This window comes from Nocardioides luteus, assembly GCF_014648595.1.
GTDB classification, from domain to species: domain Bacteria; phylum Actinomycetota; class Actinomycetes; order Propionibacteriales; family Nocardioidaceae; genus Nocardioides; species Nocardioides luteus.
In genome coordinates, this window is sequence record NZ_BMRK01000007.1 from 171,650 (window position 1) to 226,164 (window position 54,515).

Annotated in this window: 60 protein-coding genes, 2 tRNA genes and 1 pseudogene (1 of these 63 cut by a window edge); 46 read left to right on the forward strand and 17 right to left on the reverse strand. The window is 70.0% G+C overall.

The features are described 5' to 3' along the window. Positions 1-177 precede the first annotated feature (177 nt). Positions 178-1,020: an SDR family oxidoreductase gene (locus IEY81_RS11160; RefSeq protein WP_189118550.1), complete on the reverse strand. Its 843-nt coding sequence runs from the start codon at positions 1,018-1,020 to the stop codon at positions 178-180. Between the two features lie 91 nt (positions 1,021-1,111). Here IEY81_RS11160 and IEY81_RS11165 point away from each other — a divergent pair, with 91 nt between their 5' ends. The 6 genes from IEY81_RS11165 to IEY81_RS11190 all read left to right on the forward strand — a co-directional run bounded on the left by IEY81_RS11165 (position 1,112) and on the right by IEY81_RS11190 (position 5,748). Further along, positions 1,112-1,573: an Rrf2 family transcriptional regulator gene (locus IEY81_RS11165; protein WP_189118551.1), complete on the forward strand. Its 462-nt coding sequence runs from the start codon at positions 1,112-1,114 to the stop codon at positions 1,571-1,573. 22 nt (positions 1,574-1,595) lie between these two features. Continuing rightward, positions 1,596-2,840, forward strand: a complete 1,245-nt coding sequence (locus IEY81_RS11170; protein WP_189118552.1) for a deoxyguanosinetriphosphate triphosphohydrolase — start codon at positions 1,596-1,598, stop codon at positions 2,838-2,840. A gap of 36 nt (positions 2,841-2,876) precedes the next feature. After that, positions 2,877-3,428 (forward strand): TetR/AcrR family transcriptional regulator, encoded by a 552-nt coding sequence (locus IEY81_RS11175; protein ID WP_189118553.1) that lies wholly within the window; start codon positions 2,877-2,879, stop codon positions 3,426-3,428. 91 nt (positions 3,429-3,519) lie between these two features. Continuing rightward, positions 3,520-3,978, forward strand: a complete 459-nt coding sequence (locus tag IEY81_RS11180; RefSeq protein ID WP_229787717.1) for a hypothetical protein — start codon at positions 3,520-3,522, stop codon at positions 3,976-3,978. Beyond that, positions 3,975-5,084, forward strand: a complete 1,110-nt coding sequence (locus IEY81_RS11185; protein ID WP_189118554.1) for a serine hydrolase domain-containing protein — start codon at positions 3,975-3,977, stop codon at positions 5,082-5,084. Before IEY81_RS11180 ends, IEY81_RS11185 begins: the two co-directional genes overlap by 4 nt. A 34-nt stretch (positions 5,085-5,118) precedes the next feature. Further along, positions 5,119-5,748, forward strand: coding sequence for a maleylpyruvate isomerase family mycothiol-dependent enzyme (locus tag IEY81_RS11190; protein WP_189118555.1), 630 nt, complete (start codon positions 5,119-5,121; stop codon positions 5,746-5,748). Here IEY81_RS11190 and IEY81_RS11195 read toward each other — a convergent pair. Continuing rightward, positions 5,745-7,139 (reverse strand): GntP family permease, encoded by a 1,395-nt coding sequence (locus IEY81_RS11195; RefSeq protein ID WP_189118556.1) that lies wholly within the window; start codon positions 7,137-7,139, stop codon positions 5,745-5,747. The two genes, IEY81_RS11190 and IEY81_RS11195, sit on opposite strands and share 4 nt — an antisense overlap. A 75-nt stretch (positions 7,140-7,214) precedes the next feature. Here IEY81_RS11195 and IEY81_RS11200 point away from each other — a divergent pair, with 75 nt between their 5' ends. Next, positions 7,215-8,147 carry a 2-hydroxyacid dehydrogenase gene (locus IEY81_RS11200; protein ID WP_189118557.1) on the forward strand — a complete coding sequence of 311 codons (933 nt, stop codon included), beginning with the start codon at positions 7,215-7,217 and terminating at the stop codon, positions 8,145-8,147. Between the two features lie 79 nt (positions 8,148-8,226). On the opposite strand, the gene IEY81_RS11205 is transcribed toward IEY81_RS11200, so the two are convergent. Beyond that, positions 8,227-11,592 carry a phosphodiester glycosidase family protein gene (locus tag IEY81_RS11205; RefSeq protein ID WP_189118558.1) on the reverse strand — a complete coding sequence of 1,122 codons (3,366 nt, stop codon included), beginning with the start codon at positions 11,590-11,592 and terminating at the stop codon, positions 8,227-8,229. Between the two features lie 68 nt (positions 11,593-11,660). Here IEY81_RS11205 and IEY81_RS11210 point away from each other — a divergent pair, with 68 nt between their 5' ends. Continuing rightward, positions 11,661-12,452, forward strand: a complete 792-nt coding sequence (locus tag IEY81_RS11210; protein ID WP_189118559.1) for a carbon-nitrogen hydrolase family protein — start codon at positions 11,661-11,663, stop codon at positions 12,450-12,452. Here the strand turns inward: IEY81_RS11210 and IEY81_RS11215 are convergent. Then, positions 12,449-13,129 carry a class E sortase gene (locus tag IEY81_RS11215; RefSeq protein ID WP_229787719.1) on the reverse strand — a complete coding sequence of 227 codons (681 nt, stop codon included), beginning with the start codon at positions 13,127-13,129 and terminating at the stop codon, positions 12,449-12,451. The genes IEY81_RS11210 and IEY81_RS11215 overlap by 4 nt on opposite strands. Before the next feature lie 46 nt (positions 13,130-13,175). Between IEY81_RS11215 and dnaG the strand changes: the two genes are divergently transcribed. From dnaG to IEY81_RS11245, 6 genes are all read left to right on the forward strand, one after another. After that, on the forward strand, positions 13,176-15,065 hold the full coding sequence (gene dnaG / locus IEY81_RS11220; RefSeq protein ID WP_189118561.1) for a DNA primase: 1,890 nt from the start codon (positions 13,176-13,178) through the stop codon (positions 15,063-15,065). 65 nt (positions 15,066-15,130) lie between these two features. Further along, positions 15,131-15,206: transfer RNA gene (locus tag IEY81_RS11225), tRNA-Asn, on the forward strand. Between the two features lie 97 nt (positions 15,207-15,303). Then, complete coding sequence (locus IEY81_RS11230; protein ID WP_189118562.1) at positions 15,304-16,797, forward strand: FAD-dependent oxidoreductase; 1,494 nt, start codon at positions 15,304-15,306, stop codon at positions 16,795-16,797. Positions 16,798-16,930: 133 nt separating this feature from the next. Beyond that, the gene (locus IEY81_RS11235) at positions 16,931-18,346 is read left to right on the forward strand and encodes an MFS transporter (protein WP_189118563.1); all 1,416 of its coding nucleotides are present in this window, start codon (positions 16,931-16,933) and stop codon (positions 18,344-18,346) included. A 17-nt stretch (positions 18,347-18,363) separates the two neighbouring features. Beyond that, entirely contained in the window at positions 18,364-18,597 is a 234-nt protein-coding gene (locus IEY81_RS11240; RefSeq protein WP_189118564.1) for a hypothetical protein, read from the forward strand. 111 nt (positions 18,598-18,708) lie between these two features. Further along, the gene (locus IEY81_RS11245; RefSeq protein ID WP_189118565.1) at positions 18,709-18,954 is read left to right on the forward strand and encodes a hypothetical protein; all 246 of its coding nucleotides are present in this window, start codon (positions 18,709-18,711) and stop codon (positions 18,952-18,954) included. A gap of 38 nt (positions 18,955-18,992) precedes the next feature. On the opposite strand, the gene IEY81_RS11250 is transcribed toward IEY81_RS11245, so the two are convergent. After that, on the reverse strand, positions 18,993-20,273 hold the full coding sequence (locus IEY81_RS11250) for a cation:proton antiporter (protein ID WP_189118566.1): 1,281 nt from the start codon (positions 20,271-20,273) through the stop codon (positions 18,993-18,995). A gap of 127 nt (positions 20,274-20,400) precedes the next feature. Here IEY81_RS11250 and IEY81_RS11255 point away from each other — a divergent pair, with 127 nt between their 5' ends. The 3 genes from IEY81_RS11255 to IEY81_RS11265 all read left to right on the forward strand — a co-directional run bounded on the left by IEY81_RS11255 (position 20,401) and on the right by IEY81_RS11265 (position 21,602). Then, complete coding sequence (locus IEY81_RS11255; protein WP_189118567.1) at positions 20,401-20,805, forward strand: DUF5709 domain-containing protein; 405 nt, start codon at positions 20,401-20,403, stop codon at positions 20,803-20,805. A gap of 66 nt (positions 20,806-20,871) precedes the next feature. Beyond that, the gene (locus IEY81_RS11260; protein ID WP_189118568.1) at positions 20,872-21,426 is read left to right on the forward strand and encodes a hemerythrin domain-containing protein; all 555 of its coding nucleotides are present in this window, start codon (positions 20,872-20,874) and stop codon (positions 21,424-21,426) included. Beyond that, positions 21,426-21,602: a hypothetical protein gene (locus IEY81_RS11265; RefSeq protein WP_189118569.1), complete on the forward strand. Its 177-nt coding sequence runs from the start codon at positions 21,426-21,428 to the stop codon at positions 21,600-21,602. Before IEY81_RS11260 ends, IEY81_RS11265 begins: the two co-directional genes overlap by 1 nt. Here IEY81_RS11265 and IEY81_RS11270 read toward each other — a convergent pair. Next, entirely contained in the window at positions 21,599-22,063 is a 465-nt protein-coding gene (locus IEY81_RS11270; RefSeq protein ID WP_229787721.1) for a DUF3817 domain-containing protein, read from the reverse strand. The two genes, IEY81_RS11265 and IEY81_RS11270, sit on opposite strands and share 4 nt — an antisense overlap. Before the next feature lie 65 nt (positions 22,064-22,128). Here IEY81_RS11270 and IEY81_RS11275 point away from each other — a divergent pair, with 65 nt between their 5' ends. From IEY81_RS11275 to IEY81_RS11285, 3 genes are all read left to right on the forward strand, one after another. After that, positions 22,129-22,683 (forward strand): Dps family protein, encoded by a 555-nt coding sequence (locus IEY81_RS11275; RefSeq protein ID WP_189118570.1) that lies wholly within the window; start codon positions 22,129-22,131, stop codon positions 22,681-22,683. Positions 22,684-22,693: 10 nt separating this feature from the next. Then, the gene (locus IEY81_RS11280) at positions 22,694-23,089 is read left to right on the forward strand and encodes a hypothetical protein (protein ID WP_189118571.1); all 396 of its coding nucleotides are present in this window, start codon (positions 22,694-22,696) and stop codon (positions 23,087-23,089) included. A 94-nt stretch (positions 23,090-23,183) separates the two neighbouring features. Then, positions 23,184-23,858, forward strand: coding sequence for a DUF6766 family protein (locus tag IEY81_RS11285; RefSeq protein WP_189118572.1), 675 nt, complete (start codon positions 23,184-23,186; stop codon positions 23,856-23,858). Positions 23,859-23,870: 12 nt separating this feature from the next. On the opposite strand, the gene IEY81_RS11290 is transcribed toward IEY81_RS11285, so the two are convergent. Genes IEY81_RS11290 through IEY81_RS11310 form a run of 5 tightly spaced genes read right to left on the reverse strand, consistent with a single transcriptional unit; the run spans position 23,871 to position 27,917 of the window. After that, positions 23,871-24,884, reverse strand: coding sequence for a DNA topoisomerase IB (locus IEY81_RS11290; RefSeq protein ID WP_189118573.1), 1,014 nt, complete (start codon positions 24,882-24,884; stop codon positions 23,871-23,873). A 10-nt stretch (positions 24,885-24,894) separates the two neighbouring features. Further along, positions 24,895-25,116, reverse strand: coding sequence for a CDGSH iron-sulfur domain-containing protein (locus tag IEY81_RS11295; protein ID WP_189118574.1), 222 nt, complete (start codon positions 25,114-25,116; stop codon positions 24,895-24,897). Then, positions 25,113-26,048, reverse strand: a complete 936-nt coding sequence (locus tag IEY81_RS11300) for an iron-containing redox enzyme family protein (RefSeq protein ID WP_189118575.1) — start codon at positions 26,046-26,048, stop codon at positions 25,113-25,115. The genes IEY81_RS11295 and IEY81_RS11300 overlap by 4 nt, the downstream gene beginning before the upstream one ends. A gap of 18 nt (positions 26,049-26,066) precedes the next feature. Then, positions 26,067-26,717 (reverse strand): methyltransferase, encoded by a 651-nt coding sequence (locus IEY81_RS11305; RefSeq protein WP_189118576.1) that lies wholly within the window; start codon positions 26,715-26,717, stop codon positions 26,067-26,069. Between the two features lie 60 nt (positions 26,718-26,777). After that, on the reverse strand, positions 26,778-27,917 hold the full coding sequence (locus IEY81_RS11310) for a carboxylate-amine ligase (RefSeq protein ID WP_229787723.1): 1,140 nt from the start codon (positions 27,915-27,917) through the stop codon (positions 26,778-26,780). An 87-nt stretch (positions 27,918-28,004) separates the two neighbouring features. On the opposite strand from IEY81_RS11310, the gene IEY81_RS11315 reads away from it, so the two are divergent. Next, positions 28,005-28,829 (forward strand): class II glutamine amidotransferase, encoded by an 825-nt coding sequence (locus IEY81_RS11315; protein WP_268244496.1) that lies wholly within the window; start codon positions 28,005-28,007, stop codon positions 28,827-28,829. 318 nt (positions 28,830-29,147) lie between these two features. Continuing rightward, entirely contained in the window at positions 29,148-30,011 is an 864-nt protein-coding gene (locus tag IEY81_RS11320; protein ID WP_189118578.1) for a glycoside hydrolase family 16 protein, read from the forward strand. A 56-nt stretch (positions 30,012-30,067) separates the two neighbouring features. Here the strand turns inward: IEY81_RS11320 and IEY81_RS11325 are convergent, their stop codons facing one another. Both IEY81_RS11325 and IEY81_RS11330 read right to left on the reverse strand, forming a co-directional pair. Next, the gene (locus tag IEY81_RS11325) at positions 30,068-30,469 is read right to left on the reverse strand and encodes a hypothetical protein (protein ID WP_189118579.1); all 402 of its coding nucleotides are present in this window, start codon (positions 30,467-30,469) and stop codon (positions 30,068-30,070) included. Positions 30,470-30,566: 97 nt separating this feature from the next. Then, complete coding sequence (locus tag IEY81_RS11330) at positions 30,567-31,265, reverse strand: NAD(P)H-dependent oxidoreductase (protein ID WP_189118580.1); 699 nt, start codon at positions 31,263-31,265, stop codon at positions 30,567-30,569. Positions 31,266-31,370: 105 nt separating this feature from the next. On the opposite strand from IEY81_RS11330, the gene IEY81_RS11335 reads away from it, so the two are divergent. From IEY81_RS11335 to IEY81_RS11350, 4 genes and pseudogenes are all read left to right on the forward strand, one after another. Continuing rightward, complete coding sequence (locus IEY81_RS11335) at positions 31,371-32,114, forward strand: (Fe-S)-binding protein (protein WP_189118581.1); 744 nt, start codon at positions 31,371-31,373, stop codon at positions 32,112-32,114. After that, positions 32,111-33,529, forward strand: a pseudogene (locus IEY81_RS11340) (lactate utilization protein B); the annotation flags it as partial. The gene IEY81_RS11335 and the pseudogene IEY81_RS11340, both read left to right, overlap by 4 nt. Positions 33,530-33,609: 80 nt before the next feature. Continuing rightward, positions 33,610-34,239, forward strand: a complete 630-nt coding sequence (locus IEY81_RS11345; RefSeq protein WP_189118583.1) for a LutC/YkgG family protein — start codon at positions 33,610-33,612, stop codon at positions 34,237-34,239. Between the two features lie 220 nt (positions 34,240-34,459). Next, complete coding sequence (locus IEY81_RS11350) at positions 34,460-35,302, forward strand: hypothetical protein (RefSeq protein ID WP_189118584.1); 843 nt, start codon at positions 34,460-34,462, stop codon at positions 35,300-35,302. 4 nt (positions 35,303-35,306) lie between these two features. Here the strand turns inward: IEY81_RS11350 and IEY81_RS11355 are convergent, their stop codons facing one another. Continuing rightward, entirely contained in the window at positions 35,307-36,062 is a 756-nt protein-coding gene (locus tag IEY81_RS11355; RefSeq protein WP_189118585.1) for a GAP family protein, read from the reverse strand. A gap of 118 nt (positions 36,063-36,180) precedes the next feature. Here IEY81_RS11355 and IEY81_RS11360 point away from each other — a divergent pair, with 118 nt between their 5' ends. The 5 genes from IEY81_RS11360 (at position 36,181) to IEY81_RS11380 (ending at position 42,204) form a co-directional block, all read left to right on the forward strand. Next, on the forward strand, positions 36,181-37,503 hold the full coding sequence (locus IEY81_RS11360) for a sensor histidine kinase (protein ID WP_189118586.1): 1,323 nt from the start codon (positions 36,181-36,183) through the stop codon (positions 37,501-37,503). After that, entirely contained in the window at positions 37,500-38,147 is a 648-nt protein-coding gene (locus IEY81_RS11365; protein WP_189118587.1) for a response regulator, read from the forward strand. The genes IEY81_RS11360 and IEY81_RS11365 overlap by 4 nt, the downstream gene beginning before the upstream one ends. A 121-nt stretch (positions 38,148-38,268) precedes the next feature. Beyond that, positions 38,269-38,694: a ribonuclease domain-containing protein gene (locus tag IEY81_RS11370; protein ID WP_189118588.1), complete on the forward strand. Its 426-nt coding sequence runs from the start codon at positions 38,269-38,271 to the stop codon at positions 38,692-38,694. A gap of 256 nt (positions 38,695-38,950) precedes the next feature. Beyond that, complete coding sequence (locus IEY81_RS11375; RefSeq protein ID WP_229787725.1) at positions 38,951-41,191, forward strand: transglycosylase domain-containing protein; 2,241 nt, start codon at positions 38,951-38,953, stop codon at positions 41,189-41,191. Positions 41,192-41,247: 56 nt separating this feature from the next. Further along, a complete protein-coding gene (locus IEY81_RS11380) occupies positions 41,248-42,204 on the forward strand; it encodes a GNAT family N-acetyltransferase (protein WP_189118590.1) in 957 nt (318 codons plus the stop codon). 139 nt (positions 42,205-42,343) lie between these two features. On the opposite strand, the gene IEY81_RS11385 is transcribed toward IEY81_RS11380, so the two are convergent. Together IEY81_RS11385 and IEY81_RS11390 are read right to left on the reverse strand one after the other, a co-directional pair. Beyond that, a tRNA-Ile gene (locus IEY81_RS11385) sits at positions 42,344-42,417 on the reverse strand. A 116-nt stretch (positions 42,418-42,533) separates the two neighbouring features. Then, positions 42,534-42,884, reverse strand: a complete 351-nt coding sequence (locus IEY81_RS11390; RefSeq protein ID WP_189118591.1) for an ArsR/SmtB family transcription factor — start codon at positions 42,882-42,884, stop codon at positions 42,534-42,536. Between the two features lie 89 nt (positions 42,885-42,973). On the opposite strand from IEY81_RS11390, the gene IEY81_RS11395 reads away from it, so the two are divergent. The 14 genes from IEY81_RS11395 to IEY81_RS11460 all read left to right on the forward strand — a co-directional run bounded on the left by IEY81_RS11395 (position 42,974) and on the right by IEY81_RS11460 (position 52,740). Beyond that, positions 42,974-44,296, forward strand: coding sequence for an NAD(P)-binding domain-containing protein (locus IEY81_RS11395; protein ID WP_189118592.1), 1,323 nt, complete (start codon positions 42,974-42,976; stop codon positions 44,294-44,296). A gap of 193 nt (positions 44,297-44,489) precedes the next feature. Then, on the forward strand, positions 44,490-45,602 hold the full coding sequence (gene arsB, locus IEY81_RS11400) for an ACR3 family arsenite efflux transporter (RefSeq protein ID WP_189118593.1): 1,113 nt from the start codon (positions 44,490-44,492) through the stop codon (positions 45,600-45,602). Between the two features lie 4 nt (positions 45,603-45,606). Beyond that, positions 45,607-46,065, forward strand: coding sequence for an arsenate-mycothiol transferase ArsC (locus IEY81_RS11405; protein WP_189118594.1), 459 nt, complete (start codon positions 45,607-45,609; stop codon positions 46,063-46,065). A gap of 350 nt (positions 46,066-46,415) precedes the next feature. Beyond that, positions 46,416-47,159, forward strand: a complete 744-nt coding sequence (locus IEY81_RS11410; RefSeq protein WP_189118595.1) for a hypothetical protein — start codon at positions 46,416-46,418, stop codon at positions 47,157-47,159. Between the two features lie 3 nt (positions 47,160-47,162). Further along, positions 47,163-48,596, forward strand: a complete 1,434-nt coding sequence (locus IEY81_RS11415; protein ID WP_189118596.1) for an SRPBCC family protein — start codon at positions 47,163-47,165, stop codon at positions 48,594-48,596. A gap of 95 nt (positions 48,597-48,691) precedes the next feature. Then, on the forward strand, positions 48,692-49,153 hold the full coding sequence (gene gvpJ, locus IEY81_RS11420) for a gas vesicle protein GvpJ (RefSeq protein WP_189118597.1): 462 nt from the start codon (positions 48,692-48,694) through the stop codon (positions 49,151-49,153). 2 nt (positions 49,154-49,155) lie between these two features. Continuing rightward, on the forward strand, positions 49,156-49,905 hold the full coding sequence (locus IEY81_RS11425) for a GvpL/GvpF family gas vesicle protein (protein WP_189118598.1): 750 nt from the start codon (positions 49,156-49,158) through the stop codon (positions 49,903-49,905). Continuing rightward, entirely contained in the window at positions 49,896-50,135 is a 240-nt protein-coding gene (locus IEY81_RS11430; protein WP_189118599.1) for a gas vesicle protein GvpG, read from the forward strand. Before IEY81_RS11425 ends, IEY81_RS11430 begins: the two co-directional genes overlap by 10 nt. Next, complete coding sequence (locus IEY81_RS11435) at positions 50,128-50,400, forward strand: gas vesicle protein GvpO (protein WP_189118600.1); 273 nt, start codon at positions 50,128-50,130, stop codon at positions 50,398-50,400. Before IEY81_RS11430 ends, IEY81_RS11435 begins: the two co-directional genes overlap by 8 nt. After that, a complete protein-coding gene (locus IEY81_RS11440; protein WP_229787727.1) occupies positions 50,397-50,774 on the forward strand; it encodes a gas vesicle protein in 378 nt (125 codons plus the stop codon). The genes IEY81_RS11435 and IEY81_RS11440 overlap by 4 nt, the downstream gene beginning before the upstream one ends. Further along, positions 50,761-51,570 (forward strand): GvpL/GvpF family gas vesicle protein, encoded by an 810-nt coding sequence (locus IEY81_RS11445; protein WP_189118601.1) that lies wholly within the window; start codon positions 50,761-50,763, stop codon positions 51,568-51,570. Before IEY81_RS11440 ends, IEY81_RS11445 begins: the two co-directional genes overlap by 14 nt. Continuing rightward, positions 51,567-51,764: a gas vesicle protein GvpJ gene (gene gvpJ / locus IEY81_RS11450; protein WP_189118602.1), complete on the forward strand. Its 198-nt coding sequence runs from the start codon at positions 51,567-51,569 to the stop codon at positions 51,762-51,764. Before IEY81_RS11445 ends, gvpJ (IEY81_RS11450) begins: the two co-directional genes overlap by 4 nt. Then, positions 51,764-52,408, forward strand: a complete 645-nt coding sequence (locus IEY81_RS11455) for a GvpL/GvpF family gas vesicle protein (protein WP_189118603.1) — start codon at positions 51,764-51,766, stop codon at positions 52,406-52,408. The genes gvpJ (IEY81_RS11450) and IEY81_RS11455 overlap by 1 nt, the downstream gene beginning before the upstream one ends. After that, positions 52,405-52,740, forward strand: a complete 336-nt coding sequence (locus tag IEY81_RS11460) for a gas vesicle protein K (RefSeq protein WP_189118604.1) — start codon at positions 52,405-52,407, stop codon at positions 52,738-52,740. The genes IEY81_RS11455 and IEY81_RS11460 overlap by 4 nt, the downstream gene beginning before the upstream one ends. A gap of 3 nt (positions 52,741-52,743) precedes the next feature. Here IEY81_RS11460 and IEY81_RS11465 read toward each other — a convergent pair whose 3' ends face one another. Continuing rightward, entirely contained in the window at positions 52,744-54,207 is a 1,464-nt protein-coding gene (locus tag IEY81_RS11465) for a serine/threonine-protein kinase (protein ID WP_189118605.1), read from the reverse strand. 133 nt (positions 54,208-54,340) lie between these two features. On the opposite strand from IEY81_RS11465, the gene tyrS reads away from it, so the two are divergent. Then, positions 54,341-54,515: the 5' end (the start) of a tyrosine--tRNA ligase gene (gene tyrS, locus IEY81_RS11470; protein WP_189118606.1), read on the forward strand. 1,097 nt of this gene lie beyond the right edge of the window; the window shows 175 of its 1,272 coding nt (coding positions 1-175); the start codon lies at positions 54,341-54,343; its stop codon lies off the right edge, out of view.

The window sequence follows — 54,515 nt, forward strand, 5'->3', positions numbered from 1 at the left end:
CGTCTGCCCCGCTGAGGATCGCCGAGTCGGCGCGTCTGCCTCATTGAAAGGCGCTGAGTCGGCGCGTCTGCCCCGAGATCTTGGGGCAGACGCGCCGACTCGGCGTCGTACGGCGGGGCAGTTGCGCCGACTCGGCGTCGTACGGCGGGGCAGTTGCGCCGAGTCGGCGACCGGGGGTCAGAGAAGGGTGGCGAGGGGGGTGGGTTTGCGGCCGCCGATGCGCTCGACGACGTCGGTGACGTTGGCGAGCTTGCCGAGGCGGGTCGCGGCGCCGAACGAGGTCATCAGCGGGGCGAGGAAGTCGGGGAGCCCGGCGGCGAGGAGGCCGGCGGCGTAGGTGTCGTCGTCGACCTGTACGACCTCGACCGGCTTGCCGGAACGCTCACCGGCAAGGGTGGCGAGGTCGGCGGCGGTGTAGGCCTGCGGCCCCGTCACGTCGTACGCAGCGCCCTCGTGTCCCTCGCTCGTCAGCACCCCGACGGCCACTGCCGCGCAGTCGGCGCGGGTGACGTAGGCGGCGGCGCCGTCGCCGAAGTTGGTGACCAGCTGACCGGCCTCCGCGGCCCCGTTGATCGTGTCGACCTGCATGTCGGCGTAGAGGTTGTTGCGCAGCATCGTCCAGGCCAGACCGCTCTCCCGCAGCGCCTCCTCGGTGGCGGCGTGGTCGGGAACGACGCCGGCCGGGTTGTCGGGCGTCGGCTCGGGGACCGAGGTGTAGGCGATGTGGCGCACCCCGGCCTTCGCGGCCGCGTCGATGGCGGCGCGGTGGCCCTCGACCCGGTTGCCGACGACGTCGGTGGAGATCAGCAGGGCGCGCTCGACGCCCGCGAAGGCGTCCGGGAGGCCCTCGGGGTTGCCGAAGTCGGCGGCGCGGACGTCGGCTCCGCGGGCGGCGTAGTCGGCGAGCTTGGCCGGGTCGCGGGTGAGGAGCACGACCTCGGACGGGTCGACGGTGGCGAGGAGCTGGTCGGCGACGAGCCGGCCGAGCTGGCCGGAGGCACCGGTGATGGCAATGGTCATGAAGGGTTCCTGTCCAGAAGAGATCTGTAGTCACAATGATGACGGTTCCGTAAATGTAGTCATGGCGATGACAATAAGGCAAGATGGGGGTATGGCCACCCCGACGAACACCCGTTTCGCGGTGGCCGTGCACGTCCTGGCCTACCTCGCCTCGTGCGCGGCGGTCGGACGTACGACACCGGTCGGCTCCGAGGAGCTCGCGGGCAGCACCGCCGTCAACCCGGTCCACGTACGCAAGGTGCTGGGCCCGCTGCGTACGGCCGGTCTGGTTCGGTCCCGCCCCGGCGCCCGCGGGGGCTGGGAGCTCGACGTGGATCCGGCGACCGTCAACCTCGCCCAGGTGTGGCAGGTGCTGCAGGGCGACGACCCGGTGCTCGGCATCCACGGCCCGAACCCCGCCTGCCCGGTCGGCGCGGGCATCCAGAGCGTCCTGGCCGACCTCGACCGGCGGGTCGCCAAGGCGGTCCTGGCCGAGCTCGAGGGCATCTCGCTGACCGACGTGCTCGCCGACTCCGGCTTCGACCCGGACGACTATGCCGGGTTCCTCTGCTGAGACAGCGATAGCCTCTCCAACTGTGGAGCCATATCAGGTCGCTGACCAGGAGCGGATCGTCGCCGAGCCGCCCAAGCGGGTGGTGGCGCCGGAGCGTACGCCGTTCGAGCGCGACCGCGCTCGCGTGGTGCATGCCGCCTCGACCCGCCGGCTGGCCGCGAAGACGCAGGTCGTGGGCCCCCAGGCCGACGACTTCGTACGCAACCGGCTGACCCACTCCCTCGAGGTCGCCCAGGTCGCGCGCGACCTCTCTCGCGCGCTGAACGGGCCGGAGTCGCCGCAGCCCGACATCGCCGAGACCGCGGCGCTCGCGCACGACCTCGGTCACCCGCCGTTCGGCCACAACGGGGAGAACGTGCTCGCCGAGCAGGCCAAGGGGATCGGCGGTTTCGAGGGCAACGCCCAGACCCTGCGGATCCTGACCCGGCTCGAGGCGAAGACCTTCGACGCGGACGGGCGTTCTGTCGGGCTCAACCTGACTCGGGCGACGCTCGACGCGTGCACCAAGTACCCGTGGCGCTTCGGCGAGTGCCCGGGGCCGAAGTTCGGTGTCTACGAGGACGACCTCCCGGTCTTCGCCTGGCTGCGGGCGCCCGGCGCCGGCCAGCGGCAGTGCGTCGAGGCGCAGATCATGGACCTCTCCGACGACGTCGCCTACTCCGTCCACGACGTCGAGGACGGCATCGTGGCCGGCAAGATCTCCCTCGCGAGCCTCGACCTCGACGGCGTCGCTGAGACCGTCGCCGACTGGTACGTCCCGGGCTTCGACCGCGCGCTCGCCGAGGCCACGATCGCCGACCTGCGAGCGGCCGGCTGCTGGATCGCCGACGGTGCTGCCTACGACGGCTCGCGCCGCTCCCAGGCCATGCTCAAGAACCTCACCTCCGACGTGATCGGCCGGTTCTGCGGCGCCGTCAAGGCGGCGACGTACGCAGCGGGCAGCGGCCCGTTCGTCCGCTACGGCGCCGACCTGGTGGTGCCGGAGCAGACCCGGATGGAGATCGCGCTGCTGAAGGGGGTCGCCGCGCACTACGTGATGCGCACCGACGAGCGTGCGGTGAAGATGGACCGCCAGCGCAACCTGCTCGGCGAGCTCGTCGACCACCTCGCCGCCACCGCGCCCGACGACCTCGACCGGCAGTTCGCCGACGACTGGCGGGCCGCTGCTGACGACGCCGCCCGGCTCCGTGTCGTCATCGACCAGGTCGCCTCGCTCACCGACATCACCGCGCTGGCCTGGCACGAGCGGCTCTGTCAGGGGCTATGATCCCCCTCTACATATGTAGAGCGAACGGAGATCGGCGTGGGACGTCGTGAAGAGCTGGCCGACGCCGCGATCGTCACGCTGGCGCGCGAGGGGATGCGCGGTCTGACCCATCGCGCGGTCGACCGCGAGGCCGGGGTCTCGGAGGGCTCGACCTCCTACTACTTCCGCACCCGTCAGGCGCTGCTCGGGGCGGTCGTCGAGCGGGCCACCGAGATGGACACCGCCGAGCTCGACGTCGCCTCGTTCGAGAGCCTCGAGACGGCCGCTGCCGCGATCGCTGAGATCCTGGGGGAGTGGGCCACGACCGGCCGGGCTCGTCAGCTGGCCCGGTTCGAGCTCGCGCTGGAGGCGACCCGGCGTCCCGAGCTGCGCGCTCCGCTGGTTGCGCGTCAGGAGGTGCTCCGCGGAGTCCTGCGTGACCGGCTCGCCCTCCTGGGGGTCGCCGACGCGGCCGAACGGGCCGCCGAGCTCGTCCCGCTGCTCAACGGCGTGCTCTTCGATGCGGTCACCCGGGCGGAGGACGAGGACGAGGCCGTCGCGATGATCCGCCGGAACGTACCCCGGCTGCTCGAGGTCGTCGGCAGCTGATCGCGCAGCCGGCTGGTGCTCGGAATTCTGTTGGCTCGTATCCTCTACATCTGTAGAGTGCTCTACAGATGTAGAGGAAAGGAAGTGGATCATGAGTACGACCAGACGAACCGGCCCCTCGACGGCCGCGATGCTGCTGGGGATGGGGCTGACGGTGGCCGCCGTGGTCGTCGTGTACGTCGACCGCGCATCGGCCGACGTGCTGGCCGGGCACATCCGCGCCGGTTACCCCGGCTACGACCAGGGCCAGATCGACACCGCCGCCACGACGTACCTCGCCTATCTGACGGTGCTCGGCGTCCTCGGCGTGCTCGCCTGGGGCGCCGGTGTGTGGGTGACCAGGAAGCGGCTCACGGTCGCACCCTGGCTGGTGAGCGCGCTCTTCGTGGTCGGCACGTCCGTCGCGCTGTTCAACCTCACCGTCCGGGACACCTCCGGCGCGACCGGGCTGGCGCCGCTGATCGGCTGGGTCGGGCTGCTCCCGTCGCTCGCCGGTCTGGCTGCGGTCGTCCTGGTCTGGCGCGCGCGTCGTGGAGAGGTGGCGTCGTGAAACCGGAGACCCTGCAGGCGCGACTGGACGCCGCGCACGAGGCCGGCCTGATCGGCATCGTCGCGGAGGTACGCCACGACGACGAGTCCTGGGTTGGAGCCGCCGGGCTGGCGGACGCCGAGGCCGGGGTGTCGATGGAGTCGACGATGCGACAACGCGTCGGCAGCGTCAGCAAGACCTTCACGGCCGCCGCGGTGATGCGTCTCGTCGAGGCCGGCGAGATCGACCTGGACCGGTCGATCGGCCACTACCTTCCGCATCTGGTGCCGGGTGAGCGTGGCGCGGCGATCACGCTCGAGATGCTGATGGGGCACACCAGCGGCCTCGCCGACTACCTCCCGCAGGCGTACCCCTCGCTCGCCGCCTTCCCGAAGATCGCGGCGACGACCCCGGCGAGCCTGGAGGACCACCGCTTCACCCGCTTCGACCCCGTCGACCTGATCGCGCTGGGCGTCGCCGCACGGCCGGTCGGCACCCCTGGCGGGCGGCCCGGCGTCTACTCCAACACCGGCTACCTGCTTCTCGCGCAGCTCATCGAGCTCGTCATCGGCCTCGGCGCCGAGCAGCACATCACCGAGAGCGTCATCGCGCCCGCCGGCCTGACCGACACCGAGCTCCCGACCGGGTCGAAGATCGAGGCGCCCCATCCGAAGATGTACGAGAGCTGGTTCGGAATGTTCGACCCGCCCCGCGACTTCAGCGTCTTCGACATGTCCTGGGTCGGTCCCGCAGCATCGCTGGTCACCACCCTCGCCGACATGAACCGATTCTTCGGCATGCTCCTCGCCGGCGAGATCGTCTCGCCCTCCTCGCTCGAGCGGATGCGGCGTACGGGTCAGGTCATCGCCTTCGACGGCTCGCGGATCGACTACGGCCTGGGTCTCCACCGGGTGCAGGCGCCCGGGCTGGGCACCTTCTGGGGTCACGACGGCAGCGTGTGGGGAGCGGGTGCGGTCTCGCTGACCAGCGAGGACGGCCGCCGCCAGCTCTCCGCCGCGGTCAACCAGCAGCGGTGGAACCGTCTCGACGCCGGCGGCGTCCCGCAGCCGCACGCCATCGATGCAGCCCTGCTCGCGTTCCTCGGGGAGGCGCTCGGCGAGGCGTAGCGGCTGCGGGCAGACGGGGCTAGGTTCGGGAGTCATGACCGACCACGCAGCGCTCGCGACCGCCGAACGCGAGGACCTCGCCGACTTCCTCGAGACTCTGGAGCCCGAGCAGTGGGAGCGACCGTCGCTGTGCACCGAGTGGACGGTGCGCGAGGTGGTCGCTCACACAGTCAGCTACGAGGGCGTCCGGCTGCGGGAGTTCGCCGGGATGCTGCGGCACGCCCGGTTCCGGTTCGAGGAGATGAACGCCCGCCGGCTGGCCGAGTTCGGATCGAGGGAGCCGGGCGAGCTGGTCGCCTACCTGCGTACGCACGTGCGGCCCTCCGGACCTACGTCGGTGGGCGGTGGCCGGATCGCGCTGACCGACGCGCTGATCCATCACCAGGACATCCGCCGTGCGCTCGGGCTGCCGCGCGTGGTGCCGACCGAACGGCTCGTGCCGGTGCTGGGCTTCGCGTTCATGGCCCGGCCGTTGCCGGCCCGCCGCAACGTACGCGGCCTGCGGCTGCTCGCGATCGACCTCGACTGGTCCCACGGACGCGGTGACGAGGTCACCGGTCCGGCCGAGGCCCTGCTGATGGCGGTCAGCGGGCGCGCCGACGCCCTGCCCGAGCTCGCCGGGCCGGGGCTGGCGACGCTCGAGAGCAGGGTGCGGGCGAGCTAAGGGACGATGAACCAGAGGAGCGAGGCGATCACGAAGACCGAGACGCCGAGTGTGGTCTCCAGCACCGTCCAGGTCTTGAGCGTCGTGATGACGTCCATCCCGAAGAAGCGGCTGACCAGCCAGAAGCCGGAGTCGTTGACGTGGGAGAGGACGGTCGCGCCAGCGGCGATCGCGAAGACCAGCAGGGCGATGTCGAAGCTGCCGAGGTCGGCCGCGGCGACCTGAGCCGAGATCAGCCCGGCGGTCGTGGTCAGCGCGACGGTCGCCGAGCCCTGCGCGACCCGAAGCAGGGTCGCGATGAGGAACGCCTGCACGATCAGGGACATGCCGAGGTCGGAGAGCGAGGTCGAGAGCGACTCGCCGATGCCGCTGGTGCGCAGCACGCCGCCGAACATGCCGCCGGCGCCCGTGATCAGGATGATCGCGCAGATCGGGCCGAGCGCCTTGTCCATGATGTCGCTCGCGGTGCCGATGGGGAAGCGCCCAGGGGAGAGCACGAACATCGCCACCAGCACGGTGATCAGCAGGGCCACCGGGGTCTGACCGATGAGCACCAGTGCGCTGGCCCAGGTGGCGTCCTCGCTGACGGTGCCGGCCGCGCGCAGCGTGGTGACGACGGTGTTGAGACCGATCAGCACCAGCGGCAGGAGCAGCAGCAGGACGACGGTGGCGAAGGACGGGGGAGCGGTCCGCTCCTCCGAGCCGTCGGTCCGCTCGGGGTCGTCGAGCGCGAAGACGTTGGTCGGGTGCGGGTTGAAGCGCGCACCCAGCCGGGTGCCGACCAGGTAGGCACCGGGGATCCAGGCCAGTACGGCGACCGGTACGCCGATCAGCAGCGTCAGGCCGATGTCGCCGCCGAGCTCGGTGGCCGCCGCGACCGGTCCGGGGTGGGGTGGGACGACCGCGTGCATCGCCGCGAAGCTTCCGGCCGTGGGCAGGGCGTAGAGCAGGATCGAGCCGCCGAAGCGACGCGCGACCGCGAAGATGATCGGCAGGAAGACGACCAGGCCCGCGTCGAAGAAGATCGGGAAGCCGAAGATCAGGGCGGCGACCCCGAGCGCGAGCGGAGCACGCTTCTCGCCGAAGGCGCCGATGAGGGTGTCGGCGAGCACCTGCGCGCCGCCGGTCACCTCCAGCAGCCTGCCGAGCATCACCCCGAACGCGACCAGGAGCGCGACCGAGCCGAGCGTCGAGCTGAAGCCGTCGAGCAACGCCGTCGGGACGTCGGCGATCGGGATGCCCGCCACGACCGCCGTCACCACGCTCACCAGCACCAGCGCGACGAAGGCGTGCAGCTTGACCTTGGCGATCAGGACGAGGAGTACGACGACCGCGACGGCTGCGATCAGGAGCATCACCCACGTGGGGTGAGCGGGGGCCAACGGATCCATGGCGGACACCCTAGCGGTGAGATGTGATCTGGGTCACCCCTGACCGGGTATGCGAGATATGAGAGTCTCCCGGGTGTGAGTGATCCCCTGGTCTGGCTGCCCTTCGATCCGTCCGAGCTGGGCGAGGTGCCCGCGGGCCTCCGCTTCGAGCTCTTCGACCACACCCGCTTCGCCGGCCCCGAGGTGGAGGTGCCCGACTCCGTCGGCGAGGTCGCCTTCTACCTGCCGCCCTACATGCTCGGCTCCCGCATCTTCGACGTGGTCAGCCAGATGAGGTCGCTGCAGGTGGTGCAGCTGCTCACCGCCGGTGTCGACGCCGCCCGCGGGCGCATCCCCGAGGGGGTGACGCTCTGCAACGGCCGCGGCATCCACGACACCTCCACCGCCGAGCTCGCCCTCACCCTGATCCTCTCCTCGCTGCGCGGGATCCCCCGGCACGTACGTCATCAGGACGAGCACACCTGGCGGCCGGGCTGTTTCCCGTCGCTGGCCGACCGCAGGGTCCTGATCGTCGGGTACGGAGCGATCGGCCGCGCCATCGAGGCCCGGCTGCTCCCGTTCGAGACCGAGGTGGTCAAGGTCGCCCGCACCGCCCGCGACGACGTGCACGGCTTCGACGAGCTCGAGAAGCTGGTGCCGGAGGCCGACGTGGTCGTCCTGGTCACGCCGCTGACCGAGGAGACCCGCGGGCTCGTCGACCGGAAGTTCCTGAGCCGGATGAAGGACGGTGCGCTGCTGGTCAACGTCGCCCGCGGCGGGGTCGTCGTCACCGACGACCTGGTCGCCGAGCTCGCCACCGAGCGCATCCACGCGGCCATCGACGTCGCCGAGACCGAGCCGCTCCCGGCGGAGAGCCCGCTGTGGAGCTCGCCCAACCTGCTCATCACCCCGCACGTCGGCGGAGCCTCGAGCGCGATGTGGCCGCGCGCCTACCGGGTCGTCCGCGAGCAGCTCGAGCGATTTGCTGCTGGTGAGCCGTTGGCGAATGTGATGTCGGGGGCGTACTGACGGGTAGTCCAGGGAGTTCTGGCCCGTTACCGACCAGTAGACCGGCCAGAACTCCCTGGACTACCCGGCCGTCACCGCGTCACCGCGTCACCGTGATCGCCGTCTCCGCCTTCACCCCGTTCACCACGAGCGTCAGCGTGGCGGTGCCGGGGCGGAGGGCGGTGAGGCGGCGGGTGGTCGGGTCGAGGCGTACGACACCACGACCGTGCTCGCCGACGGCGACCCCGTCGCCGCCCCACTCGGCGGTGACCGGCCAGGCGACGGGGACGGTCGCGGTGCCCTGGGTGAAGGTGGCGTCGAGCGTCACCGAGGAGCCCGCGGCCAAGCTCGCAGGAGCCCCGGTCGAGACCGTGTCGACGGCCGGGCGGGTCTCGGCGCGCAGCCAGCGCAGCCTCGCGCCGGGGCCGGGATCGTCGCCGACCACACCGGCGCGCGGGTCGATGCCGATCATCGTCCAGCCGCGGAAGCCGCCGCCGGTCACGGTGCCGGCCGGGTTCTTGCCGGAGTTGCCGTTGATCAGCATCGAGACGCCCTGGGCCGACGAGCCGTGGAAGACCCCGACGTGGCCGTCGACGACCGCGACCGACTTGCCCGAGGACGTACGGAACCGCCCCAGCCGGTCTTCGAGCTGCCGGGCCTCGATCCGGTCGGTGAGCTGGCTGGCCTTGTCGGGCAGCGGGTCGTCGATCGGGTGGTGCATCGCGAGGACGACGCCGGTCACCGCCGGGTCGGCGGCCGCTTCGCGCAGCTGTGACTCCAGCTCGGTCAGCTGGGCCTTGCCGTCGTCGTTGCCGTGCAGGGTGCCAGAGGAGCTGTTGAGGGTGATGAGCTGCGTCGCGCCGAGACGGAACGAGGTGTGGGTCGCCCCGAAGACGGCCTTGAAGTTGGCGATCGGTCCACCCATGACCTCATGGTTGCCCGGCACGTAGGTGTAGGGGATCCGGTGGCCGACCTCCTCGTCCAGCACCCGCTTCGCCAGCGCGATGTCGGCCGGTGACGCCTCGTCGACGAGGTCACCGTCGATGATCAGGTGGTCGGGGCGGGCGGCGACGATCTCGCGGAGCGTCTCACGTACGTGGCGCACCAGGTCGCTGTCCGGGTCGCGGGCCACGAACTGGCCGTCGGACATCACCGCGATCCGCTGGGGTCGCTCGTCGACGGTGCCGTCGGTGAGGATCACCGGGTCGTGCACCTCCTCGGCCTGCGTCGGCGGAGCGTCCGGCGCGATGTTGGCGACCAGGTCGCTGATCGTCAGGTCCCCGGCGTACGAGGCTTCCGGCCGGGTCTCCAGGAACCGGATCTTGTCGACCCGGATCGGCATCACCGTGCCCGGCGGGATCGGATAGACCACCTGCTGCCAGCCGTCCCAGGTGACCAGGTCACCGTCGAGGTTGCTGACCGTGCCGTCCCCGGAGCGGATCTGGATCCGCGGCCAGATCCCGCTGGCGTCACCGTCGACCCACAGCGAGAGACTCAGCGGGCTCCCGGGCACCTCGAGACCAGCGGGCGGAACGGCATAGACGCCGCGGGTCCCGGTGCTGGTGGTGAAGTCGTGGCGCAGCCGGAGCGCGTCGCCGCCGTCCTGGCCGCCGCCGGCGACCGGCTCGATGGTGGCCGTCGCCCGCGCGGTCTCGACCGTCCAGGAGGCGCCGTCGGTGAAGTCGGCCAGGGTGTGCTGCTCGCTGCCGACCAGCACCGTCGAGGTCACGTGATGCCCACCCACGGCGAAGTCGACGACCGCCGCACCGCTCTCCATCGTCGGGCGCACGCTGAAGCCGTTGGCCCCGTCGGGAGCGACCTCGACCCCGGGACCGGCGTCCACGGTCACCTCGGCCGGCTCGATCGGCGCCGGCCGACCGTCGGCGTCGTAGCCGGTGACCTGGATCGTCGCGGTCTCCCCGGGCTCCTCGATCGCCAGCTGCGACCTGTCGACCGCCAGCCGGTCGAGCGGACCGAGGACGGTCAGCGGCATCGATGCGCGGTGGCCGGCCGTGGTGAAGACGACGTCGGCAGAGCCCGTACGCCGCCCGACGGCCGCCGCGCGGTCCTCATCGACCCCGACGATCTTGACGTCGGGCCCCTTGGCGCGGAACCGTCCCGGCTGCTCCACGGCCGCGTAGGCGGCATCGAGCCCGGAGCCGAAGAGAGTACGCCGCTGCCCCTGCAGCACGCGGTAGGCGCCGGCCCGGTTGGTCACCGGGCGCACCTGGGCACCGGTCGGGACACCGGTCGGCTCCGCGGAGGAGAAGAAGAGCAGCGAGTTGGAGACCTCGCGCTCGGAGCCGTCGGAGGGGGTGTCGACGATCCGCGACTCCACGTCACCCGCCACCCGCGCCGCCATCGTCGTCGAGCCGCCACCGTCGAGATTGAGCGCCTGATAGGCCCCGAGGCTGATCATGAACCGGGCCAGCTCTCCCCGGGTCATCCCGCGCGAAGCGGCGGTCTGGCCGTCGAGCGCGAGCACGATCAGCCGGGTGCCGTCGCGGTTCAGCCCGACCGCCGTCCGCGAATGGACCCCGTCGTCACCGATGCCCGGGCCGACCTCCCCGTCGGCCACCAGCTGCACGTTGCCGCTGACCGCCCAGTCGAGCTCGTCGGCCAGGTCGATGGCGACGTCGACGCGGTCACCGACCTCCAGCGCGCCGACGACCTCGGCCCCCTCCTCGCGGCCGAGCAGCACCTGCCCGCCGTCCGGTACGTCCGGGGCGCCGGCCTCGTCGGCCACGGCGGTGACGACCCCGTCGACCACGCTCGCCCGGGCGACCTCGTCGGAGACGTTCCCGGGGCCGCCGACCGGCCGGTCGAGGGTGTAGTCGCCCCACAAGCCGGTGTAGACGCCGATGCCGTCGGCGGGCAGCGACGGCGTGTTGAAGCCGGCGAGGTCGTGCGCGTCCCCGTCGATCGTGACCGTGCCGCCCGAGGTCAGCTCGCCGATCGCGGCCCCGGCGTCGGTCATCGAGAGCGTCGGCTCCGCCCCGAACCGGGCGTTCTGCAGCCCCGACCGGCTCTTGGCCAGCCCGACCGGAGCGCCCGAGGCGTTGATGTCGTAGAAGCCCGCGTTGACCCCCGCCACCGCGCCGGTGCCGGTCATCTGCTGCGACAGGGTCGCGATCCCGGCGACCTTCCCGGTGTTGCGTACGTCCATCGACAGCGTCGGTTCGGAGAGGTCCGCGGTGAGGACGTTGCCGCGGTTCCAGCCGGCGTCCTCCAGCCGCTGGAAGTTGGTCAGCCTCAGACCGGGGGCGACGTCCTGGGTCGCGACCGTCGAGAGCGCCTCGCCGTTCGCGGTGAAGTCGTAGCCGTTGGCCTCCTGCTGGCTCGGCGCGATCCCGCCGGGCGCGAGCGTCACCGCCGTCGGCGGTGGCGGAGGTACGTCGGCCGCGGCCGGTCCCGCGACGAGGAGGACGATCAGGGCAAGGGCGAGTGTGGGGGCGTGGGGGCGCACGCCTCTCACTGTGACGACCATCATGATCTGTGTGAAGCGAATTAACCGGGGGCGGTACCGTCACCGTTGTGCTTCAGACTGCGGTCGTCCAGGAGACGGCGGTGCCCGGCGACGTGACCGCCAACGTCGCGACCGCCGCCGCGCGGGTCCGCGAGGCCGCAGCGAGGGGTGCCCGCCTCGTGGTGCTGCCGGAGACGTTCCCGAGCTCGTGGGACGTCGCCGCGTTCGACGGCCCGCTGCCGTCGCTCACAGATGCCACCTGGCTCGATCCGGTCCGCGACGCGGTCGAGGAGACCGGAGCCGTGCTCGTGCTGAACTCCGCCCTCGATCACGCCGGACGCCGCTCGATCACGAGCCTGGTCATCGCGCCGGGGGAGGAGCCGGTCGCTGCCTACGACAAGCAGCATCTCTTCCCGCCCGAGCGGGAGCGCTTCGCACCGGGCGATCACGGCACCACGATCGAGATCGACGGCATCCGGGTGGCGCTGTCGGTCTGCTACGACGCCAACTTCCCCGAGCACGCCGCTGCGGCGGCCGCCGACGGCGCGATCCTCTACCTCAACTCCGGTGCTTACTTCCCCGGCGGCGGCCACCGGCGCGACCTGCACTACGCGGCCCGGGCGCTGGACAACTCGATGTACGTCGCCTTCGCCGGTCTCGTCGGCGGACCGCTCGGCCTCATCGGCGGCTCCGCCGTCTACGACCCGCTCGGGCGCCCCGTCGAACGCCTCGACGACAGGACGCCCGGCATGGTCGTGACCACGATCGACCCGGCCGAGGTCGCGCGCGTGCGCGAAGAACAACGGATGTGGACCGACCATCGAGGCGACCTCGGTCCGCGGCGTACGCTCCGGCTCTAACCGCGCTCGGTGGGCTTCTCGGCGACCAGCCTGCCGAAGGCGATCATCCGGTCGTCGGTGTGGAAGAGCTCGGCGCAGGTGGTGAGCGTGATCAGGCGCTGGCCCTCGACCTGCTCGGGCTCGACCCCGCCGTCGGCGGGGTTGTCGGGCAGCGGCTCGGTGACCCAGCTGGCGGTGAACGGCACGATCAGGTCGTCGCCACCGCTGGTCAGCTCGTAGACGTACGTCTTCTCCCTGGTCACCACGCGGATCTCGTCCCCCTTGCGGAGCGAGGGCATGTCGCGCAGCGGCTCGCCGTGGGTGACCCGGTGGCCGGCGAGCGCGAAGTTGCCGACCTCGCCGGGGCCGGCGGTCTCGCTGAAGTGGCCGAAGCCGGCGCCGAGCACCCGGTCGGAGGTGCCCTCGAGCACCGGGATCCGGTAGTCCTTCCCGAACCGCGGGATCTCGATGATCGTCGATGCCGACCCGAACTCGGTCTTCACCTCGCCCTGCCCCGAATCCCACGCCTGCTCGATCTTCGTGGTCGCCTCGCGCTGTCGCTCCTTGCTGACGATGGTGGTGCCGTAGAACTCCCAAGCCACGTATCCGAGCACTGCCAAGCCGCTCAGCAGGAGCGCGATCCCGACCCAGAAGAAGCCTCGGCGGCGGCGAGGCTGGGTGCGTGTTTCAGTGGCCATCAGGTCCAGCATCTCAGGCGGGTCGCCGACCCGTAAGATCTTCGGTGTGGCGGGTCGGATCAAGGAGACGAGCATCCAGGAGGTGCGGGAGAAGGCGCGCCTGGACGACATCGTCTCCCAGTACGTCACGCTGCGCCGCGCCGGACCCGGCACCTTCAAGGGCCTGTGCCCCTTCCACGACGAGAAGTCGCCGTCCTTCAACGTCAACCCGAGCCGCGGGTTCTACAAGTGCTTCGGCTGCGGCGAGGGCGGCGACGTCATCGACTTCGTGATGAAGCTCGACGGGCTGAGCTTCTTCGAGGCGGTCGAGCGGCTCGGCGACAGGGTCGGCGTCCAGGTCCAGCGCGACGAGGGGGACGAGGCGCCCGTACGCCGCGGTCCCGGCCGAGGCAAGCTCGTCGAGGCCCACAAGGTCGCCGCCGAGTTCTACGCCGAGCAGCTGCTGACCCCCGACGCCGTCGTCGCGCGGCAGTTCCTCGCCGAGAAGGGTTTCGACCGCGACGCTGCGCTCCACTTCGGCGTCGGCTTCTCGCCGCGCGGGGGAGAGGACCTCTACCGCCACCTGCGGGCGCGCGGCTTCTCCGACGAGGAGGTCGTCACCGCCGGCCTGGTGGCGCAGGGACGGTCCCACTACGACCGGTTCCGCGGCCGGCTGATGTGGCCGATCCGCGAGTCGGGCGGCGACGTGATCGGCTTCGGCGCGCGGCGGCTCTTCGACGACGACCGCATCGAGGCGAAATACCTCAACACCTCCGAGACGCCGATCTACAAGAAGTCCCACGTCCTCTACGGCATCGACCTGGCCCGCAAGGAGATGGCCCGGACCCGCGAGGCGGTGATCGTGGAGGGCTACACCGACGTGATGGCCTGCCACCTCGCCGGCATCACCACCGCGGTGGCCACCTGCGGCACCGCATTCGGCGACGACCACGCCAAGGTGCTGCGCCGGTTCATCTCCGACGACCAGCAGCTGCGCGGCGCGGTCGTGTTCACCTTCGACGGCGACGCGGCCGGGCAGGCCGCCGCACTGAAGGCGTTCAAGGGAGACGGCAACTTCACCTCCCAGACCTATGTCGCCGTCGAGCCCGACGGCCTCGACCCCAACGACCTGCGCATCAAGAAGGGCGACGAGGCGGTCCGCGAGCTGCTCGCCAACCGGGTGCCGCTCTACGAGTTCGTGCTGCGCAACATCGCCGACAAGTACGACCTCGACCGCGCCGACGGCCGCATCGACGCCCTGCGCGAGGCGGCCCCGCTGGTCGCCTCGGTGCGCGACGAGTCCAAGAAGATGGGCTTCACCCGCGATCTCGCTCGGTTCGTCGGCGTCGACCCCGACGAGGCCGCCCGAGAGGTACGCCGCGCCGCCGGCCGCCCCGCTCCGCAGGCCGCCCCGCCCCGCCGCGATCAGGTCGCCGCTGCTTCCTCAGAGGCCCCGGCCGCCCCGCGCCGCCCACCCATGCCCCACCCCCGCGAGCCGCGCTTCGCAGTCGAGCGCGAGACCCTGAAGCTCTTCGTGCAGCACCCGGTCGCCCTGGGCCGCACCACCGGCGAGATCACCCCCGAGGCCTTCACCCACCCGCTCTATCGTGCCCTGTGGGAGATCATCGCCGGCCTCGGCGGACCCGGCGCCGGCACCGGCGACGCCCACTGGGCCCAGAAGCTCGGCGCCGCCGCCACGGAACCCCTCGTCAGCCGCATCCTCGCCGAGCTCGCCGTCGAGCCGATCCCCTCGGCGAAGGAGCCGGACGCTGCGTACGTCCTGCAATATGTCGTACGCCTCCTCGAGCTACTCGACCAGCGCCGCATCGCCGACGTGAAGAGCCGTCTGCAGCGCTCCGACGCCGCCGCCGACCCCGACTCCTACAACCGTCTCTTCGCCCAGCTCGCAGCGCTCGAGCAGCACCGCCGCGGCCTCCGCGACCTCGTCGCCGAGTGACGGCCTCCCGATTTCCGATCGCCGCCGCCGGGTTGCTAATGTTTCACCCGCGCCGCAAGGAGCATTCCCCGATAGCTCAATTGGCAGAGCATTCGGCTGTTAACCGGAGGGTTGTTGGTTCGAGTCCAACTCGGGGAGCCACACAGAGCCGCTGACCTGGAGATCAGGTTCAGCGGCTCTCGTCGTTCAGCGGCACCGCGCCTGACTAGAGCATGCGGTCAACGGGTACCCCATCCACATGGACGCGCTGTGGACATCACGCACCTCGGACTCTGACCCGCTGCCCGACGACGGTCGCTTCGACGACATCGTGGTGGGGGCGGGGCTGACCGGCCTGACGGCCGCTCTGCTGCTGGCGCGCGCCGGGCGCCGGGTAGGCGTCGTGGAGGCGCGCGAGGTCGCTGCGGTCACCACCGGTCGCACCACGGGCAAGCTGTCGCTGCTCCAGGGCACGAAGCTCTCCCAGATCCTGAGCGCGCAGTCGCGCGAGGTCGCGCAGGCGTACGTGGACGCCAACAAGGAAGGTCAGCAGTGGCTGCTGCGGTTCTGCGGCGACCATGACGTACCTTTCCAGGTCCGTGACGCGGTGACCTACGCCGCCGCCGAGCGCGACCTCGCCAAGGTGAAGGACGAGCACGAGGCGGCTCGCTCGCTGGGCCTGGACGTACGCTGGGCCGACCAGCTCGAGGTGCCGTTCCCGCTCGTGGGCGGGACCGTGCTGGCCGAGCAGGCGCAGTTCGACCCGATGGACGTGGTCGCCGCGCTCGTCGACCAGCTCCGAGCACACGGCGGGACCGTCCACGAGGGGCGTCGCGTGGTGGGGGTCTCGCGGCGAGGCGCGCCGGAGGTCACTCTCGACGACGGGCACGTGCTCCGTGCCGACAACGTCGTCCTCGCGACCGGCATGCCGGTCCTCGACCGGGGCCTCTACTTCTCCAAGGTCGAGCCGACGCGCTCCTACATCATCGCGTTCCAGGGCGCCGAGGTGCCGTTCGGGATGTACCTCTCGGTCTCCTCGCCGGGCGTCTCGATCCGCAGCGTGCCGGGAGATGCCGACAGCGCGCCGGCGCTGCTCGTCGGCGGTGCGGGACATGTCGTGGGGCGTACCCGCTCCGAGAGCGCGAAGCTGGACGAGCTGCGGGAGTGGACCGCCCACTACTTCCCGGGGGCCACCGAGACGCATGCCTGGTCCGCGCAGGACTACTCGCCGCCGGACGGGGTTCCCTTCGTCGGCAAGCTGCCTCGCGGTGGCGGGCGCATCTACCTGGCCACCGGCTACGACAAGTGGGGGATGACCAACGGGGTGGCTGCGGCGCTGAGCATCGCGGGACAGATCCTGGGCAAGCGGCCCGAGTGGGCCGAGACCCTCGGCAGCCGTCCGCTCCGACCGCGCGGAGCAGCCCGCGTCGCCGCCATCAATGCCGGTGTCGGAGTGGCCGCGACCGGGTCGTTCGCACGCGCCGAGTCGAAGAAGGTCTCAGTCCCGGCCGGCGAGGGTGAGGGCAACGTGGGCCGCGACGGGGTCGTGCCGATCGGCGCCTCCCAGGTGGACGGCAAGACCTGCCAGGTCGTCGCGCTGTGCACCCATCTCGGAGGTGCGCTGCGCTGGAACGACGCCGAGAAGAGCTGGGACTGTCCGTTGCACGGGTCCCGGTTCGCCCCGGACGGCAAGGTCCTCGAAGGCCCCGCCACGAAACCGCTGGTCCAGCACGAGGTGCTCGCCGACGACTGACCGGGGAGTCCCTCAGGGTTGAGATCGGCCCTGTGGGGGTACCTCCTCGTCACAGAACGAGGAGGCGGTCACATTGGCATCGGGCGCGCAGACTGGAACGATCACCACCGACATCCCGGCTCGGCTGGACCGGATGCCCTGGTCACGATGGCACTGGATGATCGTGATCGGGCTCGGCACCGTCTGGATCCTCGACGGGCTCGAGGTCACCATCGTCGGATCGATGTCGGCGGCTCTCAAACCGGAGGGCACCGGCCTGGGCATGTCCAGCGCCGACATCGGTCTGGCCGGCGCGATCTACGTCGCCGGCGCCTGTGTGGGTGCCCTCTTCTTCGGGCAGCTCACCGACCGGTTCGGCCGCAAGAAGCTGTTCATGATCACGCTCGCCGTCTATCTGCTCGGCACCGTGCTCACCGCCTTCTCGATGAACCCGATGTGGTACTTCGCCTGCCGGTTCATCACCGGCACCGGGATCGGCGGAGAGTACGCCGCGATCAACTCCGCGATCGACGAGCTCATCCCGAAGAAGTACCGGGGCCGCGTCGACGTCGCCATCAACGGGTCGTTCTGGATCGGTGCGGCCGGCGGCTCGCTGCTCACCGTCGTCCTTCTCAACGAGGCGATCATCGACCCGAGCTGGGGCTGGCGGATCGCGTTCGCGCTCGGTGCGGTGCTCGCCTTCGGCATCCTCTTCGTACGCAAGGCCGTTCCCGAGAGCCCGCGGTGGCTCTTCATCCACGGCCGTGAGGAGGAGGCGGAGCGGATCGTCTCCGACATCGAGGGCAGGGTGCGGCACGACACCGGCACCGACCTACCGGCCGTCGACGACGACTCGATCAGGATCCGGCAGCGCAAGACGATCAGCCTGGTGCTGATCGCGCGCACCGTCTTCGCGCTCTACCCGCGCCGCACGATCCTCTGCTTCGCCCTCTTCGTCGGCCAGGCGTTCCTCTACAACGCCTTCTTCTTCACCTACGGCGACACCCTCACCACGTTCCTCGGGGTGGAGCAGACGGGCTGGTACCTGGCGATCTTCGCGGTCAGCAACTTCGCAGGTGCGCTGCTGCTCAGCCCGCTGTTCGACAAGCTCGGCAGGGTGCCGATGATCACCGGGACGTACGTCACCTCCGGGGTCCTGCTCGCGATCGCCGGCATCATGCTCGGCAGCTTCGACGCGGTCACCCTGACGATCGCGGGCGCGATCATCTTCTTCATCGCCTCGGCGGGTGCCAGCGCTGCGTACCTCACCGCCAGCGAGATCTTCCCGATGGAGACCAGGGCGCTGTGCATCGCCTTCTTCTACGCGATCGGCACCGCTGCCGGCGGCATCAGCGGGCCGCTGCTCTTCGGCCGGCTGATCGACGACGCCTCGGCCAGCGGAGACATCACCGGCCTCGCGATCGGCTACTTCATCGGTGCGGCCCTGATGATCGCCGGCGGCATCGCCGAGGCGATCCTCGGGGTGAAGGCCGAGGGCCAGTCGCTGGAGAACATCGCCAAGCCGCTCACCGTCGAGGATGCGGAGCCGTCCGCACCGAACCCCGCGTGAGACGAGGAGGAACCGTCATGCCCATGCCGCCGCCGAAACCCACCGAAGGCCACCGGGACCGGCAGACCACCGAAGAGGTCGGTCAGCTCGTCCGGGCGCTGAAAGAAGAGGGGCCGCAGAGCCCCGAGCAGCTCGCCACGCTCGTCGGAGCACGGTTCTGGAAGGACCATCGCTTCGACCGAGCGCTCACCCAGGCGGTCGCCGACGGCGTGATCGTCGGCGCCAGCGACGGCAGGCTGCACTCGACATGAGCGGCTCGGCGCCGGTAGGGGCAACCTCTTCTGCGTCGTCGACCTGGGTCACACACCCGCCGGCTGAACCACCGCCGGTATGTCGTCCCGCTGCTCGGGTACCGCGTAGTCATGACTGAGATGAACCAGGACGAAGCCCGCGTCCAGGCCCTGATGGGTGTGGTCGAACGCGTCAACGCTTGGCAGGAGACCGCCCCGGACGGGACCATCCGCGACGAGCTCGACAAGGCGCTGGAAGAGGCCGGGGTGACGCTCACGGAGCACCAGAAGGAGCAGGTCACCGACCAGATCTCGCGGCAGGAGGAAGTCGACTACGACCTGCTCGCCTCGCACACCGGCGAGGGCGGCCCGGCCTGACCGAGGGCTGAGCGCACCACGACCCGGCCCGGGGGGAGTCACCCTCGGGCCGGGTCGATGCGCGCCATGACCGGGGTCGCCAGGATCCCGTGGATCAGCACCGAAGCGACGATCGTGAAGGCGACCGTCGACCACAGCCAGTCCTGGGCCAGGAGCTCGGACTCGCCACCGGCGTAGGCGAGGTAGTAGACGGAGCCGATGCCGCGTACGCCGAAGAAGGCGGCCGCCCAGCGCTGCGGCCGGGTGAGCTCGGTCGAGCCCGACGTACGCCTCGGCCACGACGTGAGCGCGAGGACACCGGCCAGCGGCCGGACGACCAGGATCAGCCCGAGTCCGATGACCACGCCGCGCCAGTCGAGCGCGTCCAGCAGACCCCGGGTCAGCGCGATGCCGAGGATGAGCAGGACGAAGAGGGTGAGCAGCCGCTCGAGGCGCTCGGCCACCTCGTGCATGGCCGCGTGGTAGTCGTGGGAGCGCTCGGCCGAGCGGAACGACAGCGCGCAGACGAAGACCGAGAGGAACCCGTAGCCGCCGACGATCTCGCCGACCCCGTAGGCCGCGATCAGTGCCGCGAGCGCGAGCAGCGACTCGCCGCGTTCGGCCACCCGCAGGGAGCGGTTGCTGGAGCGGAACGCGATGAAGGCGAGCAGCTTGCCGACCACGATCCCGGCCAGCACGCCGATCACGACCTTGCCGATCAGATAGAAGCCGACCCACTCCAGCGCCCAGTGGGAGACCGCGTCCTCGGTGGCGATCATGATCGCCAGGTAGACGAACGGGAAGGCGAGGCCGTCGTTGAGCCCCGCCTCCGAGGTCAGCGTGAAGCGGAGCTCGTCGCTCTCGTCGACCTCGTGGTCGTCCGTCTGCGGACCGGCGACCTGTACGTCGGAGGCGAGCACCGGGTCGGTGGGCGCGAGCGCTGCACCCAGGAGGATCGCCACCGCCGGCGCCAGGCCGGCGACCCAGCCGAACAGCGCCACCGCGGCGATGCACAGCGGCATCCCGATGGCCAGCAGCCGCCAGGTCGGCGACCAGCGTCGCCAGGTCTTCGGGTCGAGCAGCGACAGCGGCCGGTCGATGGCCAGGCCGACGCCCATCAGAGCCACGATCACGACCAGTCCGGCGACGTGCTCGATCGCGGCCCGGTTCTCCTGCGGGTCCAGGGGCATGCCGTCGGGGAGCGGGGTCAGACCGATCAGCATCCCGATGCCGACCAGCACCATCGGTGCCGAGATCGCCCAGCGGTTCAGCAGGTCGGGGAGGATGATGGCCAGCAGGAGGCTGGCGCCGAACACGACGTACGCAACGTCGGCAGTCATGGCCAGGATCCCCCTGATTCATCGCGTCGTCGAGCCGGCTTCGCGGACCCGCTCGGTCAGGTTACGTGAGGGGTGGTCCGTCCGTGGGGCATTGGGTTCGGCCGGGTCGGGGGTTAGTGTCCCAAGCATGAGTGAAGACCAGCTGCAGCCAGAGGACACGCTCGACGACCGCGGCGTGGAGGACGTCCTGGACGAGGGCTACTCGCCGCCCGAGCGGCCGCGAGGCGTCACCGCCAAGGGCGTCACGGCGCGTGAGGAGATCGAGGGCGAGACCATCGACGAGCGCCACGCTCAGGAGGAGCCCGAGGTCTGGGAGGAGGCCGAGGCCGAGGCCGACGCCGACATCCTGGACGGCCCGGTGACCGGCGAGGTGGGCGACGCCCGCGCCGGTCGGCTCACCAGCCCCGACGAGGGCGTGCTCGAGGACGACGAGGCGGCGCTCGTGGGCCACGACGAGGGCATCGACGGCGCCGGCGCCTCGGCCGAGGAAGCAGCCGTGCACATCGTCGACGAGGACGCCGAGCAGCTCTGAGGGAATGATTTTCCGGCTCGTGGGTACTGGTGGGCGGTCTGATCCCTACCAGCGAGGAGAACTGCCGTGTCTGAGGACGTGGTCGACCTCATCATGCAGGACCACCGCGAGGTGGAGAGTATTTTCGAGAAGCTCCAGCGCGAGCCGGAGGTGAGGGCCGGACTGACCCCCGTCCTGGTGACCCTGCTGGCGGCCCACAGCCGCGCCGAGGAGTCCGAGGTCTACCCGGCCGCGCGGGACGAGGCGGGCGAGGCAGAGGATGTCGCCCACAGCCAGGAGGAGCACCTGCTGGCCGACCGCCTGCTCGCCGAGCTGAGCGAGTGCGACCCCTTCGGTGACGACTACGAGAAGAAACTGAAGGAGGTCGTCGACGCGGTCACCCACCACGTCGAGGAGGAGGAGAAGACCGTCCTCCCCGGCATGCGCAGCGGTCTCGACGACGCGCGACGTGCCGAGCTCGGCCAGGCCTTCTTGAAGAGCCGCCAGGAGCACCTGGGCGACATGCCCCAGGACCGCACCCGGGCGGAGATGAAGCAGCAGGCCGCCAACGCGGACATCCCGGTCGGCGACAAGGGTAAAGAGGCCCTTCGGGACGTGCTCGACGAGCACGCCGACGAGTGATGTACACGGTACGTGGCATCGACGAGTGGTGGCTCGTCGCTCGCTCCTCGGTCGCCAAGCACTGCGCCAGCGCGCTGGCGGCCGTGGACGAGAAGGAGGACGCGCAGGAGAAGCGGGCGAGCGACTCCGACGACGTCGATCGCGGCGGCTGGTGGGGGCGGCTGCCGGCCTGCTAGCCGCCGACCGGCGGTCCGACGAGGAGCGCGATCACGGTCAGCGCGGCCACGCTGGCGACGCCGGTGGCCAGGCCGCGGACCGGGTTGCGCACCAGCCACGCGAGCGGACGCTCGAGCGGGCGCACGGGGGACTCCTGGACCAGTCGCCACTGCGAGGCGAGGAGGCCGCGGCGCTCGGCGTACCAGTCGAACCACAGCGTGAGCAGCGGCGGGATCGACGAGGCGAGGCCGGCGACCAGGCGGCCGAAGGACCAGCGCTGGTCGATGGCGATCGCCACGGTCGTCAGGCAGTAGGCGATGAAGACGATCCCGTGCAGCATCCCAAAGACGCTCACGGCGAGCTCGGTGGTCTCGGTGACGTACTTCAGGAACAGCCCGATGAGCAGCCCGGTCCAGGTCACCGCCTCGGTGACGGAGACGACCTTGTAGAGGCGAGACGGGGAACGAAGCAGCGCAGGCACGCGCCAAGGGTATTCGTCGCAGAAGGAAGAGCATGAATCGCGCAGCGGCCGGGTACCGAGTGGACATGGCTAAGAACAAGCTGCACTACACGGTCCCCGGCCTCGACGAAGGTGATGCGCAGACGATCATCGACCTGCTGCAGTCACGCCTTCACGCCGCGAACGACCTCCATCTGACTCTCAAGCACGTTCATTGGAACGTCGTCGGCCCGCACTTCATCGCCGTCCACCAGATGATCGACCCGCAGGTCGAGGCGGTACGTGCCATGGCGGACGCCATCGCCGAGCGCATCGCCACCCTCGGTGGCGCGCCGCGAGGCACCCCGGGCGCTCTCGTCGAGGAGCGCACGTGGAACGACTACAGCATCGGTCGCGCCACCACCCAGGAGCACCTCGCCGCGCTCGACGTCACCTACCAGGGTGTGATCACCTCCTACCGCGAGGCGATCAAGACCGTCGACGACCTCGACCTGGTGACCCAGGACATGCTGATCAGCCAGACCGACCAGCTCGAGCTCTTCCACTGGTTCGTCCGCGCCCACCTCGAGGACCAGGGCGGCAACCTGAAGACCAACGACGCCTCTACGGAGTCCGGCGCGGCCCAGGCCGTCAGCGGCTGAGGCGGTCGCAATGAGGTGGTGGCTCTCGGCACCGGCTCTCATCCTCCCGCTCATCCTCACCGGATGTGGCTCAGGACAGGACGAGGCGGTGCGCGAGAGCGCCGCCGATTTCAACGCCGCGGTCTCCGCGAAGGACTGGGCACGGGCGTGTGACCTGCTCGCTCCGGAGACGCGCGGAGAGGTCGAGTCCGCCGCCAAGAGCCCGTGCACCAGTGCGCTGGCGGAGGAGGACCTGCCCGCCCCGGGCGCCCTCGAGCAGGTGGATGTCTTCGGCACCACCGCCGAGGTGCGCTACCGGGGCGACACGCTTTTCATGACCGAGTTCGCCGACGGCTGGCACCTGCTCGCAGCGGGCTGCACGCCTCAGCCGCCGAAGCCCTACGACTGCTCCGTGCACGGAGGCTGAGATGCGACTCATGTACGTCACCTACCTGGCCGTCATCGCGATCGGGCTGCTCTACACGCTCGTCATCGCGCTGCGGCACGGCTGAGGAGGACCGGTGCGTCGATTCCTCGAGGAGAACTCGCTCAGCCTCGTCTTCGGGGGTCTCTTCCTCGCGACGCTCGTCGGCCAGGCGTTCGCCGGCTGGCATCTGCTGAACGACGAGCTCTTCGCCGAGGGCCTCCACCAGATCTCGTTCGGTCGCTACCTGACCTCGGCCAGCTTCGCCGTCGACGTGACGGAGAACTGGCAGAGCGAGTATCTCCAGTTCCTGCTCTACGTGATCTTCACGGTCTGGCTCCTGCAGCGCGGCTCACCCGAGTCCAAGCCGCTCGGGCACGCCGGCAAGGAGTCCGACGAGGAGCAGAAGGTCGGAGCGTACGCGCAGGACGACTCGCCCAGGCTGGCGCGGGTCGGCGGCATTCGCACCGCCCTCTACTCCCGCTCGCTGGGCATCGTCATGGGAGCCATCTTCCTGATGTCCTGGCTCGTGCAGTCGGTGGCCGGCTGGGCGGACTTCAACGAGACCAGGCTCCGCCAGCTGCGTGACCCGATCTCGTGGGGCTCCTATCTGCTGAACTCCGACTTCTGGTCCCGCACGCTGCAGAACTGGCAGTCGGAGTTCCTCGCGGTGGGGTCGATGGCCGTGCTCGCGATCTATCTCCGCCAGCGTGGCTCGCCGGAGAGCAAGCCGGTCGGGTCGCCCCACGATGCCACTGGCATCGAGGGCTGACCCCCGGCTGCCTCAGTCCTCGGACAGCAGCCGCAGCACAGCCTTCTCTGCCGCTGCCTGGCGAGCCTGCGGGTCCTTGTCGACGCCGTTGCTCAGCCGGATGGTGCGGCCCTCGTCGTGCAGCTCGAGCACCCGCGGGTCGATGTAGGAGCTGCGCGCGACCGTCGGGGTGTTTCCCAGATACTCGGCGACCTCCTTGATTGCGGCGACCTGCTGCTTGCGCCGTGACCTCGCGGTTGGGGTCGCGCGCTTCGCGGCCTCCGGGTCCTCGGCCAGCGCGGTCGCGGCGAGCACGGTCGCGTGCCAGGTGCGGAAGTCCTTCGCAGAGACCTCCAGACCGCTCAGCTCCCGCATGTACTCGTTGACCATGGCGGCGGTCAGCCGCTGCCAGCGGCGGCCCTGCTTGAAGGAGAGCAGCTCCTCGAAGCCCGCCCGCCGGCGCCGCATCTTGGCCAGCGCCTCCACCGAGACCGGGTCGTCGATGACGATGGTGTGCTCGATGCCGGACTTGCCGGTGAAGTCGAAGACGACGGTGTCGCCGCGCCGACGGACGTGACGACGCTCGAGCGTGGTCAGGCCGAAGCCGCCGTTGTCGTCGGCGTACGCATCGCTGCCGATGCGAAAGCAGCCCAGGTCGAGCAGGCGGAGCGCGAGCGCCGAGGCCCACGTGTCGCACGGGTCGGGCGAGGCCAGGTGCTCCTCCGCCTGCTTGCGTACGCGGGGGAGGACCCGCCCGAGCTCCATCACCCGGGCGAACTTCTCCTGGTCCCGCTTCGCGCGCCACTCCGGGTGGTAGAGGTACTGCCGCCGGCCCGCCGCGTCGGTGCCGACCACCTGCAGGTGGCCGTTCTCGTGCGGGCAGATCCAGACGTCCTCCCAGGCGGGCGGGATGACCAGCGCGCGGATCCGCTCTGCGGCCTCGTCCGGCAGCCGCTCACCCGATTCGTCGAGATAGACGAAGCCTCGGCCCGCTCGGCGCCGGGTCCACCCCGGCTCCTCCGCCGAGACCCGACGAAGTCGCACCACGGATGGCTCCTCAGCCGGGCTTCTTGTCGCTCTCGCGCGACCGCGCGGCGAGCAGTTTGTGCGTACCGTCGCACCACGGCTTGGTCGCCGAGCTGCCGCACATGCACACGGCGCTCACCGGACGCTTGGTGCGGTGCACCGTGCCGTCGGCGTCCTGGACCTCGTGGTCGCCGCGCAGGAGCATCGGTCCCGCGGGGCACATCACCACGGTGGGGCGATCGAAGTCGCTCATGACTCACCCCACTGGGCCAGCATCAGCCGGGCGTAGTGCGCCTCGAGCTCCATGCCGGTGAAAGCGCCGAAGAGCACCAGGTCGCGGTCGTTCGGCTCCTCCTCGAGGTAGGCGCCGCACACGTCGCGGACGGCGACCTGCTCATGGACGGCGTCGGCCTCGACGTGCTCGTCGTAGTAGGCCGCCATCTGCTCGGGGAAGTCCAGCCGACGCAGGCCCTGGGCGAGCATCCGCGACGGGATCGAGCTGGTCGACTCGAAGGCAGCGAAGTGGCCCAGCGCCGCCCCACGGAGCCGGCGGTGCAGGCCGAACATCGTGACCGCGTTGTTCATCGCCAGGATCTCGACCGGAACCTCGTCGATGTAGCAGGCGTGGTCGGTGCGGAGGCCGGCTGCCTCCATGCCACGGCGGAAGAGGTGGTGATGGAGCCGGTTCGGGTCGCCGTTGCCGTACTCGTCGAACTGGATCTCCATCAGCGCGGCCTTGACGCGGGTCTCCAGCCGCGGCACGACCCAGCTGGTCGGGTCGGCCTCCTTGAGGTGGTAGATCGAGCGGTGCTTCAGGATCTCGAGCACCTGCTCGCGATCCGCCTTGCGTCGCACGAACCGGGCCAGGGACGGCCCGTCGTGCCGCTCGACCAGACCCGTCAGGTCCAGATCGGGATCTGCGTGCAGCGGGCTCTCCTCCCACTGGCGGCGCAGGTCGGCCTCGAAGGTGCGTTCCAGGCTCCGGCGTACGCGGAGCAGGTCCGGGTCCCACTCGAGCTCGGGATCGACCTCGTCGAATCCGCGGTAGTGGAGCTCGTAGAGAGTCCACAGCGCGATCTGGGCGTCCTCCTCGGACTCCGGCTCCGTGCCCAGGTGTGCGGTCGAGCCGCTCTGGAGCGCAGTGAACACATCGGCACTCAGGGTGCCACGCGACTTAGGCAGCATCTCGGCCCAACCTTTCCCTCATGCCCTGAGGTACCCATCGGCAGGTTCGGCCATGCTCGGCTGGGCGGCGCGAGCGATGTGAACCAGCACTCCCTCGCCGGGCCAGTCACGGACCTCGTGGACCGACAGGTCGCTGCCCGTGATCATCTCCAGGACCCGCTGGGCCTGGGCTGTCGTGCCCAGCTGGAGCACCGCCGCGCCGCCGGGGGAGAGGTGGCGTTCGATGGTCGCCAGACACATCTTCGCGATCAGCATCCCGTCCTCGCCGCCGTCGATGGCCAGCCGCGGGTCCTCGGGGTAGCGCTCGACCTGGGCCGTGGGAACCCACGGCGGGTCGGCGATCACCAGACTGAAGCCCTCCTCGGGGTCCATCGCGTGCTCCATGTCCCCCTCGCGTACCTCGACCAGATGGCCGAGCCCGGCGCGGTCGGCGTTGGCGCGGGTGAAGTCGCAGGCGACTGGGTTGGCGTCGACGCAGACCAACGGCCGCTCCTGGAGGGCGACCGTCAGCAGGCCGATCTGGCCGGCGCCCGAGCAGAGCTCGAGCACCGGCCCGTCAGGCAGGTCTGCCAGCAGCTCGGCGGCCCACTCGGACTGCCGGGCCGTCCAAGGACGCGGCCGGAGCACGCGATCGTCGAAGTCGATGTCGAGGTGTCCGAATCTGATCATGCCAACAGGTACCCCGAAGGAGCCTTCGACGTGCGGCCCCCGGACGAGACCGGTCGAGTCTCAGCCGAGCTGGGCCAACCGGACCACGGCACGGTCGAGCCGGCCCTCCTCGGCGAGGATCCGGCGCTGGACGGCAGCGCCGGTGCCCTGCGTGAAGACCCGCTCGATGCCTGCCTGTACCCGCTTCATGTCGCCGCTGGCCTCGAGCGAGGGACCGACGTGCTCGACCAGCCGCTCGACGACCTCGCGGGCCGGCCGCGGGCGGTGGGTGACCGGGTCGAGCAGGTCACCGGTGAGCCCGTGCTTGCCCGACTGCCACATCGCGAGCCGGAGCACGGACGCGGGCACCGGGTCGGGGGTCTGACCCTGCGCCCACTCCCGGGCACCGGTGTCGACCAGCGCCCGCGAGAGCGCCGCGACGAGCACGGCGTCGGACGGGTCGAGGCAGATGTCGGCGACCCGCACCTCGAGGGTCGGGTAGCTGCGCGAGGGCCGCGCGTCGAAGTACGCCATGCCTTCGTCCAGCGGGACGCCGGTGTCGACGAGCAGCTGGAGATGGTCCTCGTACGCCTTCATGCTGCCGAAGACCTCGGTCGGACCGTTCGTGGGCCACCGTGCCATCGCCTGGGAGCGGTAGCTCTCGTAGCCCGACTCCGAGCCGTGCCAGAAGGGCGAGTTGACGCTCACCGCGAGCAGGACGGGCAACCAGGTGCGGATCCGGTCGAGCGCACCCACCGCCTCCTCGTCGGACTCGACCGAGACGTGTACGTGGCAGCCGCAGGTGAGCTGCTCGGTGGCGGTCAGCCCGAACTGCTCGGTGATCGCCCGGTAGCGCTCGTCCTCGAAGGTCTGCGGCTCCGCGGGGAGCGGGGTGGTGCCGCTCGGCAGGATCAACGCCCCCGCCTCGGCCGCGGCGACCCGCGCCTTCTCCCGCCACAGACGGAGCTCGGCCTCCAAGATCCCGAGATGCTCTTCGGGAGGTGTGTCGGTCTCCACCTGCTGCTGCTGGAGCTCCGGGCCCACGGACCCGCCGGGCTGGCCGTCGGCGGACTCGGTGTCGCCGCGACGACGGGCGACCCGCAACACCTGGCTGGACACCGATCGAGGGACACCCGTCTCGGTGTCGACGAGGAGGAGCTCCTCCTCGACACCGACTGTCCGGAGCTCGGTCTGGGTACTGATCGAGGAGTGTTTGTTCACCCTTCGCACCTGCTTTCTCTGTTTCGGCCACTCGGCCCCGGCCGGGATCGCGGGTCGCGAAACCGGCTGGAAGGAGCCGCACTACCTATGTGCCGTCTGTTCGGATACGTGACTGAGTCCCCGTGTGCCGTTGCCGACCTGCTGGGGGAGGAGGGGCTGGAGGCCTTCACCTCGCTGACCGCCGTGCACTCCGACGGTTGGGGGATGGCCTGGCAGACGCCGGAGGGCACGCGCACCACGAGCTCGCCGCACTCGGCAGACGTCGACGACGACTACCGCAAGCTCGTCGCGGAGCCGCTCTCGAACGCGGGCTTCGTGCACCTGCGCTGGGCGACCGGCGGCCTCGAGGTGCGGCCGGAGAACACCCACCCGTTCCTGACCGACGACGCGGCGTTCGCGCACAACGGCCACATCCATCCCATCGGCGAGCTCGAGGAGCTGTTGACGCCCGCGTCGAAGGCGCGGCTGCGCGGGGACACCGACAGCGAGCGCTACTTCCACTTCGTCCATCAGTGCGTCGAGGAGTACGGCGACGAGGCCGAGGGAGTCACCCACGCGCTGGCCACGCTGGTCAAGAAGTTCCCGCGCTGCAGCCTGAACGCGCTGATGCTGACCCCGACCCACATGTTCGCCATCCACATCAACTCGCGTGCCGACTCGCCCCTGCGCGCGCTGCGCGAGATGTTCGACGACGAGGGCGACATCCCGCCGCGGCACATGACGGAGTACTTCGCGATGGACTACCGCGAGACCGAGCACGGCCTCGAGATCGTCTCCAGCGGACTCGGCCAGCCGGGCTGGACGCCTGTCCCCGCCGACACCGCGGTGATGGTCGACCTGGAGACCCGCGAGATCACCCGGCTCGACCCGGTCGCCCAGCTCGGCGTCGACGCGACGCAGGCCGCCGACTGACGGCTGGGGGCCGCCTGTCGGCAACGGGTGGGGGGCGAGTCCTGGCATGCCCAGGAAGTACCCGATCCGGAGACCTTTCAACCACCTGCAGGCGTACGTCTCGTCACAGCCGATGCTCGCCGCTCATCGTCGGCCGGGGCCGGTGGCCGGCTCGGCGCGCGGCTCAGCCGCGAGGCTCTTCGCCGTCGCCCGGCCCGTCGCCCGGCCCGTCGCCCGGCCCGTCGCCCGGCCCGTCGGCCCGTCGGCCGTTCCGCTCCAAAGCAAATAACTGTAAGGTCTCCTTACAGTTAACCCCACATGCTCGCGAAGGAGCGATCGATGCGAAGCTCGAGGATCCGCACCATCCGCACCACACTCACGACGACGGCCGCTCTGGCCCTCGTCCTGCTCGCGCCGCTGGCCGCCCCGGCCGCGGTCCCGAGCCCCGATGTCGAGGCGACCGGCGGGGGAGAGGTCGAGGCGGCCGCCCTGAGCTGGTCCGACGAGTTCGACGGTCCGGCCGGCAGCGCGCCCAGCTCGGCCAACTGGAACTTCGAGACCGGAGGCGGGGGCTGGGGCAACAACGAGCTGCAGACCTATACCGACTCCCGCGAGAACTCCGCGCTCGACGGCAACGGCAACCTGGTCATCACCGCTCGGCAGGACGGCAGCGGCTACACCTCGGCCCGGCTCACCACCAAGGGCAAGGTCCAGCCGAAGTTCGGCCGGTTGGAGGCACGGATCCAGATCCCGCGCGGCCAGGGCATCTGGCCGGCGTTCTGGATGCTCGGCGCGCAGTTCCCCAACACCCCGTGGCCCGACTCGGGCGAGATCGACATCATGGAGAACGTCGGCTACGAGCCCCACATCGTGCACGGCACCCTGCACGGTCCGGGCTACTCCGGTGGCAACGGCATCACCGGGCAGTACATGCACCCCCAGGGCTGGTCCTTCGCCGACACCTTCCACACCTTCGCCGTCGACTGGCAGCCCGGCTCGATCACCTGGTCCGTGGACGGCGTGGCCTACCAGACCTTCACCACCGCCGACACCGGCGGCAACCCGTGGGTCTTCGACCAGCCCTTCTTCTTCATCCTCAACGTCGCGGTCGGCGGCAACTGGCCCGGCAACCCCGACGGCACGACCCAGTTCCCGCAGAGCATGGTCGTGGACTACGTACGCGTCTACGACTCGCAGCTCTGAGCGTTCGATGCATCAGCGTCGTGGCGGAGCGGCGGCTGCCGCTCCGCCACGGCTGCTCAGCGGCCGGTCCAGCGGAGTGACAGGACGGCCCTCCCGTCGGCCGCGTCGAGGACCTTCGCGCTCATCCCGTCGAGGTAGTAGGGCTTGCTGTCGGCCGGGAGGATCGTGGCCGTCCCGCCCGTGCTGTCGGACTCCTTCGCCGAGAGCGTCAGTGCGATCTCCGAGTCGCCGACGTCGGTGACGGTGAGCCGCTGCCAGCCGCCCACCACCTGACCCGGCGTCGCCTCCCACCCCAGATCGGGGTCGAGGTCGATCTTCGTGCCCTTCTCGACGATCACCTCGCAGGTGGCGTCGGCGCACGTCTCGTACGCCGTCCCGTTCTCCGCGTTCAGTCCGCCGCACGCGGTGGCGAGGGTCATGACCGTGGCCAGCAGGGCGAGGATGCCGGTGGTCTTCACGGTTTCTCCGTCCGAGCGGCTGGGACGAGCGCGATCTCGATCGGGACCGCGATTCAAGATATCAATCCGGCAGCCGCGCGGGGACCGTCTTCCGAGGTCAGCCCTCCCGGTGAGCGCTCAGCCCGACCTCGCCCGGCGCGACCGAGTCGTGCAGCTTGATCGTGTGGTCGTAGTGCTCGTCGCACATGTGCCGGTAGCCGATCCGCTGCTCGCTCATCACGTTCTCGAGACGTCCGGTCAGGTCGGCCTCGAGGCGAGCCATCGTCTCCGGGCTGACGTCGTTGGCCTCGGTGACGAGGTGCGGGCGCAGCGGGTCCATCCCGGTGTACCAGAAGGTGCCGTGCAGCAGCGGCCACAGCACGTCCTCGATGTCGCCGCTGATCCCGCGCGGCCCGAGCGTCGCCGACCGGTCACCGGCGGTGACCACGGTCAGCGCTCGCTTGCCCGCCAGACCGCCCGTGCCGTACTTGAGCGGCTTGCCGGTCTCCGGGTCGGGTACGTCGAAGGCGAAGCCCGACTCGAAGACCCGGTCGATCCAGCCCTTGAGGATGGCCGGCGTCGAATACCACCACAGCGGGAACTGCATCACGAGGAGGTCGGCCGCCCGCAGCCGCTCCTGGTCGCGGCGCACGTCCGCTCCGCCGACCTCCACCAGGAGCGGGTCGAAACCCTCCCGGTAGAGATCGAGCTCGTCGACGCTCCAGCCGGCCTCCGTGAGTGCGGTCGTGCCGATCTCCCGCAGGCGCCCGTTGAGGGATGACGCGTGCGGATGTGCCCATACCCAGAGTGCGTGCATGCGGCTGAGAACGCGGGGCGTCGCGACGGGATTCCCGGGACTGCCGAGACGGGACGCCGCCGGCATGGTTGCATGGAGGCACCCCCGACGAAGGAGGCTTGCTGGATGAGAGTCGCCCTGATGGTCACCTGCATCAACGACGCCCTCTACCCGGGCACGGGGCAGGCCGTGGTGCGGCTGCTGCGCCGGCTCGGGGTGGACGTCGACTTCCCCCAGGCGCAGACGTGCTGCGGGCAGCCCATGGTCAACACGGGCTATCTGGACGAGGCGGTCCCGCTGGTGCGTACGTTCGTGGACGCGTTCGCGGGCTACGACGCCGTCGTGACGCCCTCCGGATCGTGCGCGGGATCAGCGCGCCACCAGCACTCGATCGTGGCCCGCCGCTCCGGCGACACCTCCTTGGAGGAGGCTGTCGCCGAGATCGCGCCGAAGGTCTACGAGCTCTCCGAGTTCCTCGTCGACGTGCTCGGCGTGACCGATGTGGGCGCCTACTTCCCCCACCGGGTGACCTACCACCCCACCTGCCACTCGCTGCGGATGCTCGGCGTGGGCGATCGGCCGCGCCGGCTGCTGGAGGCCGTTCGAGGGATCCGTCTCGTCGATCTCCCCGGCGCCGACCAGTGCTGCGGCTTCGGCGGCACCTTCGCGGTCAAGAACGCCGACACCTCGGTCGCGATGGGCGCCGACAAGGCCCGCCACATCCGCGAGACCGGTGCCGAGGTGGTGGTCGCCGGCGACAACTCCTGTCTGACCCACATCGGCGGCGTGCTCTCGCGCCAGCGTTCCGGCGTACGCACCGTCCATCTCGCCGAGATCCTGGCCTCGACCGAGGGGGCGGTGGCCCGATGAGCGCCACCTTCGTCGGCATGCCGGCCTTCCCGACCGCGGCGCGCGAGGCGCTGGCCGACTCCCAGCTGCGCCACAACCTCGCCCATGCGACCGGCACCATCCGCGCCAAGCGCGCGAAGGTCGTCGAGGAGGTGCCCGACTGGGAGGAGCTGCGGCTCGCCGGCGCCGCGCTCAAGGAGCGGGCGCTGCTCGACCTCGACGCCCAGCTCGTACGCCTCGAGGAGACCCTCACCGCCAACGGCGCGACGGTCCACTGGGCTCGTGACGCGGCCGAGGCCAACGCGATCGTCGCCACGATCGCCAAGCAGCACGCGGCCGAGGAGGTCGTGAAGGTCAAGTCCATGGTCACCCAGGAGATCGGGCTCAACGAGGCGCTCGCCGAAGAGGGCATCGCCGCCTGGGAGACCGACCTCGCCGAGCTGATCGTGCAGCTCGGCGACGACCTTCCGAGCCACATCCTGGTGCCGGCGATCCACCGCAACCGAGCCGAGATCCGGGAGATCTTCCTCCGCAAGATGGCCGCTGCGGGCCGCCCGGCGCCTGCTGACCTGACCGACGAGCCGGCGGTGCTGGCCGCCGCCGCGCGCGAGCACCTGCGCGAGAAGTTCCTGCGCGCCAAGGTCGGCATCTCCGGCGCCAACTTCGCCGTCGCCGAGACCGGCACTCTCGTGGTGGTCGAGTCGGAGGGCAACGGCCGGATGTGCCTGACGCTGCCGGAGGTGCTCGTCTCGGTGGTCGGCATCGAGAAGGTCGTCGCGCAGTGGGACGACCTCGGCCCGATGCTCCGGTTGCTGCCGAGGTCGTCGACCGGCGAGCGGATGAACCCCTACACCTCGATGTGGAGCGGCATCAGCCCCGGTGACGGTCCGCAGGAGGTCCATGTCGTGCTCCTCGACAACGGCCGCACCCGCGCGCTCGCCGACGAGGTCGGCCGGCAGGCGCTGCGCTGCATCCGCTGCTCGGCCTGCCTCAACGTCTGCCCGGTCTACGAGCGCACCGGCGGCCACGCCTACGGCTCGGTCTACCCGGGCCCGATCGGCGCCATCCTCAACCCGCTGCTTCGCGGGGTCGGTCATGACGACCAAATCGACTCGCTGCCCTATGCGTCTTCCTTGTGCGGCGCCTGCTTCGAGGTCTGTCCGGTACGCATCGACATCCCCTCCGTCCTCGTCGACCAGCGCGCCCAGGTGGTCGACGCTCACCGGGCGGTCTCGTGGCGCAGCGTGCCGAAGCCGGAGGCCGCGGCGATGAAGGGCGCTGCGTACGTCCTGGGGCGCTCGCGCCGCCTCTCCCTCGTCGAGCGCCTCACCGGTCTCGGTGTCGGGCTCGCGCGCCGCTTCGGTCTCACCGCCTGGACCGGCGCCCGCGATCTGCCCGAGGCGCCGGCCGAGAGCTTCCGGGCCTGGTGGGAGCGCACCGACGGCGGCCGGGACGCCTCCGGCAACGATGCCGTCGACCCAGCCGGTCCCGACGAGGACCTGCGGAAGGGAGACCTGTGACCGACGCACGCACCGAGATCCTCGCCCGGGTCCGCGAAGCCCTCGCAGGCTCGACGGTCGAGTCCGCCGAGGCGCACCCGGAGACCGGGCGGGCCTCGGAGGTCGAGCCTGTCGAGACCCCGCCGTCGCACGCACCCGTGGTCGACCTCTTCGCCGAGCGCGTCGCCGACTATCGCGCCGTGGTCGAACGCTGCTCCGCGGCCGAGCTCGCCGACCGCATCGCCGCGGCCCTCCCCGAGGGTCCGGTCGTCGTCCCGCCCGGCCTCGGGATCGACGTGCCCGGTGCCGTCGTCGACGACGGCACCCTCACCGCCGCCGACCTCGACCGCATCGCCGCCGTCGTCACCGCGGCCCGCGTAGGGATCGCCGAGACCGGCACCATCGTCCTCGACCACGGCCTCGACCAGGGCCGCCGCGCCATCTCGCTCGTCCCCGACACCCACGTCTGCATCGTCCGCGAGGACCAGATCGTCCCCGACGTACCCGACGCCGTCGCCCTCCTCGACCCCACCCACCCCCTCACCTGGATCAGCGGCCCCTCCGCCACCAGCGACATCGAGCTCGACCGCGTAGAAGGCGTCCACGGCCCCCGCACCCTCCACGTACTCATAACCCCCGCCGAGTAGGCGAAAATCGACGCCGAGAGGTCGAAAATCGACGTCGAGGCGTCAGAAATCGACGTCGAAACGGCGATTCTCGACGGCGAGATCCGCGCCGAGTATTGACCACTCGCCGTCGAAAACTGCCGCCTCGCCGTCGAGACCTGACGCTTCGCGCTCATTTTTCGACCATTCGGCGTCGATAATCGACTGCTCGCGGGGGTGGGGCGGGGATAACGTGCGGGCCGTGCGGTGGATGACTGCGGTGGTCGTGGGGCTCCTGGTCGGGGCGAGCCTGAGCGCGTGCGGGGCGTTCGAGCCCGAGGAGGTGGCGTGGCCCGACGGACTGACGGCGCTCCTCGACCAGACCCGGCTGCAGCGCAACACCGGCGACGCCTTCGTACGCCTCGTCAACGACACCGGCACGCCGATCGAGGTCTCGCAGGTCGAGGTCGGCAGCGACCGGTTCGAAGCCACGTGGTCGGGGGAGGAGGCGGTCGACCGCGAGACGGACTTCGACTTCGCGATGCCCCGCGGGAAGTGCGGCGGGGGTGGCGACGCCGAGGTGACGATCACCTGGCGCACGAGCGGCGAGCAGGGCGAGTGGCGGACGAGCACGGGCGAGGCCGAGGACAGGTACGCCAACATCGACCGCCTCCTCGACCGCGGCTGCGCCGAGCGCACCCTGAGCGAGGCGGCCGAGATCACGTTCGGCGAGCCGCGGGTCGAGGGCGTGGGCAGGCAGAGCGTCTTCGTCCTGCCGGTCACGTTCACGCCCACCGGCGAGCGTCCGGAGGTCACCTTCGCCGGCTGGGAGGGGACGGTGCTCTTCCAGATGGCCCCGGGCGCACCGACGTTCCCACGTTTCACCCCGAGACCGATGACCGGCGAGGCGGCCACGCTGGAGATGCGGGTCGTGCCCGCCCGGTGCGATCCGCACGCCCTCGCCGACGACAAGGTCGGCAGCCTCTTCCGCGTCCATGTCGGTGGCCCCGGCCTGCCCGAGCAGGCGGCGTACTTCCTCCGCCTCGACAAGGGACAGAAGACGGCGCTCTACGACTTCCTGCCGGGCTACTGCGCCTGGGAGTGACCGCTCACCCGAAGAGCGGCCCGAGGGCTGCCCGGGCCAGCAGGAACCCCACGATCCCGACCGCCCACGCGGTCGCGCTCCCGGCGTTCTTGATCAGCCAGGCGTCGAGACGGGCGAGCGGCCGCTCCACCAGTGGAGCGGCGAAGACCCGGCCGGCGGTGAGCAGCAGCGCGGGAAGCACCATCACGCCGCAGTAGGCCACGACCCACAGCCCCGACATCGGCCAGCCCGGGCCCGCAGTGCCGATCACGCCGAGCGCGGCGAGGTAGGGCAGCATCGAGGCGGCCTCGACCAGACCGGCGACCACGGCGAGCCCCGCGAGCGCGGCCACAGAACCCGACTCCGAGGCGACGGCCCGCTCCCGCCAGCGAAGCAGCCGCCGCGACGGCTCCGGCTTCGCTCCCGTCCGCTCCTTCACCGATCTGGGTGGGTCCAGCTTGAAGCTCCACACGAACAGCCCGACCCCCACGAACAGCTGTCCCCACAGGAACGGCCGCGAGTCCCGCAGCCCGGTGAGCATGTCCGCCACGGCCGAGCCGCCCAGCAGGATCGCGATGCCGAGAAGCGCGTAGAAGAGCGCGATCGCACCCAGGTAGACGAGGATCCGCCCCGCCCGCACCCTGCCTGGCGCCATCAGCAGCCACACCGGGATCAGCAGGGTGCCGAAGCTGGTCGAGTCGATCAGGGCGAGCACACCCAGGGCGAGGTACGTGGCCGAGCCGCCGAGGTCGCCGGTCAGCGGGCCGAGGTCGAGGTCCATGCCCCGAGCCTCACGCGCGGCGCGCCCGCCGCGCGTCGGTCGAACCGGTGATCCTCCGGAGCGCGGATACATCCTTCGGATGACTCCGCCCAGGCTGCGTACGTGCTGAGATGGTGTCGTGGACCGGCCGACCCTGCTGCAGCAGCTGCCCGCAGCGCTGCTCGGGGGCGGCACGAGCCTGCGGGCAGCGGACCGCCGCCTGGCGTGGCTCGACTCCACGATCCTCCTCGTCGCCGGCCTCGCCCTCTTCGCGCTGGGTCAGGTCGACACCGCACGCGGCCTCCACCCCTTCGGCGTTGATGCCGACAGCCTCCCGGCCTGGACCCACCTGGTCCTGCTGGCGCTCGCCTGTGGCGCGCTCGTGCTCAAACGCCGGATGCCGCTCCTGGTCATGGGCGTCGCCGCCGTCTGCCTCTGCGTGGACCTGGTGCTCGGCGGCAGCGTCGCGATGATCATCGTGCTCTGGGACGCGCTCTTCGCCACCCAGCTGCACGGGTCGCCCGTCACGCGCCGCATCACTGCCGTCGGGGTCGTGCTGGCCATCGCGGCCGCGGTCATCGCCTCGGCGGCGGCCACCACCGACCCGCGCACCCCCGCGACCCTGGCGCTCACCCTCTTCGCGATCGTCGTCACCCCGATGTGGTGGGGCAGCAACGTACGCCAGGGCAGCGAGCTCGCCGACGCCGCTGACGACCGGGCCCGGCTCGAGCGCGAGCGCAGCGCGGCACTTTTGCGTCTCGCGGACGCACAACAGCACGACGCGGTCAGAGCGGAGCGCTCCGCCGTCGCCCGCGACCTGCACGACGTGGTCGCCTCCCACCTGTCCGCGATCGCGCTCACCTCCAGCGCAGCGCTCGCCGGCGAGCCCGACCCCGAACGCGACCGCGCGGCGCTGCGGTCCGTACGCGCCGAGAGCCTGGCATCCCTCGACGACATGCGCGCGATGATCCGCGTCCTGCGCTCCGACGGCGATCCGGACCAGCCCGACGAGGACCTCACCGCCGCCTCGCGCACCGCCAACCTCGGCCCGGTCCTCGAGCAGGCGCGACTGGCGGGACTCACGCTGCGCGTCGAGGACCCCGGCGGTCTGATCGACGGCACCGACCACGCGCTGCCCGTCGCGGTCGACCACGCCGTCTACCGGATCGTGCGCGAGTCGCTGACCAACGTGCTCAAGCACGGCGGTGGCCGGACCCTCCTGCGCCTGAGGCACGGCGACGACCTCGAGGTCGAGGTGAGCGACGAAGGCAGCCAGGAGAGCCGAGGAGAGACGAGCACCGGCACCGGCACCGGCCTCGTCTCGATGCGCGAACGAGCAGAGGCCCTCGGCGGCACCTTCGAGGCCGGCCCCGACGGCACCGGCTGGCGAGTCCGCGCGATCCTTCCGATGCCGACCCCCGCCATCTCCACGGCCGGTCCGGAGACAGGAGAGACCACATGATCCGCGTCCTGCTCGCCGACGACCACGCCGCCATCCGGGCGGGGCTGCGCATGCTGCTCGCGACCGCGGGTGACATCGAGGTGGTGGGGGAGGCCGCCGACGGAGCCGCGGCGGTCGCCAACGCCCGAGCCCTGCGCCCCGACGTCGTGCTGATGGACGTACGCATGCCCGGCACCGACGGGGTCACCGCGACCCGCCAGGTGGTGGCGGAGGGGCTCGCCGACGTACTCGTGCTCACGACCTTCGACCTCGACGAGTACGTCTTCGGTGCCCTGCGCGCCGGCGCGGCCGGTTTCCTGCTCAAGTCGGCGGAGGCCGACGCACTGGTCGATGCGGTCAGGCACGTCGCCGCTGGCGACGGCGTGGTGGCGCCCGAGGTGACCAGACGGGTGCTGACCGCCTTGGCCTCCGGGCCGGAACGGCACGAGAACCGACCCGGAACCGGTCTCCCACCGGATCTCACCCCGCGAGAGATCGACGTGCTCACCGCGCTCGGACAGGGCCTGTCCAACGCCGACATCGCCGACCGGCTGGTGATCTCCGAGGCCACCACGAAGACCCACGTATCCCGCGTCCTGGCGAAGCTGGACGTGAAATCCCGGGTCCAGGCGGCGATCGTCGCGCGCGAGTCCGGCCTGGTCTGAGATCAGCCGTGCGCTCGGCAAAAGTCTTCAGAGTTCACCGGTTCGTGACCTCCGAAACCCCCATTCGGGAGCGTCAGGTAGCAGAATTACCGGCGACCGTAACGCACACACTGGAGGATTCATGTCCGGGAAGAACCGCTCCGTGCTCACGATGCTCAAGCTGCTCCTGGCAGCTTTCGTCGCCACCGTCGGCCTGTTCGGGGGGAGCGTCGCGCTCGCCCCCGCCGCCCAGGCCGACTGGATCGAGAGCTGCACCCACAAGGGCTGTGCAGAGGCCCTCGAGTCCAACGAGGTCTGGGCCTCGCTGGGCTACCCCACCAACCGCGGCTGGCACGACTGGCCGCCCACCGGCACCTGCAACTTCTCCGGTGGCACCTACAACAACTACGAGGGTGAGCTGCCCGAGGGGCACTCCTACCTCGAGTTCGACGTGACCCCGCGCGAGTGCGGCGCGCAGCGCCAGTCCTACCGCCTCGTGGTGGACACCACAACGGGTGATGTCTACTTCACCCCCGACCACTACAGCACCTTCTACTTCCTGGTCTGAGTGCTCTGAGAACGGGCCTCTGACCTGGGCATTCGCGAAATCGCCAGCCCAGGTCGGAGGCCCTTCGTCATCTCGTACGCAACCTGTGACCCGGCTGAGACGTCGTGGACACGAACGCGAGGATCGCGGCAGGCATGGGAGCCCGCCGTACTCTTAGGGACGATTGTGACCGCGGAGGGGGACAAACTTGAGCTGGCAGGACAATCCGCCTTACACACCCAGGCCGATACCGAAGAAGAAGCGAGGCAGGAAGGTCTTGAAGACCTTCTTCATCGTGCTTCTGGTGGGGGCACTGGTCGCCGCACTGGGTGTGATCGTGGCCTACAACGCCATCTCGATCCCCAATGCCAACGCGGCCTACGAGAAGGAGACCTCCTTCGTCTACTACCGCGGCGGCAAGGACGAGCTCGGTCGCTACATCGCCGACTCGCAGGACCGCGACTCGCTGCCCTACGACGAGATCCCACAGCTGATGAAGGACGCCGCGGTCGCAGCCGAGGACCGCACCTTCTGGGACAACAGCGGCATCGACGTCAAGGGCATCCTGCGCGCGCTGGTCAACAACAACACCGGCGGCACCCAGTCGGGCGCGTCCACGATCACTCAGCAGTACGTCAAGAACCTCTACCTCACCCAGGAGCGCACCTACACGCGCAAGGTGAAGGAAGCGGTCATCTCGCTGAAGATCAGCCGGCAGAAGTCCAAGGAAGACATCCTCGCCGGTTACCTCAACACCATCTACTTCGGTCGAGGCGCCTACGGAGTCCAGGCCGCCTCGAACGCCTACTTCGGCAAGCCGGCCGCGAAGATCAACCTGCGCGAGGCCGCCGCGCTCGCCGCGATCCTCAACGACCCCAACGACCTCGACCCGAGCAACGGTGAGGAGTCCATTTCCGAGCTGGACGGCCGCTACCGCTACGTCATCAACTCGATGGTCAAGATGGGCATGGTCGACGCCGCCGAGGGCGACAAGGCGAAGGAGAGCCTGCCGAAGTTCAAGAAGCCGCGCTCCGACAGCCGCTACGGCGGGCAGAAGGGACACGCGCTCAAGCTGGTCCGCGACGAGCTCCTCAGGCTCGAGGACGAGCAGGGCAACCCGCTGGTCACCGAGGACGAGATCAACGGCGGCGGCCTGCGGATCACCACCACGCTGACCAAGAAGACGATGCGGACCGTCGAGGAGGCGGTCAACGACGTACGTCCGGAGGACAAGAAGGCGTACGTCGGGGAGAAGGGCGACCCGAAGGACGCCCTGCACGTCGGGGCTGCCACCGTCGACGTGAAGACGGGCGCGCTGCGCGGCTTCTACGGCGGCCAGGACTTCCTCGAGTCGCAGACCAACTGGGCCGCGACCGGTGCGATGGCCGGATCGACCATGAAGGCCTTCACGATGGCCGCCGCGCTCGACGCCGGCTACTCGCTCAAGGACAGCTGGAACGGCAACTCGCCGATGGAGTTCCCCGGCATCAAGGTGCGCAACTCCGGCCAGAGCGCCTCCGACCCCTACGGTCACAGCTACGGTGCCCAGGTCAGCAGCCTGACCGCGATGGAGAAGTCGATCAACACGGCCTTCGTCGAGATGTCGGACTCCCTGCCCGACAAGAGCAAGGACGTCTACAAGATGGCCGTCGCCGCGGGGCTCCCGCCGGAGAAGGCCGACCCCAAGCACCCCGGCATCGGGATGACGACGCGCGACTTCAGCGCCGAGGACTTCCTGCTCACCCTGGGCAAGAACCGCACCAGCCCGATCAACATGGCCAACGCCTACGCGACGATCGCCAACCGGGGCGTGCACAACGACGTCCACGTCGTCTCCAAGGTGGTCGACGCCAACGGCGCCGTCATCTACGAGCGCGACGACTCCGAGAAGGGCCGTCGCGCGATGGACGAGGACGTCGCCGACGACACCTCCTACTCGCTGCAGCAGGTCGTCTCCCAGGGCACCGGCCAAGCAGCCGGTGCCGTCGTGCAGCCCGCGGCCGGCAAGACCGGCACCGCGACCAACGCCGACGACAACGTCTCCTCGGCCTGGTTCGTCGGCTACACCCCGCAGCTGGCGACCGCCGTCGCCTACACCCGCGGAGACGGCGACGACGCCCTCGACGGCTGGCTCGACACCTTCTTCGGTGCCGACTACCCGGCCGACACCTGGGTGAAGATCATGGGCCCGCTGACTGACCAGCTCGACTACGAGGAGTTCCCGCCGCCGGCGTGGCTCGACGGCGAAGCCCCGGAGTCCGGCCATGCGCCGTACGTCCCGCCGGCCGAACCCGAACCGGAGCCCACGAAGGAGCCGGAGCCGTCGAAGGAGCCGGAGCCGTCCAAGGAGCCGGAGCCGTCGGAGACCCCGACGCCGACCGAGCCGACCGATCCGCCGACGATCGACCCGTCCGACATCCCCACCGCTCCGAGCACGGAGCCGGGGCCCGGCGGTCCCGAGGGCCCCGGAGGAGGTGGCGGCGGCGAGAACGACGGCGGTGGCCGCGGTCCGGGATAAGAGGGGGGACCGCATTGGGGCTCTCTTGCCGGACACGGTTAGATAGTGCCGTGTCTGTGATCGCCCCCGTTGACGTCCACGATGACACCGCTCTGAAGGCCTGGTACGCCGTCGAAGCGGCATCGATGGCGTTCGACCGACCCTACGCGTCACACCGCACCTTCGAAGCCCTCGCAAACTCCGTACGCACCCCTCACGACTACGGCCGCCGGGTCCTCCTCGCCGCCAAGGAGCAGGGCGAGACGATCGGCATCGCCGAGCTCGATCTTCCCGACGAGGAGCGCAGCCACGTCGTCGAGCTCGGCATCCACGTCCTCCCGGTCCACCGCTGGCGCGGGGTCGGCACCGAGCTGTGGCGAGCCGCCGATGACGTACGCCGCACCAACGGGCGCACCCTGACGACCGCCGAGGTCACCATCCCGCCCAAGTCCTCCCTTGCCTTCGCGAAGGCGCTCGGCTTCAAGTCCGTACGCCGCGAGGACCACCTCGCCGCCGACCTCCCGCTGCCCCACAAGCCCTTCAACGTCCTCGGCTACGAGATCCTGATGTGGGAGGACCGCACCCCCGAGGACCTCCTCGCCCAGTTCGTCGGCCTCCGCAACCAGATGGGCAAGGAGATGCCCGGCAAGGTCGAGGAGGAGATGATCGCCCACACCGCCGACCGGGTCCGCTCGGCGGAGAAGAGCACCGCCCGCTCCTACCACCGCATCACCGCCGCCGCCCGCGAGATCCTCACCGGCGAGCTGGTCGGCTACTCGGTCATCTTCCTCGCCCACGGCGGCACCGAGGCCATCCAGGACGACACCTTCGTCAAGGGCGCCCACCGCGGCCACAAGCTCGGCCTGGCCCTCAAGGTCGCCACCCTCGCCGCCGTCCAGCGCGAGCACCCCGAACGCACCAGCATCCACACCTGGACCGACCCGGTCAACGACGTCATGCAGCGCATCAACAAGCAGTTCGGCTTCCGCAAGATCGAGCTCATGCACGAGGTCCAGCGCACCGACCGCTGGTAGCGGGACGAGCCGGGCGTCGAGAGTGCTCTCGTACGGCACAGCCCGGGAGCCGGCCATAGCGTTGGAAAGTGACCACGGAGCGAGCGGCCGATGGCTGCCGTGTGGGCGCCTCGGCCTGGAACAGACGAGGCGCCCGACGTAGGCCGTGCGGGGCTTGAACCCGCGACTGGGCGATTATGAGTCGCCTGCTCTAACCAACTGAGCTAACGGCCCGCGCAGATCCTAGCGGGCTCTATGCGGCTTCGTCGCCATCGGTCGGTGACCGCCCGATCCGTATCCGTGCAGGTCTTCGGTCGGCGTCATACGACGTACGCCGCGGCGGATTCGATCTACGAGCTGGAGGCGAGGGTGCTGGCGAGCGCGTCCAGCGCGCCGGGGACGATCGAGAAGTAGGCCCATCGTCCCCGCTGCTCGCGAGCAACGAGGCCGGTTTCGACCAGGAGCTTCATGTGATGCGAGACGGTCGGCTGGGACAGGCCGACCGGTTCGGTCAGGTCGCAGACGCACGCCTCCTGATCGTCGGCAGCAGCGATGATCGAGAGCAGCTTGACGCGGGTGGGGTCACCCAGCGCCTTGAACATCCGTGCGAGCGTCTCGGCCTGGGAATCGTCCAGGATGCCTCCCGTCACTGGTGAACAGCACGCGACGGCGGCGGGCGGAAGCAGCGGGAGAGTGGTCATGACGGTGAGTCTACCCAATGGCATTGACGAACGTCGATATGTGACCTAAGGTCGCCGACATATCGAAGTTCTTGAATCTGAGGAGCATCATGACTGACCTTCCTGTCGCTGTCATCGGCGGCGGCCCCCAGGGGCTCGCGGCTGCGGCCCACCTCCTCGAGCGGGGCCTCACCCCGCTCGTGCTCGAGCGGGGGAGCGAGCCCGCTGCGGCGGTCGCCGAGTGGGGTCACGTACGTCTCTTCTCGGCCTGGCCGGAGCTGGTCGACAAGGCCGCTGTCCGGCTCCTGGAGCCGACCGGTTGGTCCGCGCCGGAGTCCGGTTATCCCACCGGTGCCCAGTGGCGCGAGCGTTACCTCGTCCCGCTCGGTGAGGCCCTCGGTGGCCATGTCCGTTATGGCGTCACCGTCACCGGCGTCTCTCGCAAGGGCCGTGACCGACTGGTCGACGCCGGCCGTGAGGAGCAGCCGTTCGTCCTCCACGTCGTCGGCGCGGACGGCACCGAAGAACGCGTCGAGGCGAAGGCTGTCATCGATGCGTCCGGCACCTGGCGCCGGCCCAACCCGGCCGGGGCCGACGGTCTTCCGGCCCTTGGTGAGCGTGCCGCGCACGCCGGAGGGACGCTCGGCTATGCGGTGCCGAACCGCGCCGACTCCGAGGCGTACGCGGGGCGGCACACGGTCGTGATCGGAGCTGGCGACTCTGCGTTCAACGCGGTCAACGAGCTCACTGCCATCGCCGGCGCCCACCCGGGAACGAGGATCACCTGGGCGATCCGCCGGGCAGTCTCGTCCAACACCTTCGGTGGCGGCGAGGCCGATGAGCTGCCGGAGCGGGGCGCTCTCGGCGTACGCGCCAAGAAGGCCGTCCAGGACGGCGTCGTGGAGCTGGTGACAGGCTTCCGCACCGAGCGGGTCGAGGGTTCCGTGGTCGTTGCTGAGGACGGCCGCGTCATCGAAGCCGACAACATCGTCGTCCTGACCGGCTACCGGCCCGACCTCGGCTTCCTGAGTGAGATGCGCCTCGACCTCGATCCGACGCTGGAGGCACCGCGCAACATCGCGGTTCAGATCGACCCCAACTTCCACTCCTGCGGGTCGGTCAGCGCCACCGGTGCCCAGGACCTCGCCCAGCCGGAACCTGACCTCTACCTCGTCGGCATGAAGTCCTACGGGCGGGCGCCGACGTTCCTGGCGATGACCGGCTACGAGCAGGTACGCAGCGTGGTGGCCGAGCTCGCCGGTGATCACGACGCGGCTGCCCGGGTGGAGCTGGAGCTCCCGGACACCGGGGTGTGCGGTGGCGCCGGGACCTTCGACGGCCCGGACACCACCAGCGGTGGCGGCTGCTGCGGTCCGGCGGCCCCGAGCGAGGAGCTGTTCACGATCAGCCGCGCTCCGATCACGCTGAGCTGATCCGTGCGTGCGCGGGTCGATGCGGGGCTCCAAGGCAGGCCCGCGCACGAATCAGTGCAGTGACGGGAGGCACCATGCCGAACGGGCTGCTGGACCGCCAGGGTCGACCACGCGGACCGTCTGTAATGCTCGGCCAGAAGGCTGAGCCGCCCTCGGCGGCCATCGATGACCAACCCGACCTGGAGGACCAGGCATGAGTGACTTCGTTCGTGAGGCACCGAGCGGCAGCGTGGACGACCCGGTTCGTCGTCGCCTCTCCACCCTGGATCGGTTCCTGCCTGTCTGGATCGGTCTCGCCATGGTCGCCGGTCTGCTGCTCGGGCGCTGGGTGCCGGGCCTCGACGACGTGCTCGCCGCTTTCGAGGTCGGATCGGTCTCCCTTCCGATCGCGGTCGGTCTGCTGGTGATGATGTACCCCGTGCTCGCGAAGGTGCGCTACGACGAGCTCGGTCACGTCACCGGTGATCGTCGGATGCTCGGCACTTCGATCCTGCTCAACTGGGTGCTCGGCCCCGCGCTGATGTTCGCGCTGGCCTGGCTGATGCTCCCGGACCTCCCGGAGTACCGCACCGGTCTGGTCATCGTGGGGCTTGCACGGTGCATCGCCATGGTCCTCATCTGGAACGACCTGGCGTGCGGAGACCGCGAGGCGGCCGCGATTCTCGTTGCGCTCAACGCGGTGTTCCAGATCGTCGCGTTCGCTGTGCTCGGCTACTTCTACCTGCAGCTGCTGCCCGGATGGCTGGGGCTGGACCAGGCCGCCCTGCACGTCTCCATGTGGGACATCGCAAAGTCCGTGCTGATCTTCCTCGGGCTCCCGCTGCTTGCCGGCTATCTCACCCGCACGCTCGGCGAACGGGTCAAGGGCCGCCATTGGTACGAGACCACGTTCCTTCCCCGCATCGGTCCGGCCGCACTCTATGGACTGCTGTTCACGATCGTGTTGCTGTTCGCCCTCCAAGGCGACACGATCACCAGCCAGCCGCTGGACGTCGCGCGGATCGCGGTGCCCCTGCTCGCCTACTTCGCCGTGATGTGGGGCGGGTCGATGCTGCTCACCAGAGCACTCGGCTTCGACTATCAGCGCGCCACGGCGGTCTCCTTCACTGCAGCCGGCAACAACTTCGAGCTCGCTATCGCCGTCGCGATCGGCGTCTTCGGCGTCGCCTCCGGCCAGGCCCTGGCAGGTGTCGTCGGACCCCTCATCGAGGTCCCGGTGCTGGTCGGGCTCGTCTACGTGAGCTTGTGGGCCCGTCGTTTCTTCACCGAGGACGCCCAAGAGCGTTCCACCACCACAGGAGTGTGACGCCGTGAATCGCGATGGAACGAACGAGCAGACGCCGCAAGTCGTCTTCGCCTGCGTGCGCAACGGTGGACGATCGGTGATCGGCCGAGTCCTCACCGAGCACTACGCCCGAGGCCGCATCCGAGCCATCTCCGCCGGCACCCAGCCCGGTGAGCACATCCATCCCGAAGTGGCAGAGGCACTGACCCGCCTCGGGCTCGACGTCTCCCAGGAGCGGCCCAAGGCGCTCGAGCGCGAGACCGTCGCATCCAGCGACATGGCTATCACGCTCGGCTGTGGGGAGGAATGCCCCTACTTCCCCGGCGTGAGATACGTCGACTGGCCCGTTGCGGATCCCGGCGGTCAGGATCCGGAGACCGTACGGCGCATCATCGCCGACATCGACGGGCGGGTCCGCGCGATGCTCACCGAGCTCGTCCCTGACCTGGAGCTGCCTGCTTCGGTGCTGGCTGACCGCGACTGACACCCCGGGGACGCCTGGGAACTGCCGCGGTCATGGCGGGCACCTCCCTCGAGGGTGGACACGAGGGCCCTCCCCGCCGAGAGCAGCCAGAACCGCGCACTCGCCACGAACCGCGAGGCGTAGGCCTTCCCGGAGGGGACGGGCCGGGATCGTGCTGGCCGCGAGCATGACCGCGGCCAGCTCGTACGTGTCCCGCCGCCCGACATCGGCGCTGTGCGCGCCGCGGTGCGAGGGCGAGCACGGTGCTCGCGGCATGCCCACTTCCGGTGACGAACGTATGACGCCCGTCACATCGGGTACCTCCAGGGGTAATGGGTGGTTGGAGGGCCGCCCAAGGAGGGAGCATCAACATGTCTGTCAGCACACGAGTGGGGACCGCAGTCGCGGCCGGCTATGTGCTCGGGCGATTCAAGAAGCTTCGACTGGCACTGATCGTCGCATCGGCGCTCAGTAACAGTGCCGTGCGCGAGCGCGGGGTCGAGATGCTGAAGAGCGGGACGCAGAGTCTCGCGGGATCGTCCGACGTCGGAAAGCTCGGTCAGCAGGTCGGCGGCAAGCTCGTCGAGGCCGGCAAGGCGGCCGCGGTCGCGGCAGCGGCCGGTCAGATCGACAAGATCAGCGACCGGCTGCACGAACGGAGCACTCTCTGGAACTCGTCCGGTGAGTCTGACGAGGACTCCGAGGAGGAGTCCGACGAGGCTCCGGAGGACGAGGAGCCGGAGGACGAGTACGACGACGGTGAGTCCGACGACGAGTACGACGACGAGGAGTCCGAGGAAGAGCCTGAGGACGAGTACGACGAAGAGGCTGAGGAAGAGCCCGAGGACGAAGCCGAAGACGAAGCCGAGTACGAGGACGAGGACGAGCCCGAGGACGAATACGACGAAGACGTCGAGGAGGAGTCCGACGAGGAGGCTGAGGAGCCCGAGGACGAGCCTGAGGACGAGTACGAGGAGGAGTCCGAGGACGACAAGCCGACCGACGAGGCCGAGCAGGACGACGTAGACGAGGAAGACGACGAAGAGGAGCAGCCGCGCCGACGTGCGCGGAGCTCCCGTCGCCGGCGCACGAGCGCGCCGACCGGAGGTGCCTGAGTCATGGCGGAGAAGACCCGCAAGAAATCGGCTGACGACACGAAGGATTCGGGCCTTCTCTCGCAGCTGCCTGTCGACCGCTTGCGCGAGGAGGCCCTGGGTTTCGGGCGCGCCTTCGGGAAGCGTGGCCTGAGCAAGCTGGGCAACGGCGTCGAAGGTCTCACCGACCGGCTGACCGGGTTCGCCGAAGGCGCTCCCAAGAAGGTTGCTGAGGGCGGTTCGGTCGTGAAGACGGGGGCGAAGGCGGCTGCCGACAAGGTCACCGCTCCGGTCGGCAAGGCGAAGGACGCCGCCGCCCAGGTCAAGGACACGGCGTCGCAGGTCAAGGACACCGTCGACAAGGTCTCGGGTGGCCTCAACAAGAGCGAGCAGTCTTCCGGCAAGAAGCTGAAGGTGACGAACATCGTCGAGACCATCGACGTACCCGTCAGCCGCGACGTCGCCTACGAGCAGTGGACCCAGTTCGAGGACTTCCCGTCCTTCATGAAGAAGGTCGAGAACGTCACCCAGGAGGAGGACGAGGTCGTCACCTGGCAGGCCCAGGTGTTCTGGTCCCACCGCACCTGGAAGGCCACCATCCTCGACCAGGTTCCCAACGAGCACATCGTGTGGAAGAGCCAGAGCGAGAAGGGGCGCGTCGACGGCGCGGTCACCTTCCACGAGCTCGCGCCGAACCTGACCCGCATCCTGGTCTCGCTCGAATACCACCCCAAGGGCTTCTTCGAGCACACCGGAAATCTCTGGCGGGCGCAGGGGCGCCGGGTACGGCTGGAGATGAAGCACTTCCGTCGTCACGTCGCCAACAACACCCTTCTCCACCGCGACGAGCTCGAGGGCTGGACCGGCGAGATCCACAACAAGGAGGTCGTGGACGACGGATCGGGCGAAGGCTCGGAGAACGGCCAGCAGAAGAAGTCGCAGAGCAGCTCGGCGAACAGCTCGAACAAGAGCTCGCAGAAGAGCCGTACGCGTACGTCCAGCGGCTCACGCAGCACGAAGAAGTCGTCCGCGAGCAGATCGTCCGGTAACGGATCATCTCGGAGCAGCTCGTCCGGGAGCGGCTCGTCCGGCAGCGGATCATCTCGGAGCAGCTCTTCCGAGAGCGGCTCGTCCGGCAACGGATCATCGCGCAGCAGCTCTTCCGGGAACGGCTCATCCGGCAACAGCGCACCGGCGAAGAAGACCGCTGCCAGGAAGACTGCCGCGAAGAAGACCGCTGCCAAGCCCGCAGCGAAGAAGGCGCCGGCGAAGAAGTCGGCTGCCAAGAAGTCGGCGAGCAGCCAGACCACCAGCAAGCAGACGACCAGCAAGCAGCGTCCGACCAAGAAGAGCTCGAGCAGTCAGAGCACCAGCAAGCAGAGCACCACCAAGCGGAGCCCGAGGAAGCAGAGCGCCAGCAAGCGTACGTCCTCCCGTTCTGCCTCGAAGGAGTCCTGATCGTGGCCGCGGACGAGAGCCAGATCCAGGAGCCCGTGCGTGAGGTCGACCGCCTCACCGACGTTGCCGGCAGCCCGGCAGAAAGCGACTGAGTCATGACCATCACCCAGCAGAACCGCTACCTCGACCGTCCGTCCCCGAGCAGCCTTGCCGACGTCATCAACACGATCCTCGACAAGGGTCTGGTGATCGACATCTACATCCGGGTCTCGCTCGTCGGCATCGAGCTGCTGACGATCGACGCCCGCATCGTGATCGCCAGCGTCGACACCTACCTGCGCTTCGCCGAGGCCGTGAACCGTCTGGACCTCACCGACACCCAGACCCACGGCATCCCGGAGCTCGTCGAGGGCGTGACCAGCTCTGGTGCCAAGGGGAAGACCTCCGGTGCGATCGAAGGCGCCAAGGAGAAGCTGGGCGGCATCTTCGGCGGTGATGACGACGACTCCGACAAGAGCTCTGACGACGAGGGCGAGGACGAGGGTCAGAGCCGGAAGCAGCCCGCGAGGCGTACTCGTAAGAGCACGTCCAGACAGACCAAGGACAAGGAGGACTGACTGTGCCTGTCCACATCTACGGAGTCACGGACACCTCGGTGGAGATCCCCGAGGACCGAAAGGGCCGGTCCAAACGTCCGCTGCGCCACGTCGACGGCGGAGACCTACGGGTCATCGTCAGCGACGTGGAGGCGGACTCGCGCGTGCTGCGCGATGACCTGCTGGCCCACGCCCACACGCTCGAGGCGATGGCTGAGCTCGGCACGGTGCTGCCGATGCAGTTCGGCGTCGAGATGCCCGACGACGAGACGGTACGCCTCGAGGTGATCGAGAGTCGCGGTGACGAGATCCGTCCGCTCCTGGAACGCTTCCGCGGCCTGATCCAGCTGACCGTCTCGGTCGACCTGAACGAGCAGGAGGCCCTCAAGGAGACGCTGCGGCGCGATCCCGACCTGGTCGCGCTGCGTGATCACGCCCAGCGAGCCGCCCCGCAGGACCGCCACCCCGCAGAGGTACGCCTCGGCGAGGCCATCGCGGCCTCGCTGGAGAGGATGCGGGCCGAGATCGGTGATGGGGTCGCCGATCGGATCGCCCCGACCGCCCGTGCGGTCTCCTTCGGGGAGGTCCGCGGAGCACTGCAGGCTGCCGAGGTCTTCCTGCTGGTCGAGCGCGACCGGCAGAGCGAGCTCGACGCCGAGGTGACCACGCTGCGCGAGGACCTGGCGCCGCTGGCCTCGGTCCGTTACGTCGGGCCGCAGCCGCCGTACGCATTCCTCGACGCCGCCTCGTCCGAGGAGCTCGCATGGGCCTGATCAAGCAGCTGATCACCCTGCCCGTCGCGCCTGTGCGCGGCGTGGTCTGGGTGGCGGAGCAGATCCAGGAGGAGGCCGAGTCGCAGTATTACGACCCGGCCACCATCCAGGCTGCTCTCGACGACGTCGACGCTCGCCGGGAGGCGGGCCTGTTGACCGAGGAGGAGGCTGCTGACCTCGAGGAAGATCTGGTGCAGCGCCTGATGGCCGGAGGTGGTCGACATGAGTGAATCCGCGAAGCCCAGTCTGTCCTCGATCGCCGAGCACGTGCTCGAGGAGCTCGAGGCGCTCGTGGGGTGTCCCGCCGAGGGCGTCACGGCGATCCGCCGCGACGACGACGGCTGGGTCGTCACCGCGGAGATCCTCGAGCTCGAGCGCGTGCCGGAGACGACTGATGTCCTGGCCTCCTACGAGGTGACGGTGGGGGAGGACGGTGAGATCACCGGATACCGACGCGTGCACCGCTACGTCCGAGCCCAGGTGGAGGAACGATGACGGAGTCCCAGCGATCAGAGTCCCAGCGCTCGCCGATGTTCGTGAGCAACCGGCCCCAGTCCTCGCCCGAGAGCCTCGCCGACGTGCTCGAGCGCGTCCTCGACAAGGGCATCGTGATCGTCGGTGACATCCAGGTCCGTCTGCTCGACATCGAGCTGCTCACCATCAAGGTGCGGCTCATGGTCGCCTCGGTCGACAAGGCCCGCGAGATGGGTATCAACTGGTGGGAGGGCGACCCGTTCGTGAGCAACATCGAGAGCGAGGAGAAGAACGAGGAGGAGCTCGACCTCCGGCGACGCCTCGAGGCGCTCGAGAGCAGGGTCGGCGAGCAGAACGAGATCGTGGAGGGTGAGACGACACGTGAGCGACGCTGACCAGACCACGGTGGTCCACGCGTACGGGCTGGTTCCGGGCGGTGGACGCTTCTCTCTGCCCGAGCGCGGCATCGCGGACGCGACGGTACGCACCATCGCGTTCCACCACCTCGAGGTGGTCGTCAGCGACCTGCCCGCGGAGTCCTTCAGCGAGGCCGCCTGGGCGGAGCACGGCGAGGACACCCAGTGGCTGACCCCGGTCGCCGCGGCCCACCACGACGTGCTCCAGCACCTGGTCGAGCGCGGCGACATACTGCCGCTGCAGCTCCCGGGGATCTACCCGAGCGACGAGGCGCTGATCGACGCGCTGGAGTCGAGCCGGGCCGACCTCGAACGCGCCTGGCAGACGCTCGCCGGTCGTGTCGAGTGGTCGCTGCAGATCTTCCCGACCGCCGAGCTGCCCGCGCCGGAGAAGCCGGCGCCGCGCAGCGGTCGTGAGTATCTCGAGCGGCGCCGCTCCCAGCAGGACGCCCGCGAGACCGAGCGCGGCCGGCGTGAGACCGCGGTGACCGAGGCCCACGAGGCGCTGGCCCGCGAGGCGGCCGCGGACGTCGTCCGGGCCCCGTTGGACAAGGCCGTCACCGGCCGCGAGGAGCCGATGCTGCTCAACAGCGCCTACCTGGTGGAACGCGAGCAGGAGCAGCGGTTCCTCGCGCTGGCCGAGCGCCTCCACAACCAGCTCGTGGCAACCTCCGGTATGCGGATCGAGGCCACCGGACCGTGGCCTCCCTACAGCTTCGTCGGCGCCGAGGGTGCGGGGGAGAGGCACGAGGACGAGCCCGGGATGGTGCCATGACAGGCACGCGTTCCCCTGCGCTCGACGAGACCTCGCTCATCGACCTGGTCGACCGGCTGATCGAAGGCGGCGTCGTGGTGGGCGGTGACCTGGTGCTCTCGCTGGCCGGCGTCGACCTCGTCTACGTCGGCCTCCGGCTGGTTATCGCCCCGGCCCACAAGGTCGAGCTCCCCGGCACCGGGAGGACCCGATGATGATGCTCTACGCCGTGGCCGCCGCCGATGCCGATCACGCCGCAGCGACGGACGACACCAGCCTGCAGGCTCACCGCTACGACGACGTGACCGTCTTCGCCGAACCGCTCACCGACACCCCCGAGCGGTCGACCCGCGAGGTCCTCGCCTTCGGCCGCGTGCTCCAGCAGTTGTGGTCGCACCACCCCGTCCTGCCCGTACGCTTCGGCACGATCGTGAGCGACGAGACCGAGCTCGCCCAGCTGGTCGCCGAGCGCGAGAGCGCCTGGACCGAGCGGCTCACCGCTGTGGCCGGTCGCAGCGAGATCATCGTGCACCTGCCGCTGCCGAGCGATGCCGCCCCAGACCCCGAGCCGGACGAGCCCGTGGAGTCGGGCGCGGCCTATCTGCGCCGCCGCGCCGCGGAGGTGAGGCGCCACGATCTCGAGACCGCCGAGCTGAAGGCGGTGCTCGCCCCGTACGCCTCGGAGACCGCCGTCCTGCCGCAGGTCCGAACGGGCGAGGCGCGGTTGTCGGCGCTGGTACCCGACGAGCTCGTCGAGACGGCCCGGGCGGCCGTCGAGAAGTGGGCCACGAACTGGTCCTGGGCGACCGTCACAGGCCCGTGGCCACCGTTCAGCTTCTGCCAGGAGACCGAGGCATGACCGATCCGGAAGACCGCGCCCACTGGCCGCTCGACCTCGACGACGAGCGCGACCTGCCGACCGCGCTCAGCAGGCGCATCGACGCCGACCCGGAGTCCGTCGAACAAGGGCTGGCCCAGCTCGTCCTCACCGTGGTCGAGCTGCTGCGCCAGCTGATGGAGCGGCAGGCGATCCGTCGGATGGACGCCGGCGGCCTCAGCGAGGACGACATCGAGCGCCTGGGCCAGACCTTGATGCTGCTCGACGAGAAGATGACCGAGCTGCGTGACCACTTCGGGCTCAGCGTCGAGGACCTCAACATCGACCTCGGCCCGTTGGGCAAGCTGCTCTGAGGGCTAGCGCCCGCCCTCGCTGTCGATGAGGTAGCGACCGTCGGTGTAGACGAGGCCCAGAGTCGTCGTGCCGGCGTCCTTGCGACCGTCCTTCATCGTGTACCTGTAGGTGTAGGTCACCTTGAGCGGGTCGACGCTGGGGGAGACCGAGACGACGCTGGTGCTCGCGACCGAGCCCCACCAGTTGCGATAGCCCTGGATGCCGCCGCTCTTGGCCTGGAAAGCCGGGGTCAGCATCGTGTTGAACGCGCTGTCGGGGTTCGCCGGAGCGGTGGCCAGGTAGTTGCGGACGAAGGCGTCGATGCCCTCGGCGGTCGCACCCGCGGTCTGCGTCGCCGACGGGCTCTGGCTCGGGCTCTCGCTGGCCGACTCGCTGGCCGACTCGCTGGGCGTCGGTTCCTCCGAGGGCTTCTCGTCCTTCTTCTCGCCGGCCTCGTCGGTCTTCGACAGGGTCGAGGCCGAGGCGGCCGGCTCCGGCTTCGCGCTCGGCTCCTCGCCGCGGTTCGCCCACAGCGCGCCACCGACGGCGACCACCAGCACGGTGGCCGCGCCGAGCAGCATCAGCGGCCACCACCTGCGCCGGCGCGCAGCGACGGGCTTGGAGGCGACGGGTGCGGGCATCTCTGGCTCGGCCGGCGCCCCGACCGCGGCCAGCGACTGCGTACGCGGCGCCACCGGGGCGAGCTTCTCCTCCGAGATGCGCCCGGCGAGGAAGTCGAGGACGTCCTGGGCCGACCAGCGGTCGGCCGGAGCGTAGGCCATGGTGTGCTCGATCAGCGGCGAGAGCCGGCCGGCCAACGGCGTACGCGGCGGGTCCTCGTGGACCACCCGATAGAGCGTCGCCAGCGGGTTGTCGCCGATGCCATAGGGAGGCTCGCCGGTCAGCGCCTGGAAGAGCGTGGCGCCCAGCGACCAGATGTCGCTGGCGTGGCTGGCCTTGCCTCCGGTGGCGATCTCCGGAGCCAGGTACGCAGGGGAGCCGGTGACCTGTCCGGTCTGAGTGGTCTGGGAGTCGACGCCGCGCGCGATCCCGAAGTCGGTCAGCTTGGCGCGGCCGCCGCGGCCGACCACGATGTTGGCGGGCTTCACGTCGCGGTGAACGATGCCGGCGGCGTGCGCAGCGCGCAGCGCGGAGGCGATCTGGCCGATCAGCTTGGCGGCGTCGTCGATGGTCAGCGCGCCGTCGTCGCGGACCATGTGGGCGAGCGTCTTGCCCTCGACGTACTCCATCACCAGCCAGGGCTTGTCGTCGTCGCGCACCAGGTCGAAGACGGCGACCACGTTGGGGTGCACGAGGCGCGCCGCGAGCTGTGCCTCGCGTTCGACGGCGGCGTCGGAGACGCCGTCGAGCGCCACCAGCTGCTTGAGCGCGACCGAACGGCCCAAAATGTCGTCGGTGGCGAGCCAGACAGCCCCCATCGCTCCCCGGCCGAGCTCCCTCTCCAGCCGGTACCTCCCTGCGATCACCCAGGTCCCCTCAAATCTCGAACGTGTTCGCCGAGGTCAACTCTAGGGGGTATCGCCCACTACCCTTGCTTCCTGGACAACCCGTTCCGGGCTCCGGAAACACCAGATGAGAACCACCTGAGAAAGGCACCACGTGTCCATCGATCCCACACTCCTCGACGACCTCGAGTGGCGAGGCCTCATCGCCGACTCGACGGACCGCGACGCGCTCCGAGAAGCGCTCGCCGGCGGGAGTGTGAAGTTCTATATCGGGTTCGACCCCACGGCGCCGAGCCTCCACATGGGCAACCTCCTGCAGATCACCATGG

What these genes read in the sequence shown, in the direction of transcription:
- IEY81_RS11230 (WP_189118562.1), top strand. Translation starts at nt 15,304, where the DNA reads ATGGACGCGCTGTGGACATCACGCACCTCGGACTCTGACCCGCTGCCC.
- IEY81_RS11430 (WP_189118599.1), top strand. Translation starts at nt 49,896, where the DNA reads ATGGGCCTGATCAAGCAGCTGATCACCCTGCCCGTCGCGCCTGTGCGC.
- IEY81_RS11395 (WP_189118592.1), top strand. Translation starts at nt 42,974, where the DNA reads ATGACTGACCTTCCTGTCGCTGTCATCGGCGGCGGCCCCCAGGGGCTC.
- IEY81_RS11305 (WP_189118576.1), bottom strand. Translation starts at nt 26,717, where the DNA reads ATGATCAGATTCGGACACCTCGACATCGACTTCGACGATCGCGTGCTC.
- IEY81_RS11355 (WP_189118585.1), bottom strand. Translation starts at nt 36,062, where the DNA reads ATGGACCTCGACCTCGGCCCGCTGACCGGCGACCTCGGCGGCTCGGCC.
- IEY81_RS11390 (WP_189118591.1), bottom strand. Translation starts at nt 42,884, where the DNA reads ATGACCACTCTCCCGCTGCTTCCGCCCGCCGCCGTCGCGTGCTGTTCA.
- IEY81_RS11460 (WP_189118604.1), top strand. Translation starts at nt 52,405, where the DNA reads ATGACCGATCCGGAAGACCGCGCCCACTGGCCGCTCGACCTCGACGAC.
- IEY81_RS11265 (WP_189118569.1), top strand. Translation starts at nt 21,426, where the DNA reads ATGTACACGGTACGTGGCATCGACGAGTGGTGGCTCGTCGCTCGCTCC.
- IEY81_RS11280 (WP_189118571.1), top strand. Translation starts at nt 22,694, where the DNA reads ATGAGGTGGTGGCTCTCGGCACCGGCTCTCATCCTCCCGCTCATCCTC.
- IEY81_RS11295 (WP_189118574.1), bottom strand. Translation starts at nt 25,116, where the DNA reads ATGAGCGACTTCGATCGCCCCACCGTGGTGATGTGCCCCGCGGGACCG.
- IEY81_RS11320 (WP_189118578.1), top strand. Translation starts at nt 29,148, where the DNA reads ATGCGAAGCTCGAGGATCCGCACCATCCGCACCACACTCACGACGACG.
- IEY81_RS11245 (WP_189118565.1), top strand. Translation starts at nt 18,709, where the DNA reads ATGACTGAGATGAACCAGGACGAAGCCCGCGTCCAGGCCCTGATGGGT.
- IEY81_RS11160 (WP_189118550.1), bottom strand. Translation starts at nt 1,020, where the DNA reads ATGACCATTGCCATCACCGGTGCCTCCGGCCAGCTCGGCCGGCTCGTC.
- IEY81_RS11300 (WP_189118575.1), bottom strand. Translation starts at nt 26,048, where the DNA reads ATGCTGCCTAAGTCGCGTGGCACCCTGAGTGCCGATGTGTTCACTGCG.
- IEY81_RS11370 (WP_189118588.1), top strand. Translation starts at nt 38,269, where the DNA reads ATGTCCGGGAAGAACCGCTCCGTGCTCACGATGCTCAAGCTGCTCCTG.
- IEY81_RS11250 (WP_189118566.1), bottom strand. Translation starts at nt 20,273, where the DNA reads ATGACTGCCGACGTTGCGTACGTCGTGTTCGGCGCCAGCCTCCTGCTG.
- IEY81_RS11190 (WP_189118555.1), top strand. Translation starts at nt 5,119, where the DNA reads ATGACCGACCACGCAGCGCTCGCGACCGCCGAACGCGAGGACCTCGCC.
- IEY81_RS11455 (WP_189118603.1), top strand. Translation starts at nt 51,764, where the DNA reads ATGATGCTCTACGCCGTGGCCGCCGCCGATGCCGATCACGCCGCAGCG.
- IEY81_RS11255 (WP_189118567.1), top strand. Translation starts at nt 20,401, where the DNA reads ATGAGTGAAGACCAGCTGCAGCCAGAGGACACGCTCGACGACCGCGGC.
- IEY81_RS11440 (WP_229787727.1), top strand. Translation starts at nt 50,397, where the DNA reads ATGACGGAGTCCCAGCGATCAGAGTCCCAGCGCTCGCCGATGTTCGTG.
- IEY81_RS11365 (WP_189118587.1), top strand. Translation starts at nt 37,500, where the DNA reads ATGATCCGCGTCCTGCTCGCCGACGACCACGCCGCCATCCGGGCGGGG.
- IEY81_RS11435 (WP_189118600.1), top strand. Translation starts at nt 50,128, where the DNA reads ATGAGTGAATCCGCGAAGCCCAGTCTGTCCTCGATCGCCGAGCACGTG.
- gvpJ (WP_189118602.1), top strand. Translation starts at nt 51,567, where the DNA reads ATGACAGGCACGCGTTCCCCTGCGCTCGACGAGACCTCGCTCATCGAC.
- IEY81_RS11335 (WP_189118581.1), top strand. Translation starts at nt 31,371, where the DNA reads ATGAGAGTCGCCCTGATGGTCACCTGCATCAACGACGCCCTCTACCCG.
- IEY81_RS11410 (WP_189118595.1), top strand. Translation starts at nt 46,416, where the DNA reads ATGTCTGTCAGCACACGAGTGGGGACCGCAGTCGCGGCCGGCTATGTG.
- IEY81_RS11215 (WP_229787719.1), bottom strand. Translation starts at nt 13,129, where the DNA reads ATGGCCACTGAAACACGCACCCAGCCTCGCCGCCGCCGAGGCTTCTTC.
- gvpJ (WP_189118597.1), top strand. Translation starts at nt 48,692, where the DNA reads ATGACCATCACCCAGCAGAACCGCTACCTCGACCGTCCGTCCCCGAGC.
- IEY81_RS11235 (WP_189118563.1), top strand. Translation starts at nt 16,931, where the DNA reads ATGCCCTGGTCACGATGGCACTGGATGATCGTGATCGGGCTCGGCACC.
- IEY81_RS11165 (WP_189118551.1), top strand. Translation starts at nt 1,112, where the DNA reads ATGGCCACCCCGACGAACACCCGTTTCGCGGTGGCCGTGCACGTCCTG.
- IEY81_RS11415 (WP_189118596.1), top strand. Translation starts at nt 47,163, where the DNA reads ATGGCGGAGAAGACCCGCAAGAAATCGGCTGACGACACGAAGGATTCG.
- IEY81_RS11195 (WP_189118556.1), bottom strand. Translation starts at nt 7,139, where the DNA reads ATGGATCCGTTGGCCCCCGCTCACCCCACGTGGGTGATGCTCCTGATC.
- IEY81_RS11180 (WP_229787717.1), top strand. Translation starts at nt 3,520, where the DNA reads ATGAGTACGACCAGACGAACCGGCCCCTCGACGGCCGCGATGCTGCTG.
- IEY81_RS11315 (WP_268244496.1), top strand. Translation starts at nt 28,005, where the DNA reads ATGTGCCGTCTGTTCGGATACGTGACTGAGTCCCCGTGTGCCGTTGCC.
- IEY81_RS11240 (WP_189118564.1), top strand. Translation starts at nt 18,364, where the DNA reads ATGCCCATGCCGCCGCCGAAACCCACCGAAGGCCACCGGGACCGGCAG.
- arsB (WP_189118593.1), top strand. Translation starts at nt 44,490, where the DNA reads ATGAGTGACTTCGTTCGTGAGGCACCGAGCGGCAGCGTGGACGACCCG.
- IEY81_RS11275 (WP_189118570.1), top strand. Translation starts at nt 22,129, where the DNA reads ATGGCTAAGAACAAGCTGCACTACACGGTCCCCGGCCTCGACGAAGGT.
- IEY81_RS11330 (WP_189118580.1), bottom strand. Translation starts at nt 31,265, where the DNA reads ATGCACGCACTCTGGGTATGGGCACATCCGCACGCGTCATCCCTCAAC.